Here is a 57,671-nt window from a genome sequence, read left to right on the forward strand (position 1 = left end):
CCCGCAGGACCATCCCTCTGGAAGTACCATCATGGGCGCGGACCCCAGGGATTCCGTGGTGGATGGCCATTGCCGGACGCACGACCATGAGAATCTGTTCATCGCAAGCTCGTCTGTCTTCTCAACGGTCGGGACGGGCAACATCACCCTGACAGTAGCCGCCCTCGCGCTTCGTGTTGCTGATATGCTGAAAAGAGAACTACGCCATGCCTGATATCAAAAGTGCTGCTTTCTGGTCTTTTCTCATCAGCGGGGCATTTCTGGGCGGGACTGGCGCGCATACGGCACGTGCGGCGGACAACGATCAGGACCTCATGTCCCGGGGCGCCTATCTGGCGACCGCAGCCGACTGCGTCGCCTGTCATACCCGTCCCAGTGGCCAGCCGTTTGCTGGCGGCCTGAAGGTTTCAACGCCCCAAGGGGACGTGGTTTCCACGAATATTACGCCGGACCGCGAACATGGCATCGGAGACTATACGGAAGCCGATTTTGAAAAGGCTCTCCGTCGCGGTATCCGCAAGGACGGAACCTATCTCTATCCTGTCATGCCCTACGTGTCCTATGCAGGACTTACGGATCAGGATGTGAGGGCGCTATATATTTGGTTCATGCATGGTGTGCATCCGGTCGCGGAAAAGCCGCTTGAGACGCAGCTGCGCTTCCCCGCCAACATCCGCATGGCCATGGGGGTGTGGAACCTGCTAGCAGGAAGAGAGAAGCAGGAAACAGGAGACTCTTTCCAATATGATAAGCTGCGTCGCGGGCGTTACCTAGCGACGGCGCTCGAACATTGCGGGACCTGCCATACGCCGCGCAATTTCATGCTCATCGAAAAACAGGACCAGTATCTTGGCGGTGGCGCCCTGGCCGGATGGTACGCACCCAACATCACGTCGAGTAAAAGCGGCGGGATCGGGGATTGGAGCGAGGAAGACCTGGTGTCCTATTTCAAGACCGGGCGCGCGAAAGGACGGAGCCAAGCAGCCGGTCCAATGGGAGAGGTGGTCGAACACAGCACCAGTCACCTGACGGACGAGGACCTAGATGCGCTGGCCGCGTTCATCAAGCAGGTTCCGGCCCGTCATAATGAGGGGGTTCATCAGGCACGTGACAGCTTCGGTAAGCCGGTCGATACCCCGGACCTGCGTACGGGCGAACTGACACGGATTGACGACCTGAGCGAAAGGAGCGGAGCCGAAATTTATGACGGCAACTGCGCAGCCTGCCATGGACAGAACGGAGCCGGGACGGCAGACAACTATGTTCCGTCGCTCTATGCCAATTCTGTCGTCGGGTCGGAGCGTCCTGACAATCTCATCATGACAATTATCTATGGCGTGGATCGCACGACCCCATCCGGCCATGCCAGCATGCCGGGATTTGGTCGCAATTCCGATGTACAATGTTTGAGCAATGAGGAAATTGCGCGTTTGGTGAATTATGTGACCGCTACGTTCGGGAACCACGACCATCATGTGACGGCCGAGCAGGTCGCTGCCACCAGAACGGATCACCTTGAAAAGATGGTCTCTCATGTCTCAGTCAAAACCACGGCCGGGAGCGATCAGCGGTGATGGAGAGCATGTAAAACCATGGGGGACATTAGGCTGCGAGGGGCTGTCGCAAAATTTTTGATAAGGCGCGCGAAGGGCATACGGTACGTTGTTTTCAGGCTTTGTTAAGCTGTTGAAGACCCAAACAGCGTGCAAGCAGGTTATTTTGCTCACGAACGGTCCAATCGCAGGCAAAGCCAAATCCTTTGCGTAGCCACAGCATGGCCTCGAATCCCTTGATCGTCTGCCGCGCCGTGGCGAAGGATTGGAAACAACCCACCTTCGGCATGTTCTGCTTCACCCGGAAATGATCACTTTCGATCCCTTGCTGGAGATGTTTGGCCACTCGATGAACCGGATTTGGCCGGAGCAAGCCTTCCTCTTCGGTGGCCTTGATCGCTGGCGGGAAGGTCTTGGCGCCATCGGTGCCGATCCTGTCCGGAGCCAATAAGGGCTCATCTTTCAGCATCTTGCGGAAGAACCGCTTGGCCGAGGCCAAATCACGCTTGGCGGTCAAAAGGAAATCGACCGGGTTTCCATGCTTGCCGATCGCCCGGTACAAATAACGCCACTGGCCCTTGATTTTGATGTAGGTTTCATCGATGCGGATCGAGCCGCAGTGCGGCTTGCGGAAGAACCGTAATCTCTTCTCGATCTGGGGCGCATAGGCCAGTGTCCAACGGTTCAGAGTGCTATGGTCGACCTCGAAACCGCGTTCGAGAAACATTTCTTCGATATTCCGGTAACTGAGTGGATAGCGCAGATACCAGGAGACCGCCTGAAGGATCAGCCAAGCCTCGAAATGACGGCCCTTGAAATCGTCCTTGGACTGGCGCTTGAATTTCTCGACAAGGGTATTGAGGATCTCGGCAATCTCCACAAATGGGAGCCGCAAGTTCCTCCTTTTTCCTCAAGGGTTTCTTAAGCCCAAAAAATTGGCGACACCCCGTAGTTCATTGGCAGCCGCTTTGTGCGGCTGCCGGCTCTCTTGTTTGCGTTCCTTGGCCACGGTTACTCCTCCCGTTTCATTCCGTCAAATTAGACATACACTTGTTACTAACGCTTGCGCTGACCACTGCCATCAAGATCGCTGCTGGTTCCGCACCATCCAATCACCGCTACTCTAAATCGATCCCGCATTTCACTAAGCATTTGTAACAAGTGTGTTATCTTTCGCGAGAACATGCCGAGAATCCAAGACTTTCAGGCCCTCTAGTCGGCAAGCGTTTAAGGGTTTGAAGCAATGTTATGACGGCGCAGGGTAAGCTCATTCGTGTTTACAGTGAATGCGCCATCGATGAGCATAACGGTTTCCATTCTCTGCCTCGGCCTCGGATCGTCAACGAAAACTGCGATACGACCATTGGAATTGCCGTTATTCTTGACAGCATAAACTAAAGCCATCTCGATAGCGATCGTATAACGGCGTCTGCGATAGCGTCAGCTGTGATGCCGAAATGCTTGTAAAGATCTTTACTTGGTGCCGACGCACCGAAAGATGACATGCCGACGAAAAGCCCATCTTCCCCAACAACAGCGTCCCACCCGAAACGGACAGCTGCCTCAACCGCAATGCGGATCGGCGCACTGCCTATGAGAGCCTTCCGGACCTCTTGTGGCTGAGCGAGGAAGAGTTCTAATGAAGGAATCGAAACTACGCGAGCAGCAATACCTTCGGCAGCGAGCAGTTTATATGCATCTACCGCAATCTCGACTTCCGATCCGGATGCAAAAATCGTTACTTGCGGCTCTTCGCCTTCGCTTACCATCAGCTCGTAAGCGCCAGTTGCAAGAAGGTTTCCAGCACTATGTACCGTTCTGAGTTGTGGAAGGTTTTGCCGTGTCAGCACGATCACGGTTGGACCGTCGGTGCGCGATAATGCCAACTCCCATGCCTCGGCTGTCTCGATCGCATCGCATGGGCGAAACAGCCGGAGATTGGGAATAGCACGCAACGCCGCGAGGTGTTCAACGGGCTGGTGAGTTGGCCCATCCTCTCCAAGACCGATCGAATCATGCGTCATTACATAAACGACCGGTGCCCTCATCAATGCGGAAAGACGGATTGCGGGGCGGCAATAATCGGAGAAAACGAAGAAAGTGCCACCGACGGGGACGAGACCGCCATGCAAGACCATGCCATTCATAGCAGCCGCCATGCCATGCTCACGTATACCGTAATGGATATAGCGGCCTTCCCACGAGTCCGGCGTAATCGACTCGAATCCCTTGGCCTTAGTGTTGTTCGAAGGCGTCAGATCCGCAGAACCGGAGATCAGTTCCGGCATGATAGGAAAGATTGCCTCGAGCGCCAGTTCTGAGGCTTTACGTGTCGCGACAGTCACAGGATTTGCATGTAGCTTTTTTTTGTGTGCCTCGATAGCTTGTGAAAGACTGGCCGGTCTGGTACCTGCGGTACGTCGTACGAATTCGACACGCTTGTCGCTATCGAGTGCTGCGAGCCTCGCAGACCAATCATTATATTCGGTTGCGGAACGCTGGCCCATCGCTCGCCAAGCCTTCAGTGCGTCCGGCTGGACGCTAAACGGGTTCACGGATAGCCCAAGCACATTTTTTGTCGCGACGATCTCCTCTGGGCCAAGCGGTTCGCCATGAACCTTGTGGCTGCCTGCTTTCTTCGGGGCGCCGAAGCCAATCACGGTTTTGCATGCAATGAGGCTGGGTTGAGTAGATACCTTAGCGCGTGCAATTGCGGCATCGATTGCCTGTTCGTCGTGCCCGTCGATGCGCTCGGCTCGCCATCCCGCAGCCTCAAAGCGCTTCACCTGATCAACCGAGTCTGAAAGAGTCAACGGCCCATCGATCGAGATGCCATTGTCATCCCAAAGCATGATCAACTTGTTCAGCTTCAGATGCCCGGCGAGTGCGATCGCTTCATGGCTGATGCCTTCCATCAGATCGCCATCAGACGCCAGCACGAAAGTATAGTGATCGACGATCGCGTCGCTGAATTCCGCTTGAAGCTTTTTTTCGGCCAGCGCGAAACCGACCGAGGTCGCGAGCCCTTGGCCAAGCGGGCCAGTCGTGGTTTCAACACCCAGCGTATGTCCAAATTCCGGATGTCCCGGGGTGTTAGAATCAAGTTGTCTGAACCGCTTCAACTCGTCGAGGGTCATACCCTCAACCCCGGTGAGGTACAGCAACGAGTAGATCAGCATCGATGCATGACCAGCGGAAAGTATAAAGCGATCGCGGTCTGGCCACTTGGGTTTTGATGCGTTGAACTTCAGGTGTTTCGCCCACAGCACAGTGGCTACATCAGCGAGACCTAGCGGTGCACCAGGATGTCCGGATTTCGCTGCTTCTACCCCGTCAATCGCTAAACCACGCACAGCGTTTGCCATAAGATCGTGAACGGCACTGTTTTTCATATTGGTTACAGGTCTTTCGGATTGATGTTGCACCAAAATGTTATCTAGGATGCGATGATGATCCGCGTGGCTCAAACGATTTTCATGGCGATAAACGCGCGAAGTTTGTTGAGGTCTTCCGCAAACAGACGGATACCTTCGGCGAGCTTCTCAGTTGCCATGGCGTCTTCATTATGTTCGAAGCGGAAGGTGGCTTCGGTGAGTGCACCCTCCCTCCCAGATTGCGTGACGGTATTTGCGTCGAGCTTGCGAACAAGTACGCCTGTGGTGTCTTCGGCGAGTTGTTCGAGAAGCCCCGGCGCAATGGTCAGTCGGTCACAGCCAGCCAGCGCTTCGATCTGACCAATATTCCTGAATGAGGCGCCCATGACGATGGTTTCGTAGCCTTGGCTCTTGTAATGCTTGAAGATACGCGCGACTGACAGGACTCCAGGATCGGAATCGGGTGTATAATGCTCGCCAGTCGACTTCACATACCAGTCGAAGATACGGCCGACGAAAGGAGAGATCAGGAATACGCCCGCCTGAGCGCAGGCGACCGCTTGCGCGAAGGAGAAGAGAAGCGTCAGGTTACAATTGATCCGCTCTTTCTCGAGAATCTCAGCCGCCTTGATACCTTCCCAAGTGCTTGCGAGCTTGATAAGCACGCGTTCACGCCCAATACCGCGGCTTTCATAATTGGCGATCAAGCACCGCGCCTTATCCAGCAAAAGAGCTGTGTTGAAAGACAGATCGGCGTCTACCTCGGTCGACACGCGACCGGGGACGATCTTCGTCAACTCTGTGCCGAAGTTCAATGCCACACGATCGCACGTGGCTGCGATGATTGCGTCGCGGTCGCCAACTTGCCGCCGCCCCCATGCCACAGCCTCGTCAACGAGATGAGCATAGGTGGGGTTCGTCGCAGCTCTCAGAATCAAGGACGGGTTGGTCGTGCCATCGGTCGGCATGAACTGCCGGATTGATTCGATGTCGCCAGTGTCGGCAACGATGATCGACATGTCGCGCAATTGTTCAAGCTTGTTTTTTTGCACATTAGGCATTGGCCTCACATGAGCCTCTCTAGAACGGATGATTACATTTGCGACATCTGGGCGAAATTTCTGGTGGTGGCATCGTGCTCGAACGATGCGCGGAGGGCTCAGCGCATGAACCTCTCCAAACGCTTAGGTTCGCCCGGGGTAAAGATTGCGCCAGCGCTCGTATCTCTCCGCATAGGTCCGAGTGAAGGCTGGGGTCGGCACGATCGTCTCAAGAATTGCTGGCGGCCGACAGACCGCCGTAGGCGATTCGCCTGTCGCGGCAAGTCGGCCGAGCCTGGCGGCCCCGAATGCCGCGCCAACTTCGCCTTGAGCGACCCGGTGAAGCGGCAAGCCGAGCACATCGGCAAGGAGCGCCACCCAAAAGTGAGTGCGTGAGCCGCCCCCAATCACGGTAGCACTCTCCACCCGCGTGCCAGCCTGAGAGAGAGCATCAAGGCAATCGCGAATGCCATAGGCCACGCCCTCCAGCACCGCTTGTGTCAGAGCTGGCCTATCCGTTTCGTGCGCTAGTTCAGCGAAAGCACCACGGAGGCTCGCGTCATTGTGTGGCGTCCGTTCCCCAGAGAGGTAAGGCTGGAATAATGCTACCCCTGGACCGCTCGGTCGCCGGGGTAATTCAGCGAGCAGGTCCGCTTCAGAACGGCCGACGATGCGCGCCCACCAGGACAGGCACGATGCAGCCGACAGCATCACACCCATTTGATGCCAAAGCCCAGGGAGTGCATGACAAAATGCATGAACAGCCGAGGAAGGATTAGCAGCAAAGCGATTGGTCGTTGCCCAGACTATACCTGAGGTCCCGAGCGAGACAAAGGCATCACCAGACCTAATCGCTCCGAGGCCTACAGCGCCCGCAGCATTATCGCCGGCTCCGCCGGCAACGACTGGCGGCGTCGTCATACCATAGCGTGCCGCGAGCTCCGACCGTAGCCGCCCGCTTGGCTCAGAGCCTTCGATTAGGCGGGGCATCTGTGCCCGGCTGAGGTCGGTCGCAGCCAAACATTCGTTTGACCAGTCGCGGGCCGCCACGTCGAGCCACAGAGTGCCGGCCGCGTCCGACATTTCGTCGACCTTTTCACCAGTCAGAGCAAGGCGAACATAAGCTTTCGGCAGGAGGACAGTAGCGATCCGACGGAAGATGTCCGGTTCGTGCTGACGAACCCAGAGGAGTTTAGGCGCCGTGAAACCCGACATAGCGAGGTTGCCAGTAATGACACTGAGCTCAGGGACGGCGTGCGTTAGCGTGACGCATTCATCCGTAGACCGGCCGTCATTCCACAGAATGCAGGGGCGCAGGGGCCGATCGTCCGGGCCCAGGAGCGTTGCACCATGCATTTGCCCCGAGAGGCCAATGCCTTCAACCCGCGCCAGGGCGGCCCCGTGTGACATTTTGAGGGCATCCAAAGTGGTAAGAGTCGCACTGACCCAGCTATCCGGATCTTGTTCAGACCAGCCAGGCTGTGGGCGTGATACCTGCAATGGTTCCGACGCAGTCGCGAGAATTCGCTCGTCCGCATCGACAAGTACGGACTTCACAGCCGAAGTACCGATATCAATGCCGAGAAACATCTTCGCTCTCCTGATATCGGGCGCGGCCTCCGAAGGATCCCTGTCTGGACAGACCCCGGGGGTCGCTCAGCAGTTGCTGCCCCGCCATTCGCTTGTAAGCGGAGGGCGTCACACCACGCTCCTTGCGGAAATGACGATTAAAATTGGACACATTGTTGTAGCCAACGTCAAAACAGATGGACGTGATTGGGACATTGGTCTCAATCAAAATTCTGCACGCACGGCCAATGCGCAGCTTGTGTACATATTCAACGAAGGTCCGACCCGTGTTCTTCTTGAAAAACCGTGAAAAGCCAGAGGCCGTCATACCGGCGATCTTGGCAGCGGCCACCATGCGCACCTCACGAGAGAGATTGCTGAGAACATAGGAAGTAATGTCTTCCATAATTTTGGCGGTACGCGGATCGAGGCTTGGCGCGTAATCCACGCCGGCCAAAACGGTCTTTTCATTCGAACGGGCAAGCATATCGATGAGCTCGAAGAAGAGTGTCAGGCGGTGGAAACCGTGGGCTTCACCGATCTTCTGCAGAATTGCAGCACCTCGCTTCGCCGTCGCCCCGTGGAATTCGAGGCCGCGCAGACCGAGGTTCAGAAATGAGCGAATCTCGATAAATTCCGGGAACATGGCGGCTGCGTGAACCAGCAGGCTCTCGTCGAATTGCAGGACGATGTCTCGCCTTTCGATGAACTCGCCAGGCGCGATATTGCTTACCCATACATGCGGCAGGTTGGCGCCCACGAGGCAAAGATGGCCAGGAGCGAAATCGCCGATGTAGTCCCCAATAAAAACTGTGCCGCACGAGCGCGTGATGAGATGGATCTCGAATTCCGGATGGTAGTTCCAGCGCGCTAGCGCGTGCGGAAAGCTATGGGCGTGCCAGCGGAATGACTGATCGGAATCACAAATGATATATTCAAGCTCGGGGCACTTTACGGCGCGATCAGACATTGCTTCGTCCTCGCAGGAGACGCTCGTGGACAGTGACCATTCGGTCTTTGGATCGAAGGCGATGCTGCGATTGCGCTGTGGCAATCATCTTATTGTACTCGCAGTGCCGCCGTCCGGCATTTCTTCGAGACTGACGATCATCCGGAGAATAGTCGACTTTGACCCAGCTCGGAGAGGATCGCGAATGCATTTTCCGCAACATTAAAGCTGAATCCAGGGTGAACTTAACCTTCCAGTAGCGCTTGATCACATGGCTGCGCATGACGATTCCCATATCAAACGAACTCGCCGTCGATCCGGATCTGAAGCTTGATATCGGTAGCACGGGCTTCCGCCGCGCGATCGAAGGCTTCGATGCTCCTGTTGAAAGGGAAGGTCTCGGAAATCAAGGGTTTCAGATCGACCTTGCCGGACGCGATGAGATTCAGGGCACGATCGAAGATGTTGGCATAACGGAATACCGTCTCCATGCGCACTTCCTTGGACTGGGCCTTAACGATATCGAAGGTGACCGGTTCGATCGGGCAGCCGACAAAGACAACCGCCCCGCCGGGCCGTACGGCATCGAAGAGGTTCGAATACGCCTTGGCGCTACCGCTCGCCTCGCAGACGATATCGACGCCCCAGCCAGCCGTCGCATCGCTAATTGTGGCGACAAGATCCTGTTGGGTGATATTGATAGGTGTAATCCCAACATATCGGCTTGCAATCTCCAGCTTCTGTTGCTGAAGATCTGCGATAAATACTTGACTGCAGCCGCCGGCAAGTGCGGCGAGCGCTACCATGATACCAATTGTCCCGGCGCCAATCACAAGCGCCACGTCACCGGGGACGATTTTTGCCTTTGTCGCTGCCTGCAACCCTATGGCCAAGGGCTCAACCATTGCACTTTCGCCGAAAGAAACATTCTCGGGTATTTTGTAGGTGAAGGCCGCAGGATGGATGACTAAAGGGGTGAGGCAGCCATGTACCGGTGGAGTCGCCCAAAATATAACTTCCGGATCAATATTATACAGCCCAAGCTTGGAAGCCTTCGAGTGTGGGTTGGGAATTCCTGGCTCCATGCACACGCGGTCGCCTGGCTTGAGGTCCTTCACTGCCGATCCCACTTCGACGATCACCCCTGAGGCTTCATGGCCGAGAATCATGGGCTTATCGACAACATAGGGTCCGATATGGCCGTGGGTATAATAGTGCACGTCGCTGCCACATATGCCTACAGTGTTGATGCGGATCTTGACATCTTGGGGGCCGATATTGAGCGGGAGATCGATGTCGCGCAGTGACAATTGACGCTTTCGCTCTAGCACTAATGCTTGCATCGTTCGATCCTCGGTTCCCTTCAAACTGAAATTCAAAAGCCTATTAGCACGCCAATGAACAGCACTGGCGCTGCATGAGTTCCTGCAGCCACCATATTTGCTATCTCAAAACGCCTAACTGCTAAGCAATATTGATTAATCGTCGGCGAAGTGCGTCCCTAGCGCAGGCTGGACCATCCCTTGTAGTCCGCAACGTTGTCCTTGGTGAGCAGGGTCGATGGCATTAAGATCATCGGGTTATCCGGCTTCTTGCCGTTCATGATCTCGTAGCCAATTTGAACAGCTTGTTGCGCCATGCCATAGGGATCCTGGCTGGCCGACGCCTGGATCCGCGTATTGCCGCCTTTGAATGCCTTCTCAATGTCTGGGGCACCGTCGACCGAAGCAATGAAGAACTCGTTGCGGCCAAACTGCTGAGCAGCGAGATCACTTCCAGTAGCCTGTGGGTCACAGACCGTAAAGACTGCATCAATTTTCCGATGACGGGTGAGATGACCCTGCATGATTTTCATGCCTTCATCGCGGGAGCATTTACCATTCTGATCGTCCGACAGGATCGTGATCTTCGGATTGTTGGCCAGGGATTTTCTACAGCCGGATACACGGTCAATTATCGACGATATTTGCGGCCCGTTCTGAATGATGATCTGACCGCCAGCGGCACCCAGCTTGTCAACTATGTATTGGCAGGCGATCTCGCCGGCCTGGACATTGTTGGTTTGCACCGTCGCATCGGCCCCAACCGCGGCGACGTCGGTCGCCATCACTACGATTCCTGCATTTTGCGCCCGCTTGATCGCCGGTGCGATCGCCTTCGGATCGGCGGCGGCGAGCAGGATTAGATCGACGCCCGAGGCAATGAAGTTATCGATTTGGTTGAACTGCTTGTTTAGATCGTAATTGGAGTCAACGGTGATAACCTTGACATCGGGGTTGATCTCTTTGGCCTTGGCCTCAGCACTCTGCGACAGGGCTACAAAATACAAATTGCCGAGCGAGCCTACCGAGACCCCGACAGATTTAAGATCCTTAGCCCCGGCGGCTCCCATCGCAAGGACGAGGATAGCACTGCCCATCAATAACTGCTTGATCATGGCGTTTCTCTCGAAATTGTTTTTGATTGTATGGTCCGGATGAGAATAGGGGGCAGCGATTTTCATGCTAGGGTGGAAATTGCCCAATACCTATACGAATTTGCGACGGATACCGGCGCGGTAAGGTTGTCCAACATGATCCTCGACAACTATGCCTGTCGGAAGGTAGCTAATTGGGAACGGTTTATATCTGTTTGGGGACTGGAAAGAATTTGGGGTAACAGGATTGTTGAGGCATGATCGGCTTTTCCGAGGGGAGGAAAAGCCATGCAATGGCGGATCAAGCTGGAGGCAACGACCGGCTGGGTGAAGTGATCGAATATGAGGTTAGTCAGGTGGAACGGCAGTTCTCAACGGCAACTGCAGAGGATTTCGGACTCACGCTCAACGAAGGAAAAGGCATCCTGCGCCAGCTGCAGGCCGTCATGGTTGCAAGCCAGATGCTGGAATTCAATGTCGCCAGCCAGGTTTGCAGAGCGTGCTACCCAAATAAACTCTTTATTTTTATTAACTTATAGGATAGTTCAAAGCTCGATTTTCGAGAGTGAAGACTTCATTCAAGAAGAATGATCGGCGCAATTGGGCTCGTGCAAATTTTGAATACGGACACGGGAAGACGTTTGAGACTGTGATTTTTACGCTCTGTTCACCAAGGGAAGTCCGAAGCAGACAGAGAGCAGGTTGTTCTGCTCGCGGACAGTCCAGGGACCGATGAAGCCGAAGCCTTTGCGCAGCATGGCCTCGAACCCTTTGATGGTTCGTCTGGCGGTGTGAAAGGATTGGAAGCAGCCGACCTTCGGCATGTTTTGTTTGACCCTAAAATGGTCGCTTTCGATGCCCTGCTGCAGGTGTTTGGTGACCCGATGGATCGGGTTCGTGCGCAGCAGGCCTTCCTTCTCCGCCGCCTTGATGGCAGGCGGGAAGGTTTTGGCACCATCGGTGCCGATATGATCGGGTGAAAGCAGAGGCTCGTCCTTCAGCATCTTGCGGAAGAACCGCTTGGCGGCGGCCAAATCACACTGCGCCGTCAAAAGGAAATCGACTGGGTTGCCGTGCTTGTCGATGGCCCGATAAAGATAGCGTCTGACCTTTGATCTTCACATAGGTCTCATCGATGCGGATCGAGCCGCAATGCGGCTTGCGGAAGGATCGCAGCCGCGTCTCGATCAGCGGCGCATGGGCCAAAACCCAATGATTCAAGGTGCTATGGTCGACCTCGAAGCCACGTTCGAGAAACATTTCCTCCAGATTTCGGTAGCTCAAGGAATAGCGCAGAGACCAGGACACCGCCTGGATAATCAGCCACGCCTCGAAATGCCGCCCCTTGAAATCGTCCTGTCGGATGGTCGATAACTGGGTTCTGTTCCAATTTGCGTGCTTGATTGGCTTGGTGGAGCCGAGCCCCACATATAGGGCATGCGGAAGAAGATCCATTTGGCCTTCGGGCTTGGCATTGCTGTCGAAAAGATCGACCATCGCGAGGAAGGCTGGGTGGTTTCAGCTCTCGCGTCTGGAACCCGCAGCTGTCCCGGCTGCGGTGTGGTCTCAACCAGGCGGCACAGTTGGCACGTCAGACACCTGCAGGATCTGCCGATCCAGGGGATCCCTGTGACCATCGCGCTGCAGCTGGGACGCTGGCGCTGCCGCAACGAGAGCTGCTCGCGCAAGACTTTCGTCGAGAAGATCTCGACCGCCTTTCCGTTTGCCCGACGGACCGCACGGGTCGGTGAGATCATTCGCCTCTTTGGCCATGCCGCGGGAGGCCGGGTTGGTGCAAGACTGTTGGACCGCCTTGCCATGCCAACCAGCCATAACACGGTCCTGAGGCATCTCAAACGGCATGCTTCGGCGAGCAAGCTCAAGGCTCCCCTTCGGATTGCCGCTATCGATGACTGGAGCTGGCGGCGGGGCGAAACCTACGGCACGATCATCGTCGATCTCGAAAGGCGGACCGTTGTCGATGTCTTGCCCGTTCGTTCCGTCGAGAGCACGGAGCACTGGCTCAGGCAGCATCCTGGCATCGAGATCGTCAGTCGGGATCGGTGTGGCCTCTATGCCCAGGCCATTCGGCAGGGCGCGCCCCAGGCCCAGCAGGTGACCGACCGGTTTCATCTGCTGCAGAACCTGCGGGAGGCCATCGAGCGCCAGATGGAACGGGTCAGCCGGTTTGCCGGTCGCTCTCTTCTGCCAGCGGGTTCTGACGCCAAACGGGAAGCACCCCGGCAGGCAAGCCGGGAAGCCCGATTGGCGTTATTTCAAAATGTTCACGAGCTACACTCGGCCGGAATGCCTATCACGGCGATCAAGGACAAGACCGGGCTTGCCCTGCACACGCTGCGCCAATGGGTCCGTCTGGATGACTTGCCGGCGCGCCGTCACCCCGCTCCGACCGCCAGATCACCGGCTTCTTTCAAGGATTTCCTGAAGCAGCAATGGGAGGCTGGAAACCGATGTGGACGCCATCTTCTGCATGATCTCCGCCATCGCGGCTATACGGGCAGCCGCTCTCACCTCTATCACTTCATCGCGGAATGGCGGCGGCTTGAGCCGGATGAGAGCAGGAACATCAAGGCGTCACCAACACCACATACGCCACTGGCGGAAACGAAAGCAATTGACCCAGTGACGGGCTGGCAGATCTCGCCGAAAGTCGCCGCAGTGCTGTGCCTGAAGCCGACGCGCTTGCTGACACCCCGTCAAGCACTCAAGGTCAAAGCCCTGAAACAGGCCTCTCCAAGCTTCGTCACCATGCGGGCTCTAGCGATGCGGTTTCGTGGTCTTATGCGCAGCAAGGAGCCATCAAAGCTCGAAAAATGGCTCGAGAAGGTAAGACATGCCGCCATTCTCCCTCTGCAGCAATTTGCCAAAACGCTGAGGCGTGATCTCGCCGCTGTCCGAAACGCTATTACTCAGCCTTGGAGCAGTGGGCAAGCGGAAGGACAGATCAACCGCTTGAAAACACTCAAGCGGACGATGTACGGAAGAGCTGGCAATGAGCTGCTCCGCGCTCGGATGATGCCGTTTGATTTCGTAAATGAAACTGTGAATGGAATGCCTGATCCTTGAGGCCGACTCATTAGAAAAGAAACGACAAAACAAAGTGTTCAGCGACAGCACTTTGCTGGGATAGCGATCTGAACCACTCACGCTGCACCGCACACAAAGCTTGAACGTGTGCTTACATTTTTTCCTGCCGCAAATCAGAATCCATCCTCTTGATATCGGCAGAAGAATTGATGCCAGGCAGCACGCAAAGTGGAACAGAACCCATTTAATGACAATCCGACAATGCCGCCTTTGGTCTTTTCCTCTGCATCGATACGACGGACCAGAACGCGGTCGTACATGGGACGAAACGTCGTCGGTTTCTCCTGACAAAATTTCAAATTTTCGAAAAAGCGAGGCTTGACCGCCTCGATCGGCGAGCTGGGAGCGCCCTCAAAAGAGTTCAAGAGCTTATTTAAAAAATAGCATTCTCGTGAGAGACTGCTAATGCTTGTTTTTAAGAAGATAGGCACGAAAAGGTGCAAGGTTGGCCTATCGCCAACCTTTGGTCTCTGCCGACCTATTCTCTGATTTTCAGTTAGGGATTAGCCGCCAGCACGGAAGGCTGCTGCTCTGCACGAGGCTGGTTGACCGGCAGGCTTTCACCATCATATGGTTTGGCCTTCACGGGGATTCCTCGGCAGCTCGCGATCAGGCGATAGGTCCAGACGTCATCGCCTTGTACTTCTTGGACGATGAGTTCAGTCCCTTGGGTCCAATCTGCTGTCTTATGGATTTGGTCAGGTGCGATCTGGAATGCCGACCTATCGACCAACTTAACAACACCGTTTCTGTAGGTTGAGAGAAGACTTATTCGAGCCATTTCGAAGCTCCATTGTTGCTCGCGTGACGCCCTTTCTCGTGTCGACGCCAGAAAAAATATTTTACACTTTCAGGCAAAGCAAGACCCTTGAAACCCACTTCTCGCTCAAACAAAAAATTCGGCAAAAAATTTTCGGTCGCCTCTTGATGAGGCGGAATACGCCGACCAAATCGATGCCCGTCAAGGCTGGAGGCCTGACAGAAAGGGCGCTGCTCCGGCAGCCTTAATCATATTGCTCAATGGAGGATGTGGTCATGAGAACCTTTGACGTTGCTCCCCTTTATCGTTCAACCATCGGCTATGATCGCTTGTTCGACATGCTGGATCATAGCACCCGTCCCGATTGGCCGCCCTATAACATCGTGAAGAAGGGCGATAACGAATATTGCATCAGTATGGCCGTCGCCGGATTTTCGCCGAGTGACATCAGCCTGACTCAGACGGGCACCCAGCTTCTAGTCGAAGGCACCAAGCGGAAGCAACCGGAGGCGTATGAAGTCCTCCATCAAGGGATTGCTTCCCGCGACTTCAAGCAAACCTTCAATCTCGCCGATCACGTGAAAGTCGTCTCGGCTGATATCGAGAACGGTCTCCTGATGATCGATTTTGTCCGTGAGGTTCCGGAGGCCTTGAAACCTCGGAAGATCGAAATCTCCCAAACTCGCATGGAAGGCGGTGCAGAGCCAAAACAGCTGAAACAGAGCGATGAACCTGTAGCGAAGGCGGCTTAAACTCTTTGTTCACTACTGATGCTTCCCGAATCTTCTCCGGGAGGCAGAATTGGTGGAGATCGGAGATGGATACAGAGGCAGTTTTTCATTCTTCAACAAATGTTACGACCCTGTCGCGCTGCTTTTACGATCCTGATGAGGTAGCACGCGACTCCAGCCTGAGCCTCAACGAGAAACGGGAGATTCTGGCAAGTTGGGCATCGGATGCAAGGTCGATAAAAAACCACCCGGCCTATAGGCTCATCGAGAGCGGGCAGATTGTTCCGCTCGATGAAATATTGAAGGCGATCATTCGGCTTGACGGTGAAAGTCGAGTGCAAACCGGTCATCTATGGCGCGATCAAAAGAAGGACGACGAAAGCAAGTCGGATGAAATTGACGACGATGACCCGGACGATGATCCCCCTCCTGTTCCAGCAGGCGGATTCATCCCCTGGCGTCCCAGGCCGCCTTTAACTCCGGAAGTTGCTCTTTGATTCCGTGCCCCTGGAGCCGGTTTTTTGACTGGGTCCAGGGTAGTTGGAAGGGTCGTCGTCGACGTCGTCGACGACGAATGGGCATCAAAACCGGAGATAAGGGCAACCCTTTTATACGGGCGCGTTGCAAATTATGAATACGGATACAGATCGGCGTGTGCAAGCCTGATCTTCATACTTTGTTAACTTCTAAAAGTCCGAAACAGACGGAGAGCAGATCGTTCTGCTCGCGGACAGACCAGAGACCGATGAAGCCGAAACCCTTGCGCAGCCAAAGCGTGGCTTCGAAGCCTTTGATCGTTCGTCTGGCGGTGGCGAAGGATTGGAAACCACCAACCTTGGGCATGGCTTGCTGCAGGTGTTTGGTGACATGATGGGTCGTGTTTTGGCGCAGCAGGCCTTCCTTCTCGGCCGCCTTGATGGCGGAAGGGAAGGTCCTGGCGCCATCGGTGCCAATGCTGCCAGGCGAAAGCAGCGGCTCATCCTTCAGCATCTTGCGGAAAAAACCGCTTGGCGGCGGCAAGATCACGCTGGGCTGTGAGAAGAAAATCCACAGGATTGCCGTACTTGTCGATGGCCCGGTACAGATACCGCTACTGGCCACGGATCTTGACATAAGTCTCGTCGATCCTGATCGAGCCGCAGTGAGGCTTGCGGAAAAAACCGCAGCCGCTTCTCGATCGGGGCATAGGCCAAAACCCAGCGGTTCAGGGTGGTGTGATCCACTGCAAAGCCACGTTCGAAGAACATCTCCTCCAGATTTCGATAGCTCAAGGGATAGCGTAAATACCAGGAAACGGCCTGCAGGATCAGCCAGGCCTCGAAATGCCGAACCTTGAAATTATCCCTGGACGTGCGCTTCAGCTTCTCGGCAATGGCGTAGGAATCATGGCTGGCCTCCTAATCGAAGGCGTAAAATCCGTCTATTTCCTCAACACGCCGTTAACCATAAGATTTTGCAACAGGTCCCTGAAATCGGGGTTCACCCTTCTGACCGCCGACGTCAGCGATTTTGATTATCTGCTTCAATTGATGCCGACAAGGCGCTTATTGTTTTATCGCCGATCCTCATAATCACGCGGCATGGAATTGTCAGTCTTGCTGGCGGACCACGTCGTAAAATTTGCGCACTAGTATAGGTTATCGATAAGCAGTCCTGATTGAATACCTTCAGGTTAACCGGCTCACCCGCGTGAATTATGGACAGCGCCGTCACGAGGGAGTGCCGGCTTCACTGCCTTCGTGGAAAGTACGGTCAACGAGATCTGTCGAAGCGCATGATCAAGAAGCAGCCTTTCATCGATGTGCGCGTTTCTGTGCGCGATAACACGCTCCGTAGGTCGTTCAAACATGTCTATCCCGCATTTCAGGCAAAGAATGATAATCACCGGGCGTTAATTGCAGCCTGATGACCCCACGATTTTACATGCTCTTTTTGTCGTATCGCGTTGTCACTCGTCTGAACTGTTTGAGCGGAGAGTTGTTGAAAAAACGCTCAACAAGATTACGCTTTCTTATAAAGCTTAAGGACCCTGAACCTTGCGATTAGGCTTTGGCAGAATGACGATTTCGCTGCTTTGTTTGGTGATCTTATCGTGGAGATGATTAACATTATAACCTTTGTCGGAAGCGGTTGCGTCCGCTTCAAACACCTCGATGAGTTCGCATACATAGACAATATCATTTTCCTGGACCGGGGTCGCCGATCTGCGGACTGGATTGCCGAGCGCATTATTGTTCGCATGGATTTTGGTCCTCAAAGACCGTTGGGAGCGACTAAGACCTTGGCATTCAACCCCTTTTTACCTGACGGGCGCCGGCCGCGTGTTTATGCATACGCACGATGGTCGAGTCGATCATCAGCCATTCCAGGTCGACTTCACGCGCCAGTGCCTCGAATATGGTATCGAGAACGTCCATCTCGATCCAACGACAAGAACGCCGCTTGACGGCGTGATATTCACCAAGCCATTCGGAATGGTCGCGTCCCCGAACGCCTCATCCACAAAAGCGCGTTCACAAAACGCTTGTTGTCCCTGTGTGGTCCACGCTTGCCCTTGCCGCCGCTGGGAACCAAAGGCTTAAGGCGCTCCCACTGATAAAACTTAAATTGTCACTACCGCCTAAATCGGCAACCTTTTCAAGAATACGGAGTTGCAATCAAACCCGATTTCCATGCGATGGAAAAATCATCATGAAACAGGAAAAGGAAGAAAAGGAAAGCGCCGATCCCAAAGGTCAAACCGGAGCCAAAAGCTCATCGGACGTTACCGGAGAAGACGCCAAAAAACAGGACGCTATATCGATGTTGAAGGCGGACCATCGGGAGATAGAGCAATTGTTCGACCGATACAAAGCTGTCTCTCGTCGGGCTGACCGCGCGAAGATCGCGAAGGAAGTCTGCAATGCGCTGACGATCCATGCGATACTGGAGGAGGAAATTTTTTATCCTGCTTGCCGTGAGCTTATCGACGACCAACCGCTCGACGAAGCACAAGTCGAACACGACAGTGCGAAGGTGCTCATCGAAGAGCTGATCTCCGGAAGACCCGAAGACCCTTTTTACGATGCAAAGGTCAATGTATTAGCCGAACAGGTTAAGCAGCACATTCGAGAAGAAGAAGGGAAGCCCGACAGCATTTTCGCAAAGGCCGAGGCTGCCGGAGCCGACTTCGTCGTCATTGGCGAAGAGCTTAAGAAGCGCAAAGCGGAACTTTTGAGCAAGGCTAGCCGAGAGACGCTGCAAGCGGAACCGTGCTCATTCAAAGCCCTTGCAAATCTCACCAAGGAAGAAGACATGGCATCTTATCAACGCGGCCGAGACTATGAGGAGCGCGGCCCGTCGCGCTCGCGTTATGATGAAGAGACAGGTCGGCGGCGGGACGAGCAGGGCCGCTTCATGAGCAACGAGGATTATGGCAATCGTGGTGGACAAGAACGCAGGTATCGCGTCGGGTCCGAGCGCGATGAATACAGCCGTTCCTCGAGCGATCGCGACCAAGGTTATCGTTCGCGTCCATCCTATGAAGACGAGGAATATTCCTCACGCGGCCAGCGTATGCCCGAGCGCGACGAATATGGTCGATTTGTGAGCGATGATGAGCGTCACGGCCAGAGTTATTCCCACGGACGCGATTACGAGAATGAACGTCGCGGGTCTCGCAGCCATGGTGGCTGGTTTGGGGATCCCGAAGGCCATGCGGAAGCCGCCCGCAGAGGTTGGGACGAGCGCGAGGGCGAAGGCCGCGCTTATCGCGATGAGAACGAACGCAGAAGCTCGTCGCAGGGAAGCGGACGGCGATACGAGCAGCGTTCACGGCAGGAGGAGGATGACGAGCGACGCCAGGGCAGCGGACGCGATTACGAGGATGAACGTCGCGGCTCTCGTAGCCACGGTGGCTGGTTTGGGGATCCCGAAGGCCATGCGGAAGCCGCCCGCAGAGGTTGGGACGAGCGCGAGGGCGAAGGCCGCGCTTATCGCGATGAGAATGAACGCAGAAGCTCGTCGCAGGGAGGCGGACGGCGATACGAGCAGCGTTCACGGCAGGAGGAGGATGACGAGCGGCACCAGGGCAGCGGCTGGTACGGAGATCGGGAAGGTCATTCAGAGGCGTCCCGTCGAGGCTGGGAACATCGGCGATAATCAGGTCGAAGCAGAAGCAGGCCGCGATCGATGCCCTCATTAAGGACCCGCGCGCGGGTTGGTCGGACTTGAGGACAAGACCGTGCTCGATGCGGCCTCATTGCTTCGAGGCAGCAGGCCAGCGCAGATCCGGACCTCGTTTGGTACGGTGCAGTCGTGATGGCTCATACTCTGCCGCTGCGTCAATTCCGGTGAAACGCCAGAGCTTCGCTCTCGAGCGATGCGGCGATCAAATCTTGCAAAACACCCTCGTTTATCTCTTCAGTCCAGACCCTAAAACGGGTCAGACTATGCGGTCCGAACGATGTGACCATCGCCACATCTATGGCGTCCCGTCCGCGCGCAACGGGGATCCGGCCGATGCGCGGAGTATTGTGTCTTGCATCAAAAGTAAACCAGCCGCCATCAAGATAAACTTCAAACCAGGCATTATAGTCCATTGGCGTGGGATTCGATGGCACACCAATATCGCCAAGAAAACCATTGGTATAACGAGCGGGGATGTTCATGCAGCGGCAAAAGGTAACGGCTAGATGGGCAAAATCGCGGCAAACGCCTTTGCGTTCTTCGAAGGCTTCATAGGCGGTGCGCGTCGCGCGGGCATATTCATAGCCGAAGGTCAGATGATCGCAGACGAAGTCGCAGATGGCTTGAACACGGTGCCAACCGCGCGGTGTTGAACCAAAAAGCTGCCAAGCGATATCACCAAGCTTATCTGTTTCACAGTAGCGACTCCCAAGAAGATAGACAAGATAATTGCTTGGTATTTGTTCCATGACAACTTCCTGCGCGTCTAACACCACGGGATCTGGCAAGCCGCTATCATCGATGACTGCATCACAGCAAATCGCTAAGTCGCCAGCAGGCGCTATGAGTCTGCGTACGTGATTGCCGTACAAATCGATATAGGTCGATGAGTCGATCTGCGGTGTCGTGATGACCGGGGTCTCGTAGCGGATATGATGCGCGCGCTCTCGATGCGCGTCGAGCATGCACAGCATAAAGGTCGGTTGTTGACAATTGAGCGTCAATTCATAGCCGTATCTGATGAGCATCATTGGATCCAATAATTGTTTAGGTAAGGATCGCAAAAAATGACAACCTCATTCTCCTTGCGTTTTAGCAATTCTAGGACATGGCTTTTCTCTTTGCAGATAGCCAATTGTACGCTCGCCAAAAGTCATGAATTTTGTGGTAAATAATTCTCCAGCCAGCTTTTGGTTCACGCCAACCCCTCAGTTGTTCAGGGTGGTGGTAATAAAGCCTCATATAGCGGCCTATTTGCATGGTGGAGCATGAAAGAAGGAGACGACGCACGGTGAGGTCGAATCCTTGAAGGAAATTAATCCACAACTTATTCAAGAGATCGAAGAATTCTTCATCCAATATGAAAAGCTGAGCGGAAAGGATTTCCGTATCGTCGGCCGTTGCGGGCCAAAGTCTGCCCATAAGCTGCTGGAGGCCGGAGCGCAGCGCTGGGCTAAAAATCCAACTGCGACGTGTTCGCAAACACTCCTTTCAGCTGAGAAAGATGGTTAAGATTGTTCGAGCTTTGGATCAACCATGGCAATGAACCGAAATGAACTCCGCTTTGGTCGTCTCTCTTGCTCATCACGCCATATCTGCGTCGATATACAGAAACTATTTGCTGAGGAGACGGATTGGAGGACACCTTGGATGGATCGCGTCCTTCCTTCTGTGTACCAGCTGGTCGCTCATCATCCCAGCCAGACAATCTTTACTCGTTTCATCCCAGCCGAACACGCAGGCCAAGGGATTGGGACATGGCGGCGGTATTATGAACGTTGGTCGTCTATGACAATCGAATCACTCGGCATAGCGATGATCGATCTTGTTGCCGAACTCGCGGCTTTAGTGCCGCCCGCAGAGGTCCTTGACAAGCACGTCTATTCGCCTTGGTTCGAGTCGGACTTGCATGCGCGACTACAACACCAATCTGTCGATACCTTGATCATCTCAGGCGGCGAAACCGACGTCTGCGTTTTGAGTACCGTCCTGGGGGCGGTCGACAGAGGCTATCGTGTGGTACTCGCCTCCGATGCACTCTGCAGTTCTTCGGATGAGGCGCATGATGCGGCGATCAGGGTCTACGAGACTCGTTACAGCCAACAAGTCGAAGTGGTAACGACCAATCTCATCCTTGAGAATTGGAAGTGAGTCGCCCGTGGCGTTGTCCAGCGTGCCAAAGCGGCCATCCCTAATAATGAAAGAGCATCAGCAGAATGATGATCGGGATTGGAACTCCCAGCATCCATAATAATATTCCGCGTCCCATTTCATCACCTCTTGTTTAACGCCAACGGGTAAAGATACTCACGCCCGCATAGTTCTTGCGATGTTGACCGCCAATAGTCGCCGCCCACCAAGCAGCAGCAGCACCAATCGCTGAAGCGGCTGCCGATAGAAAGGCGGCTAAAATTCCCACCTTCCGCTTCGCATTCGCTGTATCTCGAACATCCGTGATTGCATAATCGACGCGCTTTTGGGCATCCACAGGAGTGAGGCCCCGATCCGTTACTAAGCGGACGAGATAGTCTCGGTCCGATGCGGTGACAGCGCCATTGTAAACACCGGATTGAAGAATAGCCGCAACTTCGCGACGAAGACCTTCATTGTAGGGGGTCTCAAGGCGTTCGCCTCGTAACAAAGCATCAGCCATATAGAGTGAATGGTCGGTTTGCTCAGGTGTTTTTGATTGCGCTTCACGCACAATATCACTCAATGCCGTTGAAACTATCACGCCGACGAGCAAGGTTGTCAGTGCCCAAGCTATGAGGCCGTGCGCACCATCACGTATTTCGCTTTCGTAGGTGCTAACGTCCGGTGTCACATGACGCATCCGGCCTGCGATGTATCCGGCAGCAATATAGCTGGAGACGACGACCCAGAGTGTCCAGATCGTAATGGCTATCACCGTGGCTTTTGCTGATAGACCTTGCCCTAAATAGGGAGAGGTAATCGCTAGGCCAATTGCTGATCCAAACGGTGTCAAAGTCACGAAGATTGCGGTTCCAACAAGAGCACCAGCAATGATCGCCGGCCATCCAAGGTAGCTGGAGGCCAAGACTTCCGTCATGGGAACAGCGGCAACAGGTCTTAAATTCGTGTTGTCCATTCGTTCCTCTTTCGGTTTGTCCTATAATCTAAGGATCGCCTCATTATATATTACCGAAGTCCAAGTACCGATAATATAAACATGATGACGACAATCAATCCTACAATATAGATAATTCCATTCATGCTGAATTCCATTCAAATAGATTGAAACGGTGGCAACAATTGACGCATATATTCGCTTCGTTCATTGAACGCTTTCTCACTGCTTATTTTTAGATGAAACTGATCAGCTCAAGTTAAAAGAGCTGGTCTGTTTGAAGAGAGAAGAGAATTGTCTGCAGCTTCACGTTATTGATAACCTTCAACAGCGCACAGTGCTTAACCAACCATCATCATCACTGATGTGTTCCATCTTCACTTCAGATAATCTGTTGTAGCTGAAGCGAAAGTGTCTAGGGTCAGCAAATACAGAAAGCGTCTGACATACAAGCTGTACTGCAATGTTGTCACACAGCACAGTGCCAAGCATGCTTGAGGGGATCACACCTTGGAGCCTGATGATTCCTCAAGACAGGCATTGTCCATTATAAAACGCAGGTACATGTCAGTCGTCACTCGCACTCGAGGTCCAGGGGAGATCGGTTAGACAGAAGGAACAAGAGCTTGTTCCGCTCGTTTAACGATGACTGATAAGATAGCTTTGCTGGATGATAAACGGGAGGATATGGCAATGGTCCAATCTGGAGGAAATTTGCAGGATCTCTTTCATAGGGAATTGAAAGATATTTATTTTGCGGAAAAGCAGATTTTACGCGCTCTGCCAAAGATGGCGCGCAACGCACGATCGAGTGAGCTTCAGCATGCTTTTGAAACTCACGCCGATGAAACGGAACAGCAAATAGAACGCCTTGATCGTGTCTTTGAAAGCATCGGTCAATTGCCGCGCGGCAAAATCTGTGACGCCATCATCGGCCTCCTTGATGAAGGCAAAGAGATCATGGAAGAGTTTGCAGACACCGAAGCACTCGATCCAGGTCTTCTCGCTGCGGCACAAAGTGTCGAGCATTATGAGATCAGTCGCTATGGAACATTAAAGGCATGGGCAGATCAGTTAGGTCCTGTTGACAAAAGTAGGCAGCCAGATTTTTGCGGCGGCGATGGCGAGAAATTTGAGGAATGAGACTGCGGTTTTGTCGTAGCGCGTGGCTATACGGCGGAATTGCTTCAAGCGGTTGAACATGCGCTCGATCCGGTTGCGATCTTTATACAGTTTGAAGTCGTAACTAACGGACTCCTTGCGATTGGCCTTGGGCGGGATCACTGGCAATATTCCCTTCAAGAGCAGCGATGCGCGAACCTCGTCGCTGTCATAGCCTTTGTCGGCAAGCATGGCTTTCGGCTTGGCGACGGGCATGCCCAACAGAGCCGGCGTAGCTGCGTAATCCGAGGTTTCGCCGCTGGTCAGCACGAAGCCAAGAGGGCGGCCATGACTGTCTGCGCGGGCGTGGATTTTCGACGTAAAGCCGCCGCGGCTTCGACCAAAGCCCTCCTTATGCGTCCCCCTTTTGCGCCGGCGGCCTGCGAATGGCCCCGAACAATGGTGGAGTCGATCATATGCTGCCAATCATCCGCCAGGCCGAGTTCGACAAGCGTTTCGAGCAGCGCATCCCAGACGCCTTGCTCGGCCCAACGGCGAAATCGCACATAGACCGAGTTCCATTTACCGTATCGCTCGTGCATGTCCCGCCAAGGGCAACCAGCGCGCAAAACGAAAAGCATCCCATTGAGAAAGCGCCGATTATCCTGCGCCGGCCGCGCCCATCGTCCACGCTCGGGCGGTAGTAAAGCCTCGATGATCGCCCATTCCGCGTCGCTCAGATCGCCCCGATTCAAGTGTGCCTCCTTCCAAAAGGCATCTTTGAATCAGTGTTCTAACGATTTGGGAATCCCTTTTGTCAACAGGGCCTAGGGCTCACCGAAGCAGCCCAGCTCCTTGACGCGACACTCGTTGAGGAAAAGAGAATGGATGAGATCCTCACCAAAATTGCGATGGTTAGTCTCAATGAGCAGGCAGCTTGATATTTACTGAAGAGATGACCGCGAAGTGATGAGCCTATCCATTACTGACAGGCTCATCTGAGCTGACTCCATTCGACGCAATCATAATATTAAGAAACGGCACCGAGGAATGGGTTTAGTGTTGCTCTTCGAGATGCATTGCCTCACGCCTCAGATATTGCGTCGTGATTTCAGGTAAGTGTGCTCTCAACCACTGAGCCATATTTTCTTCTTGCGCGAGAATAGCTTCGCAAGCCGAACGGGTTTCATGATCCCCAAGTGCCTCAGCGGCAGCGATGAGAACCGTATAGGAAGCGATTTCCACTTCCTCGAAACTGTAACTCGCCATAGACCCTTTGATAACCTCGTCTCCAGCAAAAACTCCGCCAAAACCTTGAGTCATGGCTACAAATTTAGCAGCAAGATCTTTGATCGTCGATGTATCTCCTCCGCGCCGTACGATGCAACGACGAATAATCTGAACTTGCTGGCGTGTCTCTTCAAGGTGACGTTCAATGCGGGATTTGAGATCAGGATAATTTTCAACGCGACCCGCAAATGAGCTAAGCATTGTTTCAGCTTGTTGCTCCATAGCGTGGGCATCGCGCAACCATTCCACTAAGTGTTCTTCGGCGGTAGCCATCGGAATCTCCATCGGGGTGCTTATGGAATGATCGCAAACGTGTTATTCACCCGATCGTTCCGTCTCCGCGGTAAGGTATCAGATTGATCTTCCGTGCTTATTTTCCACAAGCATAGGAAAATGAATGGTGAGGTCTATGTTGCAGCGCAGCTGTAACGGCGATCGTTCCAACATTTGAAACAGCCTATACAATAACTAAGTATAATATAGCTTAAATATTCTTGGCGCTATTTGATAGTTAGAGCGGATTTCGAACGAATTGAATCACGTTGAGGATTCCCTTGAGACACGATTTCTGATTCAGAATCCGTGCTGGTGAAGGAGGCCGGCATGGATGGGCCACGCACTATCGATGGATTTGCGATCGCGCTTGTTGGCGGCGATTGATGGCGGGATGAGCTGCCGTGCGGCGGCGACGCGTTTTGGGGTAGCACCCTCGACGGCGATCCGCTGGCAGGCGCAGCGACGCGAGACCGGCGACTATTCGCCCAAACCCCAGGGCGGGGACATGCGGTCGCACCGGATCGAGGCGCGTCGGGCGGATATTCTAGCCGTCTGGGAAACGCGCAAGGACATCTCACTCGAAGAATTGCGCCTGGTGCTGATCGAGATCGGGCTGACCGTCTCCGTGGCGGCTCTTCACCGCTTCTTCGTACGACACGGCATGACGCGCAAAAAAAGACTGGCCATGCAATCGAGCAAGATCGTCCCGACATCCTGAAGCAGCGGCGCCACTGGTTTGATGGCCAGCTCGATCTGGAGTCGGAACGCCTCGTGTTCATCGATGAAACATGGACCGCCACCAACATGACACGTAGCCACGGGCGCTGCGCGAAGGGCGAGCGTCTGCGCATGGGCTTCCCCCATGGCCATCGCAAGACCACCACGCTGGTAGCCGGGCTGCGCACCAGCGGCATGGTGGCGCCGATGGTCCTCGATGGGCCCATCAACGGCGACTGGTTCGAGGCCTATGTCACGCAGATCCTCGTGCCGGAATTGCGCCGTGGCGACATCGTCATCATGGACAATCTATCGAGCCATAAGCGCGTCTCGGTGCGCGAGAGGATCGAGGCGGCAGGGGTTGCCTTGCTGTTCCTCCCGCCCTACAGCCCCGACTTCAACCCCATCGAGAAGGCCTTCGCCCGGCTCAAAGCCATGCTCAGAAAAATCGGCGAGCGCACCGTGAGCGGCCTCTGGAAGCTGATCGGAAAACTCGTCGACATCTTCCGGCCAGACGAATGCGCCAACTACTTCAGATCGTGCGGATATGATCCATAGTGATCGGTAAACGCTCTAAAAAATATATTGATAGTATCGCTTGTGTTTTGTTTTATAATTAAGTGACCGCATCAAGCAGCCTTGATGGGGTGTGAGGAATACAAGAAGGCAGGCTCTCGGAGAGATGGAATCGAAAGCAAAAACAGGAAGGTCAAAACCGCAAAGCACTAAACAGGCGACACCTAAAGCAGATCGGGCTATTCGCGTGCAATACGGCGTTCTGCCCTATCGATTCACGGACATCGGGTCACTGGAAATGCTGCTCGTCACGACGCGGGAAACGAAACGCTGGATCATTCCCAAAGGATGGCCCATCAAAGGGCTCAAACCACCAAAGTCGGCTGCGCGTGAAGCCTATGAGGAAGCGGGCATTCGCGGTACCGTCGGAAAAAATCAATCGGAGTTTTTCTGTACGAGAAGGTGCTCGAGGAGAAGGCTGGCACGGTGCCCTGCGAAGTACGGGTATTCCCCATGCTCGTTAAGCGGCAGCTTGCAATTTGGCCAGAGGCTCATGAACGAGAGACACGATGGGTTGTACCGTCCAAAGCCTTATCGATGGTGAAAAATATAGATCTCCAAAAGCTGATCGATTCATTCGTACAAAAAAAATCCAAAAATCATCCCCTTTAGTTTAGCGAATAAGTGCTGGTTTCAGAGCATCAAATCGGACTCAACTTGCACAATACCTCGTCCGCGCTTCTGCATGTGCTTCAACGCTGCCATAGACTTGGCCAAGATAGGTCACTTCCGTAACGTGGCGGAATTCGTCAAGGCGGATCTCATATACTGCTGCAAAGCTGGTTGCCATGGCATTATTGATCCATATCTATCGGGCCGAGCTCGTTTTCGACGCTGTCCGCTGCGGTTTCGACCGCATCAGCATTGACAAGGTCAACGGAAACCGGGATCGCCTCGACACCTAATCTAACAGCCTCGGTGGCCGCATCGTTTAGGCGTGCCACGAGCTAATAACGCAACGTTATAGCCCTTTTTGTAAAACGCGAGTGCTGTAGCTCGTCCAATACCAACTCAAGTAAACTACGACTGTATATATTATCACTACAAATCATGTGTCTTCTCTATTTATATTATAAGCTATTAGAAATACTATAGTATTAAAACGCGGTTCTGGCTTTTGCCGATACGCTACCTCCGATTCTGACATACCATTTGTCCCTCAATAGCGCGTTGTTCATGGAACGGTCTTGTGGTGTCGCGGTTTCCAAAGGAACGCGACAAAAAGCAAAAGAAAGCTCCATTGGCGTGAATTAACAGGATCGAGGCAATTGAAGCTTCGCGGTCAAACGCCCTTTGTCGATTTGCATGGGATGCGTGCCGACTACGATATTGTAACTCCGTTACTTTTAGATAGGAGCCTTGTTCATGAAACATTTGATTTTGGCGATCGCATATCTCGTGTCCATGAGCCCTGTTTCTGCTCAGTCACTCGGCGAAAAAGCCGGTGTTAATTCATTGATGGATGCCAGCCTTTCGACTGAGGATTTCGTCAAAGAAGCAGCTACGAGTGACATGTTCGAAATTCAGTCGAGCGAGCTCGCACTGCAGAAGTCAACGGATACAGCGATCAAGAATTTTGCGCAGCAGATGGTTCAGGATCATTCAATGACGACGAGTGACCTCAAAGCTTTTGTCGAATCGGGCAAAGTCAAAGCGACAATTCCAGATCAACTGGATCAATCACATCAATCCAAACTCGATAAGCTTAAGACGCTCACTGGAACGGACTTTGATAAACAATATGACAAGGATCAAACCACCGGTCACAAGGATGCGGTTTCCCTCTTCAAGCGCTATGCAGAGGGTGGGGAGAATGCCGAGCTTAAAATCTGGGCCTCTAAAACCCTACCCAAGCTCGAGGATCATCTGAAAGAGGCAAAAGCATTAAGGCCGTAGTCTTGAACAATGATCAATTAACCGTCCGAACCTTTTTTTGTAAGTCGCATTGTGGCTTGATCTACACCGACGAGACCTATGTGAAGAATTAAGCCTTGTGTCTTTGATCGTATAAGGAACGAACACAATCTCTTCCTGTTAGGATGGCATTCGAAAAAACGTTTTGGAAGTACGATCAACTTTCCGGCTTCAAGCTGTCAATCAAGCTACGCTGTCGGCTCCTAAAACCGAGCAAATTGGATGCGCCTGGGATAGTCCTTTCCTGATTTTTGGACGAATTGTCATGGACGAAGCCGGATTTCGCAATTTCACGGTTAATTTCGGACCCCAGCATCCGGCTGCGCATGGTGTTTTACGCCTCGTGCTTGAACTTGACGGTGAAGTGGTCGAACGCGCCGATCCGCACATCGGCCTGCTGCATCGGGGTACGGAAAAGCTGATTGAATATCGGACCTATCTGCAAGCGCTGCCCTATTTCGACCGGCTTGACTACGTCGCTCCCATGAATCAGGAGCATGCCTTTTGCCTTGCAATAGAGAAATTGCTCCAAATGCCCGTGCCAAGACGCGGTCAACTCATTCGCGTCCTCTTCTGCGAAATTGGACGCCTTCTCTCCCATCTTCTTAATATCACGACCCAGGCTTTGGACATTGGTGCTCTGACGCCACCATTATGGGGCTTCGAGGAGCGCGAGAAGCTCATGGTCTTTTACGAACGTGCATCAGGTGCACGCATGCATGCCAATTACTTTCGTGTTGGCGGTGTCCATCAAGATCTACCGGAAAAACTTTTGGACGATATCTGGAACTTCTGTGAACCCTTCCTCAAAGTCTGCAATGATCTCGAAGAACTGCTGTCATACAATCGAATTTTTAAGCAGCGTAATGTCGATGTCGGCGTCATCAGTCTTGATGAAGCTTGGACACGTGGGTTTTCTGGCGTTATGGTCCGGGGCTCCGGCGCTGCTTGGGATCTACGCAAGGCGCAACCCTATGAATGCTACGATGAGCTCCAATTCGATATCCCTGTCGGCAAGCATGGTGATTGTTATGATCGCTATCTGATCCGCATGGAGGAAATGCGACAGTCGGTCCGCATAATGAAGCAATGTTTGGAAAAATTAAGCTCTGTCGACGGAAAAGGTCCGATCATCGAGCAAAACCACAAAGTTACACCACCTCGGCGCAGCGAAATGAAGCGTTCGATGGAAGCCCTCATCCAACATTTCAAGCTTTATACAGAAGGCCATCATGTGCCAGCGGGTGAAGTTTATGCTGCGGTTGAAGCTCCAAAGGGAGAGTTCGGCGTTTATTTAATTTCCGACGGGAGCAATATCCCCTACCGTTGCAAGATCCGCGCACCTTCCTTTGCGCATCTTCAAGCGATCGATTTCCTATCACACAAGCATATGCTCGCAGATGTTTCTGCCATCATCGGCTCGCTCGATATTGTCTTTGGGGAAATTGATCGTTGAAAAAAAATTTATCATTAATTTTTTAACTCCTGCAACATGCACAATTCGCAGGATCGTCGTAAACTTGTATGGGCTCTGTAACATCGAGATGATGTTCGACCGCTTTATCTAACTTAATCAAGCCAGACAGTGTGGCTTTGGACAATCCTCTTGAAGGCGGCTTTTGTTCAGTCGTGTGATCCATTCCATTGTATTTCTGGAAGTTCGAGGTCTATCGTACAGGTCACACCCTCCGGCAGAAAATTTCTTTTAACTGTGGCGCCAGGCACGCCGTTCTCGATCAAAATTCCACCAAATCCTCGATTTTCCGGCGCAACCACGCGGGGACCATCACATTCTTTCCAATTGACACTCAGATACTTGCGATCCCCCCTTGCAGACAAAGTCCAGCTTAAAACAACCCTGCCCGTTGGAGCGGATAAAGCGCCGTATTTCACGGCATTGGTCGCAAGCTCATGAAGTACGAGGCCGAATGGCGTTGCTATTTCTGGCGGCAAGATGACAGACTCGCCTTCGATTCGAAGTTTACCTGAATCGTTCCCGATATAGGCCTCTAATTGTCCTTGCGCCAACGCGCCAAGTTCAGCACCTTCCCAGCGCGACTCGACCAGCAGCTTATGTGCATTCGCTAGAGCGTGCAGCCTTCCCTCGAAGCGTTCAACAAAATCGGCACCTGATGTCGTCGTGCGCAGTGTCTGATGTGCGATGGATTGAATCACTGTCAGAGTATTTTTCATGCGATGCGTCAGTTCATCCAAAAGAAGCTGACGGCGCTGCTCCCAACGTTTGCGTTCTGTAAGATCCCATGTACTTTCCAATACTAAACGGCGTCCGCCAAGGGAAACGAGTTCGATTTGACTTTCCACGCTCAAAACGTTTCCATTCTTTGCCGTGTGGAAGAGTTCTCCGCTCCAACTCCCGTTCTCGAGGAGGGATTGTCTCAAAGCCTCGAATGAGGAGCCTGGTACAATGGTTTTAAGCAGGCTCTCTTTTCTTTTCCCGATTGCTTCCTCTCGGGAATAGCCGTAAAGCTGTTCACAGCCGCGGTTCCATTGAACGATGCCATTATCGAAATCCCAAACAAAGATCGGCGCCCGCGATAATTCGACAAGGCGCATTTCCTGTCTCAGATGCTCTTCGCTTTCCCGCAGCGCCTCCTCGGCTCTGAGGCGCTCGGTAATATCGACAAAGGTTGCGACAACACCTTCGATCTTGTCATCGATCGTCCGATAGGGACGCATCCGCACCAGATACCAGCCACCTTTACGACTCTTCACCTCCTGCTCAATCGGCGTCAGATCCCTCAAAACCATCCGTGCATGATCAGCCAATTCGTCATAGTCCAGTTGATGCGTAAAATCGGTGATCGGCCGGCCTTCGTCATGCGCGGTGATGTTGAAAAGATCCGTTAAGCGAGGGGTAAAGCGTTTGATGCGCAGGGAAGGATCAAGAAAGAGCGTGCCAACATCCGTCGCTGACATGAGATTTTGAAGATCATTATGCGCCCTGGAAACTGTTTCAAGCTTGAGTTTGAGCTCATTATTGACGGTTTGAAGCTCTTCATTGATCGATTGTAATTCCTCCTTGCTTGTTTCGAGTTCCTCTGACGTCGAGCGATATTCTTCATTGATGGATTGCAATTCCTCGTTGGCGGCCCGCAATTCTTCGTTGGTCGCTTCCGATTCCTCTCGTGTCACCCGCAGCCGGCTTTGCGCAAGCTGTAATTCTTGTTGTAATTGTTGAATCGTCTCATTGACGGGTTCGTGTGTGCGCGAGGTCCCGTTGTGTTCCTCGGTCACCTCTTGCTCAACGCTGTCCCCCTCGATGAACAAAACAAGCGCATAGGCAGTAGCATCATCATCCTGGACGACTGGCTTGACCTGCAGATAGACTCTGTGCGGCACCCCATTGAACCGGACAACAAGGGGCATGCTTAAAGTTGATTCACCGCGCTCAAAGGCGCGATGCAGCGCCGTTCGTAGGTCGAAACGGAATTCCTCACGAACCATATCGGCGGCATCAGTGCTAACCGGTCCTCCAGACAGGTGCAGATAGCGCCCAGCGTTTTCGGACAGGTGAATGGCGCGGTGCGACATATCAACCAGCATGCTGGGCGGTGCAATCTTCTCAAGCATCTGACGGTGAAGAGCGGCATCCGCGATATTCCCGCCATGGGAGGGAACGCGTGTCGTCGTTGGTCCGCGGTCGGCAATTGGATAGGAACTCAGCAGGATGGGCAAGGCTGGCCGCCGCTCGTTCGGTGTTGGGACCGCGCGATAGAGGCGGGCCTCGCGATCGATAGGGCGGAACAATCCGCTAGGCTGCTCCGCGCTTTCAGAAGAGCCAAGAAATAAGAAGCCACCGGGGTTGAGGGCGTAATGAAACGTATTACAGACCTGCTGTTGCAATTCGCGATCCATATAGATCAACAAATTGCGGCATGAGATCATATCTAACCGGGAAAAAGGTGGGTCTTTGAGAAGGCTGTGATTGGCGAAGAGCACGATGTCACGAAGCTCGCGACGAACACGGTAATGATCGCCTTCGCGTTGAAAAAAACGTCTCAAGCGTTCTTCCGTAAGGTCCGTTTCGATGGTTGCGGGGAAGCGGCCTTCGCGCGCAATGGCCAAGGCACCGGTGTCAAGGTCAGAGCCAAAAACCTGAATTTCGGGCCGGATCTCATGGCGGCTTGCTTCCTCAAGGAGGAGAATACCGATTGTATAGGCTTCTTCTCCAGTCGCGCAGCCCGGCACCCAGACGCGAATTGTACTACCTGCCTCTTTGCTTTCGAAGAGCTGGGGGATGGCAGTTTGAACGAGTGTGGCAAAGGCTTTGGGATCACGAAAGAAAGTTGTCACCGAAATAAGAAAGTCGCCAAATAAAGCCTGTGCTTCTTCAGCATTGTCGCGCAGATACAAATAATAATCAGCCAGTGATTCCTTTCGCATAACCTGAGCGCGCCTTGCGATACGGCGTAGGAGGGTTGCGCGTTTATATTGTGAAAAATCATGACCGGTTCGGATACGAACATGGGCCAGAATACGTCTGAGTAGATCTTCGTTCTGCTCTTGAGGAGAAAGGAGTGGTACCTGTGTATGATGCGCTAGCAGTTCGTTCAAGCGCTTGGCCAAGTCTCGCACGGGAAGAACGAAATCAGCGACTTGTGTCGCAATGGCGCTGCGTGGCATAGACCCATATTCAGCTTCTTCTGGATCCTGAACCAGCACGATGCCCCCGGCTTCCTTGATGGCCTTGACCCCAATGGCGCCATCGGTTCCGGCTCCCGTGAGAATAACAGCATAACAATTGCTGTGCTGATCAGCCAAGGATCGAAAGAACCAGTCGATGGGGGCCCGCTGACTGCGCGGTTCGTCGAGTGGCAGTGCCGTGACCAGATGGTCGGCAATATGAAGCCGGCGGTTTGGGGCGATAACATAGACATGGCCGCCTTCAAGAAGCGCCGTATTATCAATCTGTGCCACCGGCATTTTTGTATGATTTGCGAGAATAGCCGCGAGTTCGCTTGGGACTTCTGGATCAAGATGGACGATGATCACGAAAGCTGCATCGGTTTCGGTATGAAGGGCTTCAAAAAACGTTTGGAGTGCCTTCACGCCGCCCGCTGACGCGCCAATGCCAACGATTGACAGATTTTGATTGTGATCTTCCATTCCCCCAAGCCTCATAATCTAAAGTGTTGCTGATCTCGGTAGAATGCCTGGTTCCAGAATTGCTGCTGCTGCCGTGCATGAAAATCGAGTTGATTTTTGAGGATTCAAGAAAAGTTTTTTAAGAGAAATCATATTCATAAGTTAATTCAAGCTATCTACGGGAGAACTAAAAATTCTTTTGGCAGTTCTGCGGCATAACGGAGAGAATGCCCATGAGCCAGCGTGACATTATCGCTATTGGAGGATCCTTGGGCGCGGTGGAGGCGGTGAAAAATCTCTTTCGCGATTTACCACCTGGTATCGATGCAACAATCTTGATCGTGATCCATGTCGGCACAGTAGGAAATAATTATCTGGCCGATATTTTTGACGAAGAAGCCTCTATTCCCGTCACCATGGCCCGCGACGGCGAAAAATTGAAGCGGGGCCATGCTTATGTTGCTCCGGCAGATCACCACCTTCTCGTCATGGGCAACCACATACGATTGGGCCGTGGCCCGCGAGAGAACATGGCAAGACCAGCGATCGATCCGCTCTTTCGATCCATTGCTGTCAGCCACGGGTCGCGAACAGTGGCTGTTGTTCTGACAGGTCTATTGAACGACGGGGCTGCGGGCCTCGCTGATGTAAAACGATGTGGCGGCGTCACCGTTGTACAAAATCCACGAGAAGCAACCGCTCCGCAAATGCCGCTAGAGGCTCTCAAGACTGGATATGTTGATTATATCATACCCCTTGAGGAATTGGGAAATCTCCTGAAAAAACTAACAAAAGAAGAAGCTGGGCAATCAAACGAAATTCCTGAAGGGCTTCTTTTCGAGGTTGAGATCGCGCTTGGATATAAAACAGGAATCAAGAAAAATGCAAAAATCGCGGATGTCGTGCCTTTATCCTGTCCAGCCTGCGGCGGCGTTCTCTCTCAATTGAAGATCGGATTACCGTTGAGATTCCGCTGTCAGACCGGCCATGCTTATACTGCGGAAACGCTCATAAATGTCAAGGAAGGAGCTGTCGATGAAGCTCTGCGCGTCGCTCTACGCATGATAGAGGAGCGGGTATTCTTATGCGAGAAAATGGCGGAGGATGCGCGCCGCAGTGATCGACATGCGGCAGCCAAGATCGCGGAGGAGAGGATGCAAGAATATAAAGACTACGCGGATTTATTACGCCGCACACTCTTGGGGAAGAATTATTAATGGGACTATGACGCAGCCGCATTTTTATGCTGTATCCTTTATTGTAATCGCAATCTCTGTAATAACTTATCCATTGTCGTTTCTTTTTTATGGCTCCGCATTCCGGCAAGAAAACAGAGCCACCTCAGAACCTGCATCTATGACATGCATGATCGCGCGCCTGCGTCTCGTGGGTCAGCCAGAGTTTCAACTGGCGGCGACGTGAAGGCCGAGGCTTGACCAAACGCACAACTATCCGCCATCAAGCGTATGCCAAGCCTCGTCCGATCCTTCCTCAAGGCTTCAGATGTCGCCTATATTACCGACTTGTGAGTAAGTGCACTTGCTGATGAGATTAATATATAAACTCAACGGCTTATATTATTATTAGTACACAGAGTGAAACAGAATCAAACATCGCCGCCTGACCTAACCCCGTCACCAAAATTCAATCATAGCTCCCATCCCACGTCACGCCAATCACCTTGGCACGATCTTGCTTAGCATGATCTTCCTGGCCCAAGGAAACCAGACCGAACGATCACCGCATCAGAATCAAAGAAGCCGCGAAAGGCAAGAAATTGATCCCGGCTCTTCAATCAGTCAGGGTATACTCCAAAAGAAAGGGCCACACGTCGCGGAACAATCGCTGCAGACAACAATTTTCTGCAAAACAACAAGAAATCAGGAGGATTCCCATGCGCGTCTATGCATTCGTTATCTTTACCGCAGCCTTCTTCGTCCTCCCTATCGCAACCTTTGCTCAAGAAGTTGAGCTCGGACCAGGGGGTGTCCGGGTGGAACCTTTCCACCAAGGCCGGTCAGCTTGGCACCCGAACTGCGGGGAGTTGCGGCGAGCATGCCTCTATAAGGAGGAACTCGGCGAGGAAGGCCGCGGTAATTGCGAGAGGTATCGCCACTTTTGTAGAAGCCACTAAGAACGCCTAACAAAACCAATTGGTCTGCCATAGACATATGATGGCACAAGCGATGGTGGTGAAGGCAAGATAAATGTCAGCCCTTCGTTCGTACCGTTTGCTCAATCGTCGAAACTGGTTCATCCAGGCACGCGTGCGCTCGACGACCCAACGATGACGCCCCAGCCTTTGGCTGCTGTCCTGCCCGCGTCGGGCGATGTGCGGTTTGATGTGACGGCGACGGCAGTCGTCGCAGCAGCGTCGATGGTCATAGGTCTTGTCCGGCATGCAGCTTGTCAGCCTCTAGCGTGGGTGGCCTGGCCGACCGTTGCGCAAGGGTGGAACAGCGTCCAGCGTCAAGGCGAGCATCTGGTGTCGTGCTGATTGGCGGTGCCGATCAGCACACCAAGCGGCGTGCTGCGCACGTCGACGACGAGGTGGCATTTAGTGGCCGGCTGCCTCCGATCCGTCGGGTTGGGACCTGCCACGCCGCCCCTGGATCCGCAGGACTGATCAGGTCCTGGGGATGGGGTTACGTCAGTGGCGTCGTCATCAGTGAGACGCCAGAGCCTCGCCATCGATGACGACGCCACTCGCGACATATTTCCATAGCGTGATCAAAAGCTTACGGGCTAATGCGAGATCGCCGTCTTGCGGCTCCGGCTGCTTTTCGCGCCGACATGTTCATGAAACCACCGCGCCAGCGCCGTCTCGGGCTGGTAGCGCAGCCACAGCCAAGCCAGCTGGATCATGATCGTGCGTAGACGCGGATTGCCGGATTTCGATACCCCCTGTTCGCGATCGATCGATCCGCTCTGCCATGGTAAAGGCCAATCCGGCATAGGCGGCCACCTTTTTGCGGGAATCGAGGCACTGTCCAGCGACGCTCCGGAAGCTGGCGGTGCAAGGCCACCCAGACACCAGCCTGCTGCCAATCGCGCAAGCGGTGCCAGCAACTCATCCTCGAGCCATAGCCCATCTCGACCGGCAGCATCTCCCACAGCAGGCCCGATTGGAGAACAAAAAGGATGTCGGTCAGCACAGCCCGATCCGGCAACCGAGGACGGCCACCCTTCGGTTTCGGCAGTTCGGATGGCAACAGCGTCGAAAGCGCCGCCCAGAGTTCATCTGAAACAAGAGCTTTGGCCATGCCTCGATAACGCGCCAAACCCCGTTTTGTCAAAACCTCGGTTCTAACCATATAACTATTTTATTTAACTTGGTCATAATGGTTTTTGAGAGGTGATCTAAGTGCCTGAATGATCAGCTGAGCCTCAAATGGCGTCCCTTGAAATCACAATTGGATTTGTTGCGCTTTAGCCCAAAACGCTGGCGAGCCAGAAGCGGCGGGCGCTGTTGACGGCACGTATGTTGCTGCAGGAAAAGGCAATCGATATCGAATGATATCCGCGGTCTTTTGCGTAACTTCGAGCTCAAGGTTGGCGTCGTCGGCGTTGTGAAATTCGAAGAACGGATCCTTGAGTTGGTCGACGGCATGCCGGAGCTTGCCGAGATCATGGCGTCCTTGCTCAGTGCCCGTTCGAAGCTGCGCGAGCAGGCCACGAAGCTGCATCGAAAAGTGCTTTCGATCAGCCGTGAAGATGAAGTGTGTCGGCGATTGATGAGCATTCCGGGCGTTGGCCCGACCATCTCTCTGGCCTTCACCGCGACGATCGATGTCCCGGCCCGCTTCCCCACTCCAAGTCTGTTGGGCCAGCCTTGGGTTTGACGCCGATCCTTCATCAATCTGGGGAGAGCAGCCACATCGGCCGCATCTCAAAATGTGGCGACGCCATGATGCGCACTTTGCTCTTCGAGGCGGCGCAGGTCATGCTCACCCGGACCGTGAAATGGTCCTGGCTCAAGGCTTGGGCTATGACCATCGCCAAACGGCGTGGCAAACAAAAAGCCATTGTCGCCTTGGCCCGCAGGCTGGCCGTGATCATGCACCGCATGTGGCGTGATGGGACAGAATTTCGCTGGACGCGAGAGGAAGCTCCCTCATTCGCTTGAGCACAGCCAATGATATACAAAGGCGGAGGAAATTACACCCTGCATTGCTGAGATGTCCCGTCGCGGGACGATGGACGAGGCGAGTTCGTAACTGGGTTTGTCCCGATCGCTTAGCGATCAGAACGCGAAGCAGATTGAACCGTTTCATCCTTCTGATCCCATACTGGGAGAGCCGGAGCGCTGATCCCGAAGAGAAGAGTGGACCCGCGACAGGCGCAACAAAACGAAAGGGACAGCAGCTGGAAAACGCTTGACCTCACCCCGCCGAATAGAGAAGAGCCCAATTATCAGCATTCCAACAATAGTGGAAGTATCAGTATGATAATACATATTTTTTAAAATAATAATTACTTTTTATGCAATATAATAACAATAATTGCCCTATCATGCGTAGAAAGAAATTATCCCTATGCGGTCGTGACAACCAGATCCAATGGTTCTGTGACGGCACAAAGAGTAACGTCAATCGCCTATGGAAAAAACTATTATCTTAAGTCAATCCTCTGCGGAGGAAATCCGAGAAATGTGGATCTGGAAGCGTCACTCCTTAGATTAGGAAAAAAACCTCTCCAGTTTTAATGGGAACAATCCTTGAATTATATAAGAGTATAAATCGATTTTTACAGGATTTATTAAGATATACATATGACTTTGCGATCATATTCCCATCTATCGAGCAGCTGGATAATTGGCTATGAGCGCTTTGGTTCCTCCTTTCACTTTTGAGACAGCGACAGCGAAAGTGCGTTTTGCAGAAGACGCCTGGAACAGCCAAGATGCGCACCGTGTCTGTCTTGCCTACACGGAAGATAGTCTTTGGCGAAACCGCACCGAATTTTTCTCTGGCCGTGAGGCCATCATCGCCTTTCTCCAACGTAAATGGACACAGGAATTAGACTATCGCCTCATCAAAGAGCTTTGGATCTATACCGAACACCGTCTTGCCGTGCGATTTGCCTATGAATGGCGGGACATGACAGGGCAGTGGTTCCGGTCTTATGGAAATGAAAACTGGGACTTCGATGAGGCTGGTCTCATGCGGCGCCGTTTTGCCTCCATCAACGACTTGCCGATCGCTGCCTCTGAGCGCAAGTTTGACTGGCGTTTGGGGCGAAGGCCCGATGAACATCCTGGCCTGTCAGATCTCGGGCTTTGAGGCAGCGGAAGAGGTCCCTATTCCAAGCTCTCTTCCATCTCGATAAAGCACTCTCCGAAACAGGCTTTGGTTCAGACACGTGACCCGGTACTGAGGCTGCCATCGAGATTGAAGCGAGGATGATAGTCCAGGCCAATCCAGGCATGAAGCATATCGGCCCATAGAGCAACGCCTTCGAGCGCTTTGGCGATCAACTGCTTTCCGCGAGGACTCTCGGGATCGCACGCCTCAAGGAATTCCAGTCCCATGATGCTGTGATGCTCGTCTGCTTCGACATGAAGATCGAAATAAACGTCCCCAACACCCAGTTCGTGCATTTTCGGCGCGACCATCTTGAAGAAGTCGTTTGAGCAGCGCTCGATACCGCTGTTGATGGTCACAAGCCACTTATCACGATCTTGTTCGGCCGCCAGCTGATAGGCGAGATTGACGCACGCATTGGTTTCAACGGCTGTGATCACACCATTGATATCGGCTGCATCCTGCAACAGTTCGTGTTTCACCATCCAACGCAGCAGCATCTGGTGATGATCAGCTTCACCAAAGGCATGTTTGGCATAAAAGGGCATCATGTAATTCTGCGACAGCGGTGTCAGGCCCAGCATGAGACCCATGACCTTTGGGAAGGTCGCCGAATGAAAGTAAAGCTGGGTGGCGACTGGCTTGAAATCCTGCGGCGACGTCATGTTGGCGATATACGTATAGAACGGCATCCGTTTAACGCTTTCACTGGCCCGATAGATCGGCTCGACGATCCAGGCATATTTAGCCTCGATCGCATCGAGCTTGAGTGCATTTACAGCTTCATAGGAAAAAGACTGTGTGGCGGGCATGAACATGGGTGTGTTCCTTAAAGGGAAAAGACAGGGGAGGGGTGGTCGAGATCAGCTCAGGATTCCCTGCCAGGTGAAAGGGTTTCAGTACGTGCCGGCAGGGAACTTGTACGATACGTACAGGATATGCGCAACACAAAACGTACAGGTAATCTCGAAAATGTTTTGAAAAATTCCGTGCCGGGATTGGCAGACTATTTCAATTATTTGATAAATATATTCTTTTATGAGTCCATATAGGACTGCGCTTTGCCCCCTCCATTCCTCATAAGAAAATCTCGTGAATAAAGGCCGCGCGCTCTTGTACGTTTTACGATTATCTGTACAACTTGCACAAAATCATAGCATGATGAGACATGATGGAATTGTTTCACCGCCTGCGGCGCGCGCGGAAGAATGCCGGCTTTCCCAGTGCAACTGAGGCGGCACGAGCCTTTGGCTGGAACGCGAACACCTATCGCAGTCATGAAAATGGCGAACGAGGGGTACGTATGGCCATGGCCGAGCGCTATGCCAAGGCATTCCGGGTCTCCGTTCCCTGGTTGCTGACCGGCATGCCGCACCCAGATGCGCGCTGTGTGGCCTGCCTGGCTGGCCGTGTCGTGGCGCAGGGCCGGATCGAAACGCATCGGCCGGGAGGATCGCCTCTCTCCTGCAAGAACATCATGCTGCCTTATCCGGTTCCAGAGGGTGCCCTGGTTTTCGAGATCACAGGCGATCATCTCTGGCCGCGCTACGAATCAGGTGATGTGGTTGTCTGCTGGAAACCGGCACGCACGCTCCAAGAGGCCGATGGCTGGGAGGCGGCCGTCAAACTCGCGGATGGCCAAATCTATCTGAAGACGGTTCGTTATCGCGAGGGTCATCAGGCCGATCTCGTCAGTCACAACAGCGCTCCCCTGGTCAACAAGCATGTGACGCATGCACAAAAGGTTTTCGGCAGCATTCGTGCCGATGCCTGGAGTGAGCTGCCACAGGCAGACAGCGAGGATGGTCTGCAGGGCGATGTCTAAACCCAGTGCGGTCGCGCAAGCCCGGGATCAGTTTGGATATCGCTGCACAGTTATAAATGCTGGCGCGGAACGCAAATCTTCAAACGCTGTCCAAAATTCTGCAGATCATCGTCCTTGAAATGCAGTGCATGACCCAATTTCCAACCTACAGGCTGCGCAAAGCCACTCTTTTGAGCCGATCGTCTCATTTTGGCCTGAGAGGCCTGGGGAGCCAGAGGTCTCGACCCTCAAGACTCACGATTGCTGCCTCCTTGCTGGAGATGAACCTGAAAACGATCCGTCAAGCGCTGAATGGGCCAGATGTCCCCATTGATGCGGACCATGATGAGAGCGCCTTGCAAATCGGCCACCAGGGTATCCGCAATTTCCAGGGCCTCTTCGGCCCCATATCGATCCAAAAGGATGGCGGTATAAGCCTCCTTCAAAGACAGAAAGTAGCGTTTGATTGGCTCGACGAATATTGGTTCGCGGTGCATCTGTTCGATACCGAAGTTGATGAAAATACACCCGCCTTTGCTGTTGGTGAAATAGGCCTCGATCGCCTTGTTTAAGTTCGTCATCCGCTCGTGTGCCGAGACTTGTTTGTCATAGGCATAGTTCAAGATCTGCGTGTCGAAGAGATTTTGAATATAGTCCATGACGGCCAAAGCCAACATGGCCTTGTTTTCGAATATGTCGTAGATCTCCTGCGGGACGACGGAACAGCGGGCAGAAATCTCTTCGATGTCGGTCGCGGCATAGCCGTCGGAGCGAAAAAGGCTGGTGGCTACGGCAAGGATTTGTTTGGCCTGATTGTCAGTCGTCCACACGATAGTACTCGATATGTTTGTTTATAATTGCCAGCCTGCGATAGTCGCTCTCATTTCGTCAAAACGACGTTGTGCGCCTTGATGAAAACGCGCCGTCCCATCACCACGATAGGAGATTATCGCCATATAATAAATTTACTATTGAATTCTAAATCTTTGCAGGCCCGACGTAATTTTGGCTTTCGGCACTCGGAACCGGAGCACGCAGTTGCCCCGGCTGCGGCAAGGTTTCGGCTATGGCACAGTTGGTCCACCCGACGCATAAGGCATGCCGTCAGACACGTCTTTCCTGATCCACGCCGATCGCAATGTCATCTTTCAGAATTTCATTGACGTGGCTGATCTTCTCAAATGATTGAATTTTACCAAGGTCGGCGAACGGACCGAGAGCTTTTCCAGGTAACTATCTCAGGAAAAGTCCTCCCAAGAAAAAACGAAATTTACCCTCTCTTATGGCTTCGCGCTGTTGCTGGGCCTACAGGTTACGCTGGCATTACCGGTTAGCCGAATCCACGCTTCAAGCGACAAAGGGGGAAGCGAAACAGGCTTGCCACTGTGCAGTAAGAAGCGGCAATGTCAGCATTTCCAATGCAGGACGATAGTCCGTAACCAGAGATCGACGCCTTATCCGCCGGGCTGAATATTGTCAGGCTCGAAGGCTCCATTTGCCACCGTCCAGATGAACCTTGCCGGCTCCCTTCAAACGCTGCAGGGCGACGGAGATCGTCTGCTTACTAAGATCGCGATCGGCGCGGATCGCCTGCTCGATTTCCGCGCGGGCCAGAGGACCTTCTGCCTCGAGGAGGGCCAGCACGGCATTCGGCGTCGAGCCTTCTCGCCCTTGTGGCTCAGAAGGGCGTGCGGAAAGAAGAGAAGCCTTTGTTTTCCTCGGCTTTTGGCTTTTCACCGCAATCTTTCGGCTCTCACGATGGACCGGCTTGCGCGAGGCTTTGCCTTCGAGTTCCGCCAGGATCTCTTCCACCAGGCGCAGATTATCGATCCGTTCCTCGATCGCGGCGATTTCGGCTTGGATCTGTTCAAGCGATGATTGAGGCATCAGTCAGTCTTTCCTTCACAGTGTCCCATGCCGCATAGACCAAATGATCAATGGTTCCAAGGCCGTTTGCCCCATTTCGCCTCGCGCAAGGCCCAGAGCGAGCGCTCGAGGAACAATTCGCCCTTCTCGGCCTTCTTGACCATGCCACCGAAATAGCCGGCCGGGCCACTCGAGAAATAGTCCTCAGGCTTGACCGAAACGAGCGCGAGCGCCAGGGTCGCGTCTTCCCGGCCCATCACCCGGCAGGCTTGCGCCCAAAGCGTCGTCGAAACACCGAGGGAATGCCGCAAGGGGCCACCCGCCGCGCCGATCACATCCGGCCAGTCCGGGGACGACGTGCCTACCCATTGGCCAAGCTCCGGAGCGAGATCCAACAGCTCGGCCGGCTGCGTCAGCCCACCTTTCTTCCCGTTAGCCCCTTCCTGGGGCTTGGTTCTGACCTTGAAGGATGAAGCCGGAGCCTCTGGTCTCGGCCGACTACGTCTTTTGGAGGCAATTACAGTATCCTTTGAAGGATAGTGTGTTAGGGTTGTATTCGTATCTATGTGAGGCTCATTTTCGAGCCCCGCGGGGCTCGTTTTTGTCTGTTTCTGCTGTTCACGTTCACTCTTGATGAGGTCTTCAAGACCCGTCTGGACATCCTGCATCTGACTCAGCAAATCACGCAGGTCTTTTGAGACCTGCACGCGGCGGCAAGCGAGATCGAGCCGATCGCGTTCAGCGAGCCAAGCGGTGACTTCCGGCAAGACATCCTGAGAGTCTTTCAAAATGGCCTCGGCCTGGAGGATGGCCTTGCGGACGAGGGTAAGTTGCCGCCGGCAGGAGCGGACCAGGGCACGTTCGATCTTTGCTTCTTCAGCGATACGGAGGAATTCCGCATACCGTTGGGCGAGGGGAGAGAGGTCAAAGCCAAAGGCCTGCAGGATGCGGCCATCCGGACCGCGCTGGCCATAGCGCTTGCCCTCGGCATTGTCACGGATGACGAAAATGCCGGCTTCGAAGAGGGCGCGGTTCAAAACTTTCACCCGGGCGGCCGAGAGGCCGAGATATTCCTGCTGCAGACGAGCGGAGGGCCAGGCGATCGGCTTGGATCCCTGCTGCCAGTCGCAGGCATGCGTCATGTCAAACAGCCAGGCGACGAGCTCGAAGGCTTTGGGGGGCAGGCGGAGATAGGGGAGCGCCTGCTGGAAGGCGGTGAGGAACTGGAAGGGTTTGAGGCTGCCGTCCGGCAGGCCTTGATAGGTATCGGCCGTCTCGCGGAAAGCGAGCATAGCAGGACTGATCCGCCGCAAGCCCGAGGGCCGCGGAGAGTGAGATATTCCCGTGGACATAGGTTCTCCGACATTGCGAGAACCCAACCAAAAAAGTACGGTTCCGTCAGGCAAAACGATCCCGTGGCCTAAAAATAAGGCTTGCATCGGTCTCGATTTTCGGGGAATATCTGGCTTGCGAGACACAGATTATTCCCCGGCTTTGCCGGACAGGCCCGACCTTCTAGGTCGGGTTTTCTGTTTCTATGGTCTTATTTCTCCGAAATGGACTAGCCGCCGCTGGCATGAGTCCTAGTTCGATACTGTGCCGGTTTTTCACGGCCGCGTCCATGCCCTTTCAGCTATGAATTGCAGGGGAGGGTCATTCCACAGCCTGATCGTGGTGGGCATGGTGATCATGACGCCACGCTGCAGGATCTTGCACCGCTCCCTGCCAGATGCCGCGATGCTCCGTCTGCGCTTTCGCTTCGAGGGGGAGATAAGCGGGCTCTGTCGGCCGACCGTAGAAGCGATAGACGACGGCCTGTCCTTCTTGCACCATGGCGGCGCCAAGATCCGGAGTTTCCTCCGTGCCGCATTTCGCGAGTTTGCGCCCATAGATATCGGGCTTGATGATCGTGCAGGTGACGGCTCGGCCGACGACATGAGAGGCGAGCCAAGTGGTTGCGACCGCGCCGCACGGCCAGGCCTGACCAAGACTGGTATAGGCGTCCTGATCTTTTTCGCAGGCATCGATTCCGAAGAGCCGATAGGACTGACCGTCACGAGGATCCCGGAATGTGTCTCCGTCGATAACGCTTGCCTTGATGTCAGATACAAGCGCCTGCTCATTGTGTTCGCTGATCTGAGCGTTTGCTGGGACTTGAGTGAACGCAAAAAAGAAGATGGAACAGATTGCTTGTTCACGGAGAGGAAAGTTCATGCGCAAGACCTTATGGCGAGTCGTTGAAGAGCAACTTGCATTGGGAGCTTTTGGCCGGTGCATGAAAATTCAAATCAGAAAAAAGAGTCACACTTTCGCCGTCATTTAGACTACCGAATCACTTCGGTTAAATTGACTGTTAATAATCCATTTACTGTGAAATCAATTCCTCGTGATATCTAGCTATTCGGGGGGCTCATTTTTATAGAAATGCATTGATGTCAGAGTGAGGAGATGAAGATTCAATGACTTATATTAGAATGTGTCGGGCCGACTTATGTAAATATTTTTAAGGGTTTATGGACTTTATCGCGGCATCTTGAAACAATAAGCGTCAGCTAAACAGCATTAAGGCGATCAAGTCAGCTTGCGCGGAAATGGCAAAAATCCGGTACTGCAAAAATTTTACAAATCGGGGAGGTTCAGTTAGCGTGAGAACATAAGATGAATCTTCAGCTGGTTGTTTGCCAGTAAGGTTTGCATAATAATAAGTTTCGTCTGTAATATTCAACAGTAAATACCGTTTTGACTTGCGTGTGTCGTTGTCTATTGAATATAACTAGAGATATAGAGAGAAAACGATGCGGGAAGAGAAGGATAAGGCCGGCGTTTTCGATATAGCACACTACCCTGCGCAGCGAATGCCATCGACAATCATTAAAGAAGATGATGAACTCATAAGAATATGCGAACTTATTTGTGAATTTAGTGTACATTGGAATTATACACTTAATACCGACAATCTCGATACTCAGGGTGAGTCTGAAACTATTGATTTATTGAATAGTAGACTATTTCAGCCGTTGCTGCGAATTATTGAATTGAAATCGTCTTCTGAATTAGGCGTTGCTGCAAAAGAACAGGTCCTTGCCGCATACAAAAAGATATTGCCTCATAATTTTATTGATACTTATGCAGAGCACTTAATAAATTCAATTAATAGCGACATTAGATCGATAAGTTATAAATGACATGTGTTATTATATTAGATATTTACGTGATCAACATCGTATTATTAATACCGATGTTCCATAGCATTTTATGCGTCATTTTCTCATGAGAGAGCCATAGAAACTTTCCATACGTCTAAGAGGAGGTTTCATGCGCTCTATTCCCGTTGCTCTTTTCTGTCTCATGCCATTTGCGGCCGCTGGGTCAGATCTTTCAGAGCTTAAGCAGCCATCCGAGAGGGTGGTTGAGGAACCAACACTCCCGCCACTGGTGCCTGGCTTAAGTGATCGACCCTCAACACCTTATCGGTCTGAAGGTATTAATCCTGATCTACCCGTGCTGAAACACATTGCGGAATCGGGTGCAAAACTGTCAGAGCTTGGGGCGATGCATGGTTTGCAGAGAGTGCTCGTTCGACGTGACAAGCAGTTCATGATTTTGAATGTCACGCCTGATGGCGAGGCAATTATTGCAGGCCTTCAATCTGACTTCCCTTTCGATGAGCTGAAAAAATCGCTCCCAATTGATGTGACGGAGCTTCAGGATACGCACGCTATCAAAGGGTTGTTCGTGCGGAACGGTCATGAATTTCAGGTCCTGTATCTGACCCCGGATGGCCAGAACGTGATTCCAGGCGTCATGTGGGATGCGACCGGCCACAACATTACGCGTGATCAAGTGTCTTCGATCGAAGGAGCCATTCCGCGCGTCGAAATCAAGAATGACACTATGCCGGCCGTGGCTGTGTCAGCCTTAGATGGAAAACCCTCGCTTTCTGTTGTTAAAGAAACGAGTTTTGGCACTTATGGCAGATCGGGAGCGCCCAGGCTCTGGATCTTTGTCGATCCTCTTTGCAGTTTTTCTATAAGAGCCATGGATCAATTGCGCTCTTATGCGACGCGCGGAGAGATCGAACTGGCCGTCGTTCCGGTCTCGATTATTGATCATGAAGACGGTGGTAAAAGCACCGAACATGCGCTCTCAATGTTGAGTTTGCCACGGGAAACGATGGTCGCGGCCTGGCGGAATGATCAGTTGAACAATCCCGTCGCAGCCGAGGCTCGGGATCGTTTGACCATCAATATGGCGGCAGCCGAGGTGATCCATTTACGAGGAACCCCGACCTTGCTTTGGCAGAAAGAGGATGGATCAGAAGGACGTCTTGATGGCCTTGCAAGTGATTGGGACCGTGTCATTGCAAGTATGAGGCATTAAGATGGCGATGTCTGATCATGAGCCACAGCAAAAAGAGACAGGTCTTTTTGGCCGTGGCTTCAAAGGGTTGAAGCAAGCGTCTCTCAAAGCCATCCAATGGAAATTGATCAAGGATAATGCACAGTTCATCCATGAGCTCGGTGCCCTTCTTCGGCGGAAGAAGGATCATCAATCGGGATTGGTGATCGGTGAGGACCGGATGCTCGATGTGGCTGCGACAGCGGATCTCTATCAGGTGCCGGTTGAGTTCATTGAAGACTTGATCATGAAGCGGAGGAGACAGACGAAACAGGCGGCTTATTGCGCCTTTGGTTTTGGCTGGCTGGCTTTCCTGTACTGGCTTTACCAATCGCTGACTCGGTCCTGGTCATCTGGTCACGTCATCGAGACGCTGGAATTCGCGCCCTTTTGCCTTGTGTTCTTTCTGATCGCCTTTCGGAATGCGCTGCTCAATTATCAATTGAGGACCGGCCATGTCGCAACGGCGATGGAATATCTTCGAACGGAGAAGGTGTTCTGGCCTGCCTGACCTGACTCACAGATGAATAAAAAGGCCTTCGGTCATTGGATCGAAGGCCTTTTCTTTTAGAATGTTCCAGGCGGGGCATTGGAGGGGCCACCCGAGGCTCCGGAGGCCCATTGCGCATGTTCATAGTCAGGCCGGCCGGCAGTCGTGGCGGGCTCGACAGGTTTGACGATCGTGCGATTCAGGTTGATAACGGGTGGCCGCCAGGTGGCGTTGGACTCACCGTAGGCGGCGGTGGGGTCGTAATAGGGATGCTCGACCCGTTGCGGCAAGGGAATGGTGTAATTGGAGGCGCCGCGGATGTTTGGCGGAGCGCCACAAGCTGAAAGGGCAAGGGTACAGAGAAGGATCAAGGATAGAAAAAAACGCATGGCAATCTCCTTTCGAAGATCACCATGCGGCGGTCTCATGCGAAGGACTAATTGTTACGATTTTCGTACATCTGGTAAAGCCAGAGAGGAATTTTGAAGGGAAGATCTTTGACTCTGTAGCCTTTATCACAGAGGTATTTTACCGCGTACATAAGGGTATTGCTTATGTCGGTGATATCATCCCCTCGATCTCTATAACCCTTCAACGCCGATTCCCCGAACTCCTTGGCCTCCTTCAGTTCTTTTTGCAGTGCCGATTTCTGGCGCTGGTCTTGCTCGTAAAGTCCATATAGCTTTTGATAGTCCTGGTGCAGTTGAGCATAGTTTTGGCGCAGAGCGTTGTTTTGCGCGATGAGAGCATCTACATCGATTTGCGGCTTTGGCGGTGAAAAACGGGCACGGAGAAGTTGCCGAGTACGTGCATCACTTTCCGCGGATGCACGTCCCATCTGATACCATGAATAATTGCCGAAAAGGCTGGAACCACCTTCTTCATCATCTTCCAGCATGGTCAGACCTCCTCATTGGGGGAATTCTGTGTATCCGTCGCGGCTCGCAATGTGGAATCCATACCATGTTTTGACGCCGATGACGATTGCTCAGGTGAAGAAGTTGTAGGCCCCGTCAATTTCCTTGTGTAACCGAGCTGTTTCTGGACAGCCTCGCCGGCACCAAAAGCACCTTCACGAAGACCTTCCCGCATGGTCGTCAGAGCTCCGCCGACACCAACCAAGGCCGCTTCCTTCGAGAATTGGTTCATATCGACTCTGTTGGTGGCCGTGAAGCCAACGAGACGCGGCAGATGGTGCGGGATCAAAGTGATCAGCCGAAAGGATGTCAAGGCAAGAACGATGTGGATCGTCACATAGATCGAGAGAAGGACGCAGACGCCGAGAATGTTGGTGACAACCCAGCCATTGGCGAGAACAAATCCGGCCGCGATCCCGAAAGACATGCGGACAAGCCAACTCATGGCGGCGAAGATTGTATAACCTAAGAAGAGGCCAAACAGCATCAAGACGGGACGGAACAGGAGATTGAAGAGCAGGCCATAGCCTTCGATCGCCCGGCCATGAAGTCCCGCTCCTTCAAGCGTCATATGGGCGAGCATCCAGAGAGGGACCGCGACGACAGCCTCGCAGACGAGGATCAGATAACCGGCCACGCCCGCCATCCACATGACCCAGGGGATCATCGGCAGCACAAAGGCGATCGTGAGCCCAGGGATCAGCAATGCCAGGCAGGCGAGGAAAATAGGTGTCCCAAAGAACTGAACCAGAGCACTGCCGGCGACGGACGCGGCGGCTCCAGCGAAGTTTAACGTCAGGATGTTCCAGGCCGTTGATGCGACTGTGCCAGTCGTTGAGGACAAAAGCCCTGCGGCACCGAGAGCGGTGAGAGCGATGACGATGAGCTTGTGGCCGAGTTGCATGAGCGAGCCGAAAGGATCCGTCCAATTGTTGCCGGTCGGTGACATAGCTTCGGTAAAGTAGCTGAGAACCCGATCGGACAGGTGAATGGAGCGCATGACCTGCTCAATGGCGCTGGCCCCGTCGCCTCCCGGTGTTGCGCCCGAAAAAAGCTGAGCATTGCCGGTTGGTGCATCGAGCCCATCGGTGGTGGTCACGTAGCTCCTGAGATTGCTTAAAAACTGCGTCTCGGCGGTCACGAGTGGAGCTAAATCGTTTTTCAATGACTTACTCAAGCCTTCAAAAGAAGGCGGGCTGACCATCGGCGTCGCGTTCAAGAGGGACATCGTTTGGCCATTGAGCCGAGCTATTTCCAGGTAATAGGCGCCGGCCGAGGTCCAGCCCAAGGAATTGAGCTGCGTTTCATTGGTGATGAGACCGATGGAGCCTGCCCTCGCTTGGGTCGGATCACTCAAGGCATTGCGCAGCTGGCTCGTGACCTGCGTCGCGGTATTGGTCAATTGCTGGGTATAATCGGCCGTCGCGGTCTGGAAGATCTGCAACAGAGGAGCGAGGGCGGAAGCCTGCTTGGTCTGCCAGAAGTTCTGGACAACCATTGGCACGGTCGACCGGATATCCGCATTCAGGACCGATTGGAGGATCTGCTGTTGGATCGCGGGCATGTCGACGCTGACACCCGCGAGGTTCGTGGCGCCGCTCGATTGCTGCAAAGTGACGGTGCCGCAAACAGGTGTGCCGGTCTCATTGCCGGAAGCCAGGCCATAGGCCCAGGTAATATAGGTCAGGGTCGCGACGGGTTCGCCTACGACAGGGTTCGGGATCGGGACGAGATTCGGATTGCCGGAGGCCTGATTGATGAGGGCACGGCAGAATTCGTTCTGGATCAGATTGATCACGGTGGTCGAGGTTCCCGGGATCATCGGCTGGGCGATGACCAGGGCGTCGGGGCCTATCGCCTGAATGGCATTGGCATAGACCGCTTTGGCCATGCCGATGCCCCACATGGCAGTTTTGACGACCATGGCTTGCCCGTTGGAAAAGCCGGAGGCGAGCGGGAACATCATGATGGCGGCGAACCCGATCCGCACGACGCCCATCCATGTCATGGCATCGGTCATGAGCCGGGAGGTTTCGGCGACACGATGGATGTTCATGATGAAATGGTAGCAGAGAAAGGCCATGGCGATAGCCATGACGAACCGAGTCAATTGGCCCATGATCTGGCCAATGACCGTGGTCGCTCCATTTTGGTTGATCGGAAAGATATTGTTGATGGCCTGGGCCGCCCAATCATTCCCAGGGTCGAGAACGGCCCAGGTGAGAGCAGTGCCGTTATTGGCGATTTGAGCGAAAGCGGGCTCAAGGGCGAGGCAAGCAAAGAACAGGGTGGCGAGAGTGAACAAAAGGCGCATGGCAACCTCATCAGCATGGTGCCCGAGGATGTCATGCGCTCGTGCGAACTCAGCGTGCTGTTCTCACGGGCTGGGCCTGGGGCTCGCTGAGGCGCTGTGCTCGGCATTCCCGGTGAACCGCTGGATCGCGCCTTGTATCTTTTCGACAGCCTTGCTGATGGCCTCGCCGGCCTTCTTGGCCAGTTCCTCGAGGGCATTCTCGCCCTCTTTCCGTCCAGGGAGGACTTCGGCTTTTTCTCCAACGGATGCATCGACCTGTTGCAATTTGGCCGCGAGAGCACCGGCATCCGGCTGTTTCGCAATGACCGGCTCGATCGCTGCCCGCTTGTCGGCATAGTTGGCGAGCGCCGATGTCGCCTTGTCATAAGAGGCAGCGAGGTTTTTCTCGGTCAGCAAGGCTTGATCGAATTGGCCGCGCAGGTCCGCATAGCGCCCGCCTGAGCGCATTTCGGAGAGGACGCCGGCCATGCCTTCGGGTTTGGATTTTGCGGCCTGCTCGATCTTGGCCATGATGGCCCGGCCAGGGCCATTCGAGAACTCTTGCAGGGCTGCATTAGCGTCGGCTCCTGCCTCGAAAGTGCTCTGGATGGCCTTTTCCTCGTTGCGCGGTCCGAGGACGTTGGCTTGATAGTTCGAGAGCCGGTCGAACAGCGAAACCCGTTGGGCATCCGCGTTCTCAGCCTTCGATCGTTCGGGTCCAAGATTGGAAAGGATTTCGGCCGCGGCCCCAGGCAGGCGCAATTTGATGCCCGTGATTTCTGGATCGGTGAAAATCTGATTGGCATCCTGGCGAGACGGGGGAGCGGCCTGATTATTCGCCTGAGTGGCAGGTTTCTCCGCCTGACGCTCGGCAGAGTTTATTGTAGCCGCTGCAGCTTGAGTTTGTTGGGCCTCGGGAATTCTTTGGGCAAGCCGGGCCTCGTTTTCCAAAGTGGCTGCTTTGCTGTTGGTTTCTTGCGTGTGTTGGTCGGGTAGAGTTGTTGTATTAGCAGCTTCAAGCCGGATTTTGGTTACGAGATTATGATCATCGATATTTGGCGTATCCTTCAACAAGGCCTGCATGCCTTCATTACGAAGATTGGGTAACGTCGTCCCACTTTTCCGCAATTGATCGCGTAAGGCTTGCGGCATGGACAGGACGGCTCCCACCTTCTCCGCGTCCTGCACCGCATAGGCGAGCTTTGTGCGGACGGTGGGATCATCAAGTTTTGCGGGGGTGTCCGCGTCTTGCCTCAACTCCTTGATGGCTTCGCCGAGTTTGTCTGGCAAAGCGCGGTTGGCCCGGATGATTTCGAGCTGCATGATCAATTGACGAAGTTCATCATGGTCTTCTTTTTTTGGCTCATGAGCATCGGGCGATTTAGCTGTAGTGTCAGCCGATTTGGGGGTTTCAGCGTCCGGTTTAATGGCCCCAGCGTCTTTCCCTTCGGGTTTAACGGTTTCGGGTTTGGTCACAGGGTCCGGGCGATCACTGGCAAAACGAAGGGGTTCTGAGCGGTCCCGTTCATTGAGATCTGGCATGGAACTCTCCTGTTCTTTCAGTTGGCAACGATGGATGGGGTCGGCATGGGTGTGGGCTCAAGTGAGCGCTCGGCTTCGGCGGCGAGTTGCGTCGCATTCGTGCTGGCGTTCATCATGCCCAGCCGATAATTATGGAGAAGCAGATAATTGGTGAGTGCGAGCTCTTGCGCGACTTCGCGCTGCAGGGCGGCCGGGGTCATGGCCATGAGTTGCGCAGCATAGTTCAGCGAACCATAGCGGCGATTGACGTCGAGGGTCAGACCTTGCAGCCAGGATCCGTTCTGTGTTGCCGGCAGGCCTTCGTCGGTCATTTCCCGCTGCTGTTCAGCCGAGAGCGGGATGGATTGAGTCTGTGCCGCCATGACGTAATCGAGCGTGTTGCGCGCCAGCGAAACACGGGCATTATATTCCCGCCGTCTAACCCTTGCTTCTTCACCCATGGTCGATGTCAATTGACTACCTCGCAGAGCCGCCGGAACAATCGGCTGGATCAGCGTCATGGCATAGGCATTGGCGTCATTGACGCCTTGCTGACCATTGTAGGTGCCTGTTCCAAAAAGGCTCGAGGCGCGTTGATCGGCGTTTGGTGTAGCGGAAAGCTGGCAAAGGCCTGCATCAGCTTCCGTTTGCGAACAGTAGAATTTGCTGTGGTAATCGTTGTTCGATGCGATGGCTTGCGCGGTTCCATAAAAGGCTGGGGTGTTCGCATTCGCCTCACCACGATTATCATTGACGTCTTGAATGGCTCTGGCGACTTTCCAGCTTTGACCAGCCCCGACGATGACGGTCTGGCCGTTATCCTGCCCCGCACAAATCAGCGGGTTAATTGTATGTTGATCGCGGATCTGCGAATTCCGGACATCCCTCTGGAACCGGGCCATGGCCGTGTTCGATGCATCGGCGATTTGCTGCTGTGCGGAGATTTGGGCCTTGGAATAATTGGCGTTTTGCGTGAAGCCTTTGAGCAGCAATTCCGTGACGCTGCCATTGACGGCGCTGCCGATCCCATCCTGCAGGCTGGATATTCCTGAATTGACCTGTTTGATGACGCTCGAAATTGTGCTGATGACTGGCAGCGTCGTCCAATCGACCACAGGCATTTGTGCCGAAGTCGGCGCAGCGCCGAAGACCATGGCGCCCAACACGAGGCCGACGGCTGTCGAGGCTAGAGGAGAAATGCGCTTCATGGAAACTCCTACCAAAGGCCGTTTTGTTGAGAGACGGTGTAGCCCGCGGGGGCAACGCCGGCGCCATTGACGCGGAATTGCCCATTGCCATTCCCGCTGACGCTGATCGAGCCCATGGGCGGGCCGCCGCCGCCAAAAGTCAGTTTCGGGCAGCTCAGACCGCCTCCAAGATTGCCGAGGCCGCCGAAGCCGAGATTAAAGCCGGTGAGTGTGATGCCGCATTGCGGCTGGCCCAAAGAATTCTGCCAGGCCGAGGAAATCGCGTTGCAGATCTGGCCCTCGATCGATTGCAGAAGATTGGTTGGGTTGAGAAAATTGGTGATGACATCGAGGCCCGCGCCTTTGAAGAAATTGTCGAGGCAGGTGAGGGTTTTTACGCTCTTCGGGGCATTGATATTGGCATCATCAGCCGCGATCCGTTGTGAGATGGTATCAGCGGACACTTGTACGAGCTTGGCGCAACCGGCAGTGCCGGTGGTCGTATTCACGGTCTGCGCGAAGGCGGGCAGGGGAATGGCGAGGCAGACAAGCACCATGGGGAGAGAACGCTTCATCACGCATCCTCCCGCATGTGTTTGGTGACGTCCTTGAGAAAGGCAACCCGCTCTGGCGCATAGATCCGACGCATCATCTTATCGCGCTTGTCCGCTTGTAAGGCGCGCGAGAGCGAAAGACTGGATCCCTTATCCTTGCTGGTCAGCAGGGCAGCGGTGACGGCTCGCCGATGGGGCAGGCCGGGATGGGTCATGAGGGCCAGAAGCTGGACTTTGCGATCGATGGGGAGACCTTGCAGAAAATCCTGCACTTGATCTCGCGTGGCCTGGCTCTGCAGGGCCTCCGATAATGCTTCGGGCTTGCTCTGGCGTGCTCTATCGATCGCGGAGGCAAAGCGAATGAAATCCTCGGACAGAACAGGATCATTCGCGGCTTCTTCGAGCGGATCGATGAGGTGGATGGGACCATCGGCTGGCTCGAGCCAGCATGGAGGGGCAGGCGGGGAAGGATCGGGCATGGAACGGCTCCGGTGGATGATCCGGAGCAGGGTCGATAGATGTCGCGCGAAAACAAAAGCGCGTGCCTAGAGGCTTAAAACAAGCGCTTGTCCCTTAACAGATACATGAATGCCCAGTGGCTGCACAGCTTCCTCCAGGACGATCTTCCATTCCCGCCCGCCCCTCCAATCGACCAGAACGTCTGGTGTAATGCCGGGACCGAACTGGATGGTCATATGAGGAGGAACGATCTGTTTGAGAGCAAAACTGAGGGGGATTTGCGATCCAAATCCTATTGCTTGCGCTTCAAGGGAGGATTTGGGTTTCAGTATTGCGGTTTTATTCTTATTCCCTCCAGTCTGTTGGGAATGTTGAGGTTTTCTTTTGTTGAGAGATTTGGCTGGTTTCGGTTGAGTCTTCTTGATGCCTTCGGCCGCATGAGATGCTGAGGGCAGAACTGTAAATTCGGCTTTGGCGGGAGCACAAAGGGCGAATGACCCAAGAAGAACAATAGAGAGCAACGCACGCATAGGTATCCCCTTTCCATTGCTCTCAAAGGTTGTTGAAGCGCATGCAAACTCAAACGGGATATTTTCTGAATCGGTCTCGCGCGATTTTAAAGGAATAGCTAAAAAAGCATGTTCTTCACGGACTAGCGAGCGCGCACATGAGAGATTTATCGGGGGAGGCTTATGCCGAGAAAGCCCGTTAACATAAACAATCTAGACGATGAAACTCTTAAGAGCCTCGCAATTATTGGGAAAAAAATAAAAGATATGAGGGTAGCGAAAGGACTCTCTCAAAAGGCTTTAAGCGGCAAGTCTGGCGTATCACACCAATATATATTGTTGATTGAGATAGGAACACAAAACGCTACAATAGGAATATTAAAACGTATCTCTGACGCTCTAGAAGTTCCATTTTATTCAATATTACCAGATGAATGGCTGACTGGCGGCCTTGATGAATATGTACTCAATCTTTTTGAGAAACAGTCATCCCATCTAAAAAAGGACTTTGCTGATAATTCGATGACCGTTTCAATTCTTGACAATATGTGGAAGAAATTTGATGAAGCTCGAACTATGATTGAAGAAGCGCAACGAGCATTGGGGGACATATTGGAACGTGTGAAATCTGGAAAATGAGGAAAGCCTATTAACATGAATTTCTGATATCTAATATTTTAGTTCTTGACTGATCTATTATATTAGAGCGAAAGTCTGTTCCGGTTAAGGTCACCGGAGCGGATCCCTATGCTGTTGCAGCCAAGCCTGCCAGGATTGGACTATCTCGAGCAGGATGAGACGCATGCGTCTGTCCTGTCTTTCACTGCCCCACCACGCGCATCGGTTCTCCAGTCGCTCGACCTGATCCTGATGGGCATGGTTGGCGCAGGGCTCGGGATCGAGGCTCTCTGTCTCTATTTCGATCTCACGCGAATTCAGTTGTGTGAGCGCTTGCTCGCGCTCGATCTGGAGATGCCAGCGGATAAACCCATCAGGCGGTTTGCCGGTAAAAATCCCTGGAGCGTCGAGGATATACGCCATCTCATCCGATGGTGGAGTGATGGCATCCATGTCAAAAGCATCGCGCCCAGCCTTGCCCGTTCTGAGAATGCGATACGCGCCAAAGCGCGACGGATCGGGCTTCCACGGCGTGATCGCCGGCTTTTGTCATATCAAGATCTTCCACCGCTAAAGCCGCTTCCTCTCGATGAGCCGTCATCGGAAAGCCTTCAGAGTGACATTCTTCCAGAAACGCATTCAAACCTCACACTCACGCCTCAGACAAAACGGTTTGGCGTCGAAATCTGGAAGAAAGAGCACGATGATGATGCGTTGCTGCTCTATTTTGGTCAGATCAACAATGCCATGGCGGCCCAATATCTGAACGATAAATGGGGCACTCACTATTCCGCGGCGGCCGTAAGCTCCCGTTGGACACGCCTCGGCTGTAAGGGCCGAAATCGCAAAGCAATGGCGGCGTCTTTCGATCCGGTCACTGCCGAAGCCAATTTCAAGGCATCCGGTTTCGTCAAACGTCAATGTCATACATTGAAACGCGTGTTTGTCGAAAGGCGGGGCGTCTATTCCTACAATTGCCCCGAGGCACAAAAACGCGTGGAGAAAATCACGATCAGGAAGCCGCGCGAAACCGTGGATCATTATCGTCGCGGATCGGTCAGCTTGCCTGTGCTCAAATTTCTCGAGCGTAATTCGTCTCTCTAATTCATTTTCACGATTTTGTTTTCGCGCGGCAAAGCGGGAGCCTCATGCCATGCAAAACCAACGTGCGGCTGTCATGCGTCGTTTATCCGATCCCGATTTTCAGGCCTCTCTTGTCAACAAGAGCATCATGCTCGTCATGGGCATGTTTGTCATGCAGGCCATCTTCGTCATCCATGATGTCTATGTGTGGATGAACCCGCCACAAAACAAGTTTTTCATCGTGGATGGAAAAGGGCCTCCGCATCTTGCGACTCCCTTGTCGAGCCCGGTTCGTGGCGATCGCGAAATGCTCGCCTGGACCGTGGATTCCATCCTCGGCGTGTATAACCTGAACTATCACGATTATCCCGTGCAATTGACGACGGCGGGCCGTCGCTTCACGCAGAAGGGCTGGATCAGCTGGGCTGACAGTTACAAAAAGAGCGGTAATTTCGACACCATGAAACAGGCCATGCTGCTCTGTGACGCGCAGGCCCAGCGGGCGGCGATCATTCGCGAAAGCACAATGCTGCAAGACGCGCTTGCCTACAGGATCGAAGTTCCGATCGTTCAGACCTGCCGCAACTCGCAGCAAACCTCATCACAAAATATGCTGCTGACCGCGCTCGTCGTCCGCACCAATTCCGAAGATTATCCTGACGGGCTCGCGATCGAGCAACTCGTTGCCCGGCCTATGTGAGGAGTGCCATGCCCAACCAATTCAATTTATGGTGTTGCGCCAGCGCGCTGATCCTCCTGTCAGGATCAGCGTTCGCGCAAGTTGTTGCCAATACGGGGAATAATTCTCTCTCGCCCAATGATGTGGAAGTCGGCCCCGCGACGGATCTACCGGCCAACGCTCTCCCTCTTACCCCTGAAATGATCCGTGAACTCGGTCGGCGCTACCGTGAGATCAAGCGGGAAGAAGAGCGGG

The 57,671-nt window shown here is 53.5% G+C and carries 47 protein-coding genes and 11 pseudogenes (2 of these 58 running past the window's edge); 25 read left to right on the forward strand and 33 right to left on the reverse strand.

What is annotated here, in order from left to right; translation table 11 throughout:
* Both BIND_RS19285 and BIND_RS19290 read left to right on the forward strand, forming a co-directional pair.
* A protein-coding gene (locus tag BIND_RS19285) for a GMC family oxidoreductase (protein ID WP_012382955.1) crosses the window boundary here: on the forward strand, positions 1-214 show its 3' end. Its footprint begins 1,424 nt before the window's first position; 214 of the gene's 1,638 nt are visible here — the last part of the coding sequence; its start codon lies off the left edge, out of view; its stop codon occupies positions 212-214.
* Positions 207-1,574, forward strand: coding sequence for a c-type cytochrome (locus tag BIND_RS19290; protein ID WP_012382956.1), 1,368 nt, complete (start codon positions 207-209; stop codon positions 1,572-1,574). The genes BIND_RS19285 and BIND_RS19290 overlap by 8 nt, the downstream gene beginning before the upstream one ends.
* Before the next feature lie 94 nt (positions 1,575-1,668).
* On the opposite strand, the gene BIND_RS19295 is transcribed toward BIND_RS19290, so the two are convergent.
* The 7 genes from BIND_RS19295 to BIND_RS19325 form a co-directional block, all read right to left on the reverse strand.
* Entirely contained in the window at positions 1,669-2,418 is a 750-nt protein-coding gene (locus tag BIND_RS19295; RefSeq protein WP_041779121.1) for an IS6 family transposase, read from the reverse strand.
* A gap of 529 nt (positions 2,419-2,947) precedes the next feature.
* Positions 2,948-4,945, reverse strand: a complete 1,998-nt coding sequence (gene tkt / locus BIND_RS19300) for a transketolase (protein WP_012382959.1) — start codon at positions 4,943-4,945, stop codon at positions 2,948-2,950.
* Positions 4,946-5,016: 71 nt separating this feature from the next.
* The gene (gene tal / locus BIND_RS19305) at positions 5,017-5,988 is read right to left on the reverse strand and encodes a transaldolase (RefSeq protein ID WP_041779085.1); all 972 of its coding nucleotides are present in this window, start codon (positions 5,986-5,988) and stop codon (positions 5,017-5,019) included.
* Positions 5,989-6,111: 123 nt separating this feature from the next.
* Positions 6,112-7,557, reverse strand: a complete 1,446-nt coding sequence (xylB, locus tag BIND_RS19310; protein WP_012382961.1) for a xylulokinase — start codon at positions 7,555-7,557, stop codon at positions 6,112-6,114.
* Entirely contained in the window at positions 7,541-8,506 is a 966-nt protein-coding gene (locus tag BIND_RS19315; RefSeq protein WP_012382962.1) for an AraC family transcriptional regulator, read from the reverse strand. Before BIND_RS19315 ends, xylB begins: the two co-directional genes overlap by 17 nt.
* 275 nt (positions 8,507-8,781) lie before the next feature.
* On the reverse strand, positions 8,782-9,828 hold the full coding sequence (locus BIND_RS19320; RefSeq protein WP_012382964.1) for an NAD(P)-dependent alcohol dehydrogenase: 1,047 nt from the start codon (positions 9,826-9,828) through the stop codon (positions 8,782-8,784).
* Between the two features lie 158 nt (positions 9,829-9,986).
* Complete coding sequence (locus BIND_RS19325; protein ID WP_041779086.1) at positions 9,987-10,922, reverse strand: ABC transporter substrate-binding protein; 936 nt, start codon at positions 10,920-10,922, stop codon at positions 9,987-9,989.
* Positions 10,923-11,158: 236 nt separating this feature from the next.
* Between BIND_RS19325 and BIND_RS19335 the strand changes: the two genes are divergently transcribed.
* Positions 11,159-11,440: a hypothetical protein gene (locus tag BIND_RS19335; RefSeq protein WP_012382966.1), complete on the forward strand. Its 282-nt coding sequence runs from the start codon at positions 11,159-11,161 to the stop codon at positions 11,438-11,440.
* Positions 11,441-11,557: 117 nt separating this feature from the next.
* On the opposite strand, the pseudogene BIND_RS19340 reads toward BIND_RS19335, so the two are convergent.
* A pseudogene (locus BIND_RS19340) lies at positions 11,558-12,266 on the reverse strand (IS6 family transposase).
* A 72-nt stretch (positions 12,267-12,338) separates the two neighbouring features.
* Here BIND_RS19340 and BIND_RS19345 point away from each other — a divergent pair.
* Positions 12,339-13,988, forward strand: coding sequence for an ISL3 family transposase (locus BIND_RS19345; protein WP_012382967.1), 1,650 nt, complete (start codon positions 12,339-12,341; stop codon positions 13,986-13,988).
* Between the two features lie 218 nt (positions 13,989-14,206).
* On the opposite strand, the pseudogene BIND_RS22095 reads toward BIND_RS19345, so the two are convergent.
* A pseudogene (locus BIND_RS22095) lies at positions 14,207-14,308 on the reverse strand (co-chaperone GroES); the annotation flags it as partial.
* 197 nt (positions 14,309-14,505) lie between these two features.
* Positions 14,506-14,790 carry a hypothetical protein gene (locus BIND_RS19355; protein ID WP_012382968.1) on the reverse strand — a complete coding sequence of 95 codons (285 nt, stop codon included), beginning with the start codon at positions 14,788-14,790 and terminating at the stop codon, positions 14,506-14,508.
* A gap of 254 nt (positions 14,791-15,044) precedes the next feature.
* Between BIND_RS19355 and BIND_RS19365 the strand changes: the two genes are divergently transcribed.
* Both BIND_RS19365 and BIND_RS19370 read left to right on the forward strand, forming a co-directional pair.
* Positions 15,045-15,521 carry an Hsp20 family protein gene (locus tag BIND_RS19365; protein WP_012382969.1) on the forward strand — a complete coding sequence of 159 codons (477 nt, stop codon included), beginning with the start codon at positions 15,045-15,047 and terminating at the stop codon, positions 15,519-15,521.
* A gap of 65 nt (positions 15,522-15,586) precedes the next feature.
* Complete coding sequence (locus tag BIND_RS19370) at positions 15,587-15,997, forward strand: hypothetical protein (protein ID WP_012382970.1); 411 nt, start codon at positions 15,587-15,589, stop codon at positions 15,995-15,997.
* Between the two features lie 172 nt (positions 15,998-16,169).
* On the opposite strand, the pseudogene BIND_RS19375 reads toward BIND_RS19370, so the two are convergent.
* Positions 16,170-16,873: pseudogene (locus tag BIND_RS19375) on the reverse strand (IS6 family transposase).
* A gap of 546 nt (positions 16,874-17,419) precedes the next feature.
* Positions 17,420-18,074: pseudogene (locus BIND_RS20990) on the reverse strand (IS5 family transposase).
* Positions 18,075-18,191: 117 nt separating this feature from the next.
* Between BIND_RS20990 and BIND_RS20355 the strand changes: the two are divergent.
* Complete coding sequence (locus tag BIND_RS20355; protein ID WP_012382971.1) at positions 18,192-19,640, forward strand: hemerythrin domain-containing protein; 1,449 nt, start codon at positions 18,192-18,194, stop codon at positions 19,638-19,640.
* A 182-nt stretch (positions 19,641-19,822) separates the two neighbouring features.
* Here BIND_RS20355 and BIND_RS19400 read toward each other — a convergent pair whose 3' ends face one another.
* A complete protein-coding gene (locus BIND_RS19400) occupies positions 19,823-20,695 on the reverse strand; it encodes a transglutaminase-like domain-containing protein (RefSeq protein ID WP_012382972.1) in 873 nt (290 codons plus the stop codon).
* A gap of 265 nt (positions 20,696-20,960) precedes the next feature.
* Between BIND_RS19400 and BIND_RS20995 the strand changes: the two are divergent.
* Positions 20,961-21,179, forward strand: a pseudogene (locus BIND_RS20995) (inorganic diphosphatase); the annotation flags it as partial.
* 30 nt (positions 21,180-21,209) lie between these two features.
* Positions 21,210-21,818 carry a cysteine hydrolase family protein gene (locus BIND_RS19410; protein WP_341872328.1) on the forward strand — a complete coding sequence of 203 codons (609 nt, stop codon included), beginning with the start codon at positions 21,210-21,212 and terminating at the stop codon, positions 21,816-21,818.
* A gap of 133 nt (positions 21,819-21,951) precedes the next feature.
* Here the strand turns inward: BIND_RS19410 and BIND_RS19415 are convergent, their stop codons facing one another.
* The gene (locus BIND_RS19415; RefSeq protein WP_012382974.1) at positions 21,952-22,776 is read right to left on the reverse strand and encodes a hypothetical protein; all 825 of its coding nucleotides are present in this window, start codon (positions 22,774-22,776) and stop codon (positions 21,952-21,954) included.
* A gap of 672 nt (positions 22,777-23,448) precedes the next feature.
* Here BIND_RS19415 and BIND_RS21000 point away from each other — a divergent pair.
* Positions 23,449-23,898 carry a YciE/YciF ferroxidase family protein gene (locus tag BIND_RS21000; protein WP_012382975.1) on the forward strand — a complete coding sequence of 150 codons (450 nt, stop codon included), beginning with the start codon at positions 23,449-23,451 and terminating at the stop codon, positions 23,896-23,898.
* On the opposite strand, the pseudogene BIND_RS21005 reads toward BIND_RS21000, so the two are convergent.
* A pseudogene (locus tag BIND_RS21005) lies at positions 23,830-24,611 on the reverse strand (IS5 family transposase). The gene BIND_RS21000 and the pseudogene BIND_RS21005 sit on opposite strands and share 69 nt — an antisense overlap.
* Positions 24,612-24,695: 84 nt before the next feature.
* Here BIND_RS21005 and BIND_RS22225 point away from each other — a divergent pair.
* Positions 24,696-24,797 (forward strand): annotated as a pseudogene (locus tag BIND_RS22225) (ferritin-like domain-containing protein); the annotation flags it as partial.
* Between the two features lie 115 nt (positions 24,798-24,912).
* Here BIND_RS22225 and BIND_RS19435 read toward each other — a convergent pair.
* On the reverse strand, positions 24,913-25,419 hold the full coding sequence (locus tag BIND_RS19435; protein ID WP_012382977.1) for a ferritin-like domain-containing protein: 507 nt from the start codon (positions 25,417-25,419) through the stop codon (positions 24,913-24,915).
* 334 nt (positions 25,420-25,753) lie between these two features.
* Between BIND_RS19435 and BIND_RS21010 the strand changes: the two genes are divergently transcribed.
* The 3 genes from BIND_RS21010 to BIND_RS19455 all read left to right on the forward strand — a co-directional run bounded on the left by BIND_RS21010 (position 25,754) and on the right by BIND_RS19455 (position 30,085).
* A protein-coding gene (locus tag BIND_RS21010) for an IS630 family transposase (protein ID WP_012382978.1) occupies positions 25,754-26,697 on the forward strand; the annotation gives its coding sequence in 2 pieces (ribosomal slippage) (positions 25,754-26,093 and positions 26,093-26,697; 945 coding nt in all).
* A 1,383-nt stretch (positions 26,698-28,080) separates the two neighbouring features.
* Complete coding sequence (locus tag BIND_RS19450; RefSeq protein WP_012382979.1) at positions 28,081-28,611, forward strand: DUF4142 domain-containing protein; 531 nt, start codon at positions 28,081-28,083, stop codon at positions 28,609-28,611.
* Between the two features lie 283 nt (positions 28,612-28,894).
* Positions 28,895-30,085 carry an NADH-quinone oxidoreductase subunit D gene (locus BIND_RS19455; RefSeq protein ID WP_012382980.1) on the forward strand — a complete coding sequence of 397 codons (1,191 nt, stop codon included), beginning with the start codon at positions 28,895-28,897 and terminating at the stop codon, positions 30,083-30,085.
* A 167-nt stretch (positions 30,086-30,252) separates the two neighbouring features.
* Here BIND_RS19455 and BIND_RS19460 read toward each other — a convergent pair whose 3' ends face one another.
* Positions 30,253-33,756, reverse strand: a complete 3,504-nt coding sequence (locus BIND_RS19460; RefSeq protein WP_012382981.1) for a chemotaxis protein CheB — start codon at positions 33,754-33,756, stop codon at positions 30,253-30,255.
* A 212-nt stretch (positions 33,757-33,968) separates the two neighbouring features.
* Here BIND_RS19460 and BIND_RS19465 point away from each other — a divergent pair, with 212 nt between their 5' ends.
* Positions 33,969-34,952 (forward strand): chemotaxis protein CheB, encoded by a 984-nt coding sequence (locus tag BIND_RS19465; protein ID WP_012382982.1) that lies wholly within the window; start codon positions 33,969-33,971, stop codon positions 34,950-34,952.
* Between the two features lie 923 nt (positions 34,953-35,875).
* Here BIND_RS19465 and BIND_RS22110 read toward each other — a convergent pair.
* From BIND_RS22110 to BIND_RS21030, 3 pseudogenes are all read right to left on the reverse strand, one after another.
* Positions 35,876-36,345 (reverse strand): annotated as a pseudogene (locus BIND_RS22110) (IS5 family transposase); the annotation flags it as partial.
* Between the two features lie 55 nt (positions 36,346-36,400).
* Positions 36,401-36,715 (reverse strand): annotated as a pseudogene (locus tag BIND_RS21025) (transposase); the annotation flags it as partial.
* Between the two features lie 46 nt (positions 36,716-36,761).
* Positions 36,762-37,049, reverse strand: a pseudogene (locus tag BIND_RS21030) (transposase); the annotation flags it as partial.
* Between the two features lie 122 nt (positions 37,050-37,171).
* Between BIND_RS21030 and BIND_RS19485 the strand changes: the two are divergent.
* Together BIND_RS19485 and BIND_RS19490 are read left to right on the forward strand one after the other, a co-directional pair.
* Positions 37,172-37,861: pseudogene (locus BIND_RS19485) on the forward strand (IS110 family RNA-guided transposase); the annotation flags it as partial.
* Between the two features lie 694 nt (positions 37,862-38,555).
* Positions 38,556-39,017 carry a nuclear transport factor 2 family protein gene (locus BIND_RS19490; protein WP_012382984.1) on the forward strand — a complete coding sequence of 154 codons (462 nt, stop codon included), beginning with the start codon at positions 38,556-38,558 and terminating at the stop codon, positions 39,015-39,017.
* A 71-nt stretch (positions 39,018-39,088) separates the two neighbouring features.
* Here the strand turns inward: BIND_RS19490 and BIND_RS19495 are convergent, their stop codons facing one another.
* Positions 39,089-39,856 carry an iron-containing redox enzyme family protein gene (locus BIND_RS19495; RefSeq protein WP_012382985.1) on the reverse strand — a complete coding sequence of 256 codons (768 nt, stop codon included), beginning with the start codon at positions 39,854-39,856 and terminating at the stop codon, positions 39,089-39,091.
* A gap of 350 nt (positions 39,857-40,206) precedes the next feature.
* Between BIND_RS19495 and BIND_RS19500 the strand changes: the two genes are divergently transcribed.
* The gene (locus tag BIND_RS19500; RefSeq protein WP_148210833.1) at positions 40,207-40,863 is read left to right on the forward strand and encodes an XRE family transcriptional regulator; all 657 of its coding nucleotides are present in this window, start codon (positions 40,207-40,209) and stop codon (positions 40,861-40,863) included.
* 227 nt (positions 40,864-41,090) lie between these two features.
* Here BIND_RS19500 and BIND_RS19505 read toward each other — a convergent pair whose 3' ends face one another.
* The 4 genes from BIND_RS19505 to BIND_RS19520 form a co-directional block, all read right to left on the reverse strand.
* The gene (locus BIND_RS19505) at positions 41,091-41,672 is read right to left on the reverse strand and encodes a TetR/AcrR family transcriptional regulator (RefSeq protein ID WP_012382987.1); all 582 of its coding nucleotides are present in this window, start codon (positions 41,670-41,672) and stop codon (positions 41,091-41,093) included.
* Positions 41,673-42,318: 646 nt separating this feature from the next.
* Positions 42,319-42,729: a hypothetical protein gene (locus BIND_RS19510; RefSeq protein WP_012382988.1), complete on the reverse strand. Its 411-nt coding sequence runs from the start codon at positions 42,727-42,729 to the stop codon at positions 42,319-42,321.
* A 47-nt stretch (positions 42,730-42,776) separates the two neighbouring features.
* Entirely contained in the window at positions 42,777-44,060 is a 1,284-nt protein-coding gene (repC, locus tag BIND_RS19515) for a plasmid replication protein RepC (RefSeq protein WP_012382989.1), read from the reverse strand.
* A gap of 301 nt (positions 44,061-44,361) precedes the next feature.
* A complete protein-coding gene (locus tag BIND_RS19520; RefSeq protein ID WP_012382990.1) occupies positions 44,362-44,922 on the reverse strand; it encodes a thermonuclease family protein in 561 nt (186 codons plus the stop codon).
* 581 nt (positions 44,923-45,503) lie between these two features.
* Between BIND_RS19520 and BIND_RS19525 the strand changes: the two genes are divergently transcribed.
* The 3 genes from BIND_RS19525 to BIND_RS19535 all read left to right on the forward strand — a co-directional run bounded on the left by BIND_RS19525 (position 45,504) and on the right by BIND_RS19535 (position 47,617).
* Positions 45,504-45,893: a hypothetical protein gene (locus BIND_RS19525; protein WP_012382991.1), complete on the forward strand. Its 390-nt coding sequence runs from the start codon at positions 45,504-45,506 to the stop codon at positions 45,891-45,893.
* Between the two features lie 130 nt (positions 45,894-46,023).
* Positions 46,024-47,088, forward strand: a complete 1,065-nt coding sequence (locus BIND_RS19530; protein ID WP_012382992.1) for a thioredoxin domain-containing protein — start codon at positions 46,024-46,026, stop codon at positions 47,086-47,088.
* Position 47,089: 1 nt separating this feature from the next.
* A complete protein-coding gene (locus BIND_RS19535) occupies positions 47,090-47,617 on the forward strand; it encodes a hypothetical protein (RefSeq protein WP_012382993.1) in 528 nt (175 codons plus the stop codon).
* A 56-nt stretch (positions 47,618-47,673) separates the two neighbouring features.
* On the opposite strand, the gene BIND_RS19540 is transcribed toward BIND_RS19535, so the two are convergent.
* The 8 genes from BIND_RS19540 to BIND_RS19575 all read right to left on the reverse strand — a co-directional run bounded on the left by BIND_RS19540 (position 47,674) and on the right by BIND_RS19575 (position 55,057).
* Positions 47,674-47,985 carry a hypothetical protein gene (locus tag BIND_RS19540; protein ID WP_012382994.1) on the reverse strand — a complete coding sequence of 104 codons (312 nt, stop codon included), beginning with the start codon at positions 47,983-47,985 and terminating at the stop codon, positions 47,674-47,676.
* 47 nt (positions 47,986-48,032) lie between these two features.
* The gene (locus tag BIND_RS19545) at positions 48,033-48,494 is read right to left on the reverse strand and encodes a hypothetical protein (protein WP_012382995.1); all 462 of its coding nucleotides are present in this window, start codon (positions 48,492-48,494) and stop codon (positions 48,033-48,035) included.
* A gap of 2 nt (positions 48,495-48,496) precedes the next feature.
* Positions 48,497-50,827, reverse strand: coding sequence for a DotA/TraY family protein (locus BIND_RS19550; protein WP_012382996.1), 2,331 nt, complete (start codon positions 50,825-50,827; stop codon positions 48,497-48,499).
* A 63-nt stretch (positions 50,828-50,890) separates the two neighbouring features.
* Positions 50,891-52,348 (reverse strand): hypothetical protein, encoded by a 1,458-nt coding sequence (locus tag BIND_RS19555; RefSeq protein ID WP_012382997.1) that lies wholly within the window; start codon positions 52,346-52,348, stop codon positions 50,891-50,893.
* A 17-nt stretch (positions 52,349-52,365) separates the two neighbouring features.
* Positions 52,366-53,535 carry a hypothetical protein gene (locus BIND_RS19560; protein ID WP_012382998.1) on the reverse strand — a complete coding sequence of 390 codons (1,170 nt, stop codon included), beginning with the start codon at positions 53,533-53,535 and terminating at the stop codon, positions 52,366-52,368.
* A gap of 8 nt (positions 53,536-53,543) precedes the next feature.
* Positions 53,544-54,089: a hypothetical protein gene (locus BIND_RS19565; protein WP_012382999.1), complete on the reverse strand. Its 546-nt coding sequence runs from the start codon at positions 54,087-54,089 to the stop codon at positions 53,544-53,546.
* Positions 54,089-54,547 carry a hypothetical protein gene (locus tag BIND_RS19570; protein WP_012383000.1) on the reverse strand — a complete coding sequence of 153 codons (459 nt, stop codon included), beginning with the start codon at positions 54,545-54,547 and terminating at the stop codon, positions 54,089-54,091. The genes BIND_RS19565 and BIND_RS19570 overlap by 1 nt, the downstream gene beginning before the upstream one ends.
* A gap of 66 nt (positions 54,548-54,613) precedes the next feature.
* Positions 54,614-55,057, reverse strand: coding sequence for a hypothetical protein (locus tag BIND_RS19575; protein ID WP_012383001.1), 444 nt, complete (start codon positions 55,055-55,057; stop codon positions 54,614-54,616).
* Between the two features lie 162 nt (positions 55,058-55,219).
* On the opposite strand from BIND_RS19575, the gene BIND_RS20365 reads away from it, so the two are divergent.
* The 4 genes from BIND_RS20365 to BIND_RS19595 all read left to right on the forward strand — a co-directional run.
* On the forward strand, positions 55,220-55,675 hold the full coding sequence (locus tag BIND_RS20365; RefSeq protein ID WP_012383002.1) for a helix-turn-helix domain-containing protein: 456 nt from the start codon (positions 55,220-55,222) through the stop codon (positions 55,673-55,675).
* A 108-nt stretch (positions 55,676-55,783) separates the two neighbouring features.
* Positions 55,784-56,758 (forward strand): hypothetical protein, encoded by a 975-nt coding sequence (locus BIND_RS19585; protein ID WP_012383003.1) that lies wholly within the window; start codon positions 55,784-55,786, stop codon positions 56,756-56,758.
* A gap of 49 nt (positions 56,759-56,807) precedes the next feature.
* Complete coding sequence (locus BIND_RS19590; protein ID WP_012383004.1) at positions 56,808-57,437, forward strand: DotI/IcmL family type IV secretion protein; 630 nt, start codon at positions 56,808-56,810, stop codon at positions 57,435-57,437.
* Positions 57,438-57,445: 8 nt separating this feature from the next.
* Positions 57,446-57,671, forward strand: partial view of a DotH/IcmK family type IV secretion protein gene (locus BIND_RS19595; RefSeq protein WP_012383005.1) — the start only. Its footprint extends 737 nt past the window's final position; 226 of the gene's 963 nt are visible here — the first part of the coding sequence; the start codon lies at positions 57,446-57,448; the stop codon falls past the right edge of the window.

The organism is Beijerinckia indica subsp. indica ATCC 9039, assembly GCF_000019845.1.
GTDB lineage: Bacteria > Pseudomonadota > Alphaproteobacteria > Rhizobiales > Beijerinckiaceae > Beijerinckia > Beijerinckia indica.

Coding starts and splice junctions, on each gene's coding strand:
- BIND_RS20355 (WP_012382971.1), top strand. CDS start 18,192: ATGAAACAGGAAAAGGAAGAAAAGGAAAGCGCCGATCCCAAAGGTCAA.
- BIND_RS19500 (WP_148210833.1), top strand. CDS start 40,207: ATGATGGAATTGTTTCACCGCCTGCGGCGCGCGCGGAAGAATGCCGGC.
- BIND_RS19555 (WP_012382997.1), bottom strand. CDS start 52,348: ATGCCAGATCTCAATGAACGGGACCGCTCAGAACCCCTTCGTTTTGCC.
- BIND_RS20365 (WP_012383002.1), top strand. CDS start 55,220: ATGCCGAGAAAGCCCGTTAACATAAACAATCTAGACGATGAAACTCTT.
- tkt (WP_012382959.1), bottom strand. CDS start 4,945: ATGAAAAACAGTGCCGTTCACGATCTTATGGCAAACGCTGTGCGTGGT.
- BIND_RS19450 (WP_012382979.1), top strand. CDS start 28,081: ATGAAACATTTGATTTTGGCGATCGCATATCTCGTGTCCATGAGCCCT.
- repC (WP_012382989.1), bottom strand. CDS start 44,060: ATGTCCACGGGAATATCTCACTCTCCGCGGCCCTCGGGCTTGCGGCGG.
- BIND_RS19335 (WP_012382966.1), top strand. CDS start 11,159: ATGATCGGCTTTTCCGAGGGGAGGAAAAGCCATGCAATGGCGGATCAA.
- BIND_RS19575 (WP_012383001.1), bottom strand. CDS start 55,057: ATGCGTGCGTTGCTCTCTATTGTTCTTCTTGGGTCATTCGCCCTTTGT.
- BIND_RS19545 (WP_012382995.1), bottom strand. CDS start 48,494: ATGCTGGAAGATGATGAAGAAGGTGGTTCCAGCCTTTTCGGCAATTAT.
- BIND_RS19365 (WP_012382969.1), top strand. CDS start 15,045: ATGAGAACCTTTGACGTTGCTCCCCTTTATCGTTCAACCATCGGCTAT.
- BIND_RS19540 (WP_012382994.1), bottom strand. CDS start 47,985: ATGCGTTTTTTTCTATCCTTGATCCTTCTCTGTACCCTTGCCCTTTCA.
- BIND_RS19415 (WP_012382974.1), bottom strand. CDS start 22,776: ATGGACAACACGAATTTAAGACCTGTTGCCGCTGTTCCCATGACGGAA.
- BIND_RS19465 (WP_012382982.1), top strand. CDS start 33,969: ATGAGCCAGCGTGACATTATCGCTATTGGAGGATCCTTGGGCGCGGTG.
- BIND_RS19410 (WP_341872328.1), top strand. CDS start 21,210: ATGAACCGAAATGAACTCCGCTTTGGTCGTCTCTCTTGCTCATCACGC.
- BIND_RS19490 (WP_012382984.1), top strand. CDS start 38,556: ATGAGCGCTTTGGTTCCTCCTTTCACTTTTGAGACAGCGACAGCGAAA.
- BIND_RS19400 (WP_012382972.1), bottom strand. CDS start 20,695: ATGCTCATCAGATACGGCTATGAATTGACGCTCAATTGTCAACAACCG.
- BIND_RS19525 (WP_012382991.1), top strand. CDS start 45,504: ATGCGGGAAGAGAAGGATAAGGCCGGCGTTTTCGATATAGCACACTAC.
- BIND_RS19495 (WP_012382985.1), bottom strand. CDS start 39,856: ATGTTCATGCCCGCCACACAGTCTTTTTCCTATGAAGCTGTAAATGCA.
- BIND_RS19370 (WP_012382970.1), top strand. CDS start 15,587: ATGGATACAGAGGCAGTTTTTCATTCTTCAACAAATGTTACGACCCTG.
- BIND_RS19565 (WP_012382999.1), bottom strand. CDS start 54,089: ATGAAGCGTTCTCTCCCCATGGTGCTTGTCTGCCTCGCCATTCCCCTG.
- BIND_RS19290 (WP_012382956.1), top strand. CDS start 207: ATGCCTGATATCAAAAGTGCTGCTTTCTGGTCTTTTCTCATCAGCGGG.
- BIND_RS19435 (WP_012382977.1), bottom strand. CDS start 25,419: ATGGCTACCGCCGAAGAACACTTAGTGGAATGGTTGCGCGATGCCCAC.
- BIND_RS19535 (WP_012382993.1), top strand. CDS start 47,090: ATGGCGATGTCTGATCATGAGCCACAGCAAAAAGAGACAGGTCTTTTT.
- BIND_RS19550 (WP_012382996.1), bottom strand. CDS start 50,827: ATGCGCCTTTTGTTCACTCTCGCCACCCTGTTCTTTGCTTGCCTCGCC.
- BIND_RS19560 (WP_012382998.1), bottom strand. CDS start 53,535: ATGAAGCGCATTTCTCCTCTAGCCTCGACAGCCGTCGGCCTCGTGTTG.
- tal (WP_041779085.1), bottom strand. CDS start 5,988: ATGCCTAATGTGCAAAAAAACAAGCTTGAACAATTGCGCGACATGTCG.
- BIND_RS19530 (WP_012382992.1), top strand. CDS start 46,024: ATGCGCTCTATTCCCGTTGCTCTTTTCTGTCTCATGCCATTTGCGGCC.
- BIND_RS19585 (WP_012383003.1), top strand. CDS start 55,784: ATGCTGTTGCAGCCAAGCCTGCCAGGATTGGACTATCTCGAGCAGGAT.
- BIND_RS19460 (WP_012382981.1), bottom strand. CDS start 33,756: ATGGAAGATCACAATCAAAATCTGTCAATCGTTGGCATTGGCGCGTCA.
- BIND_RS19455 (WP_012382980.1), top strand. CDS start 28,895: ATGGACGAAGCCGGATTTCGCAATTTCACGGTTAATTTCGGACCCCAG.
- BIND_RS19345 (WP_012382967.1), top strand. CDS start 12,339: ATGCGGAAGAAGATCCATTTGGCCTTCGGGCTTGGCATTGCTGTCGAA.
- BIND_RS19590 (WP_012383004.1), top strand. CDS start 56,808: ATGCAAAACCAACGTGCGGCTGTCATGCGTCGTTTATCCGATCCCGAT.
- BIND_RS19570 (WP_012383000.1), bottom strand. CDS start 54,547: ATGCCCGATCCTTCCCCGCCTGCCCCTCCATGCTGGCTCGAGCCAGCC.
- xylB (WP_012382961.1), bottom strand. CDS start 7,557: ATGTTTCTCGGCATTGATATCGGTACTTCGGCTGTGAAGTCCGTACTT.
- BIND_RS19510 (WP_012382988.1), bottom strand. CDS start 42,729: ATGCCTCAATCATCGCTTGAACAGATCCAAGCCGAAATCGCCGCGATC.
- BIND_RS19320 (WP_012382964.1), bottom strand. CDS start 9,828: ATGCAAGCATTAGTGCTAGAGCGAAAGCGTCAATTGTCACTGCGCGAC.
- BIND_RS19355 (WP_012382968.1), bottom strand. CDS start 14,790: ATGGCTCGAATAAGTCTTCTCTCAACCTACAGAAACGGTGTTGTTAAG.
- BIND_RS21000 (WP_012382975.1), top strand. CDS start 23,449: ATGGTCCAATCTGGAGGAAATTTGCAGGATCTCTTTCATAGGGAATTG.
- BIND_RS19520 (WP_012382990.1), bottom strand. CDS start 44,922: ATGAACTTTCCTCTCCGTGAACAAGCAATCTGTTCCATCTTCTTTTTT.
- BIND_RS19325 (WP_041779086.1), bottom strand. CDS start 10,922: ATGATCAAGCAGTTATTGATGGGCAGTGCTATCCTCGTCCTTGCGATG.
- BIND_RS19315 (WP_012382962.1), bottom strand. CDS start 8,506: ATGTCTGATCGCGCCGTAAAGTGCCCCGAGCTTGAATATATCATTTGT.